46 protein-coding genes (1 of these 46 running past the window's edge) are annotated in these 57,671 nt (G+C 75.1%); 24 read left to right on the plus strand and 22 right to left on the minus strand.

Annotated features, from left to right (window positions below):
* Positions 1–124 precede the first annotated feature (124 nt).
* Both ACI79D_RS01915 and ACI79D_RS01920 read right to left on the minus strand, forming a co-directional pair.
* Positions 125–1,294 (minus strand): LLM class flavin-dependent oxidoreductase, encoded by a 1,170-nt coding sequence (locus tag ACI79D_RS01915; RefSeq protein ID WP_456916900.1) that lies wholly within the window; start codon positions 1,292–1,294, stop codon positions 125–127.
* A 5-nt stretch (positions 1,295–1,299) separates the two neighbouring features.
* The gene (locus ACI79D_RS01920; protein ID WP_456916604.1) at positions 1,300–2,448 is read right to left on the minus strand and encodes a helix-turn-helix domain-containing protein; all 1,149 of its coding nucleotides are present in this window, start codon (positions 2,446–2,448) and stop codon (positions 1,300–1,302) included.
* A gap of 210 nt (positions 2,449–2,658) precedes the next feature.
* Here ACI79D_RS01920 and ACI79D_RS01925 point away from each other — a divergent pair, with 210 nt between their 5' ends.
* Complete coding sequence (locus tag ACI79D_RS01925) at positions 2,659–4,446, plus strand: FAD-dependent oxidoreductase (RefSeq protein WP_456916605.1); 1,788 nt, start codon at positions 2,659–2,661, stop codon at positions 4,444–4,446.
* An 82-nt stretch (positions 4,447–4,528) separates the two neighbouring features.
* Here ACI79D_RS01925 and ACI79D_RS01930 read toward each other — a convergent pair whose 3' ends face one another.
* From ACI79D_RS01930 to ACI79D_RS01945, 4 genes are all read right to left on the minus strand, one after another.
* The gene (locus ACI79D_RS01930) at positions 4,529–4,801 is read right to left on the minus strand and encodes a YciI-like protein (RefSeq protein ID WP_456916606.1); all 273 of its coding nucleotides are present in this window, start codon (positions 4,799–4,801) and stop codon (positions 4,529–4,531) included.
* Positions 4,802–4,855: 54 nt separating this feature from the next.
* A complete protein-coding gene (locus tag ACI79D_RS01935) occupies positions 4,856–5,263 on the minus strand; it encodes a type II toxin-antitoxin system VapC family toxin (RefSeq protein ID WP_456916607.1) in 408 nt (135 codons plus the stop codon).
* Positions 5,250–5,480, minus strand: coding sequence for a FitA-like ribbon-helix-helix domain-containing protein (locus ACI79D_RS01940; RefSeq protein WP_456916608.1), 231 nt, complete (start codon positions 5,478–5,480; stop codon positions 5,250–5,252). Before ACI79D_RS01940 ends, ACI79D_RS01935 begins: the two co-directional genes overlap by 14 nt.
* Positions 5,481–5,598: 118 nt before the next feature.
* Positions 5,599–7,011, minus strand: a complete 1,413-nt coding sequence (locus ACI79D_RS01945; RefSeq protein WP_456916609.1) for a cation:dicarboxylate symporter family transporter — start codon at positions 7,009–7,011, stop codon at positions 5,599–5,601.
* Positions 7,012–7,174: 163 nt separating this feature from the next.
* Between ACI79D_RS01945 and ACI79D_RS01950 the strand changes: the two genes are divergently transcribed.
* The 5 genes from ACI79D_RS01950 to ACI79D_RS01970 all read left to right on the plus strand — a co-directional run bounded on the left by ACI79D_RS01950 (position 7,175) and on the right by ACI79D_RS01970 (position 12,676).
* Entirely contained in the window at positions 7,175–8,803 is a 1,629-nt protein-coding gene (locus tag ACI79D_RS01950; RefSeq protein ID WP_456916610.1) for a sensor histidine kinase, read from the plus strand.
* On the plus strand, positions 8,800–9,474 hold the full coding sequence (locus tag ACI79D_RS01955; RefSeq protein WP_456916611.1) for a response regulator: 675 nt from the start codon (positions 8,800–8,802) through the stop codon (positions 9,472–9,474). The genes ACI79D_RS01950 and ACI79D_RS01955 overlap by 4 nt, the downstream gene beginning before the upstream one ends.
* A 121-nt stretch (positions 9,475–9,595) precedes the next feature.
* Positions 9,596–10,570, plus strand: coding sequence for an ATP-binding cassette domain-containing protein (locus ACI79D_RS01960; RefSeq protein ID WP_456916612.1), 975 nt, complete (start codon positions 9,596–9,598; stop codon positions 10,568–10,570).
* Complete coding sequence (locus ACI79D_RS01965; RefSeq protein WP_456916613.1) at positions 10,567–11,403, plus strand: ABC transporter permease; 837 nt, start codon at positions 10,567–10,569, stop codon at positions 11,401–11,403. Before ACI79D_RS01960 ends, ACI79D_RS01965 begins: the two co-directional genes overlap by 4 nt.
* A gap of 10 nt (positions 11,404–11,413) precedes the next feature.
* Positions 11,414–12,676, plus strand: coding sequence for an FAD-dependent oxidoreductase (locus ACI79D_RS01970; RefSeq protein WP_456916614.1), 1,263 nt, complete (start codon positions 11,414–11,416; stop codon positions 12,674–12,676).
* Between the two features lie 9 nt (positions 12,677–12,685).
* On the opposite strand, the gene ACI79D_RS01975 is transcribed toward ACI79D_RS01970, so the two are convergent.
* A complete protein-coding gene (locus tag ACI79D_RS01975) occupies positions 12,686–13,156 on the minus strand; it encodes a heme-degrading domain-containing protein (protein WP_456916615.1) in 471 nt (156 codons plus the stop codon).
* A gap of 96 nt (positions 13,157–13,252) precedes the next feature.
* Between ACI79D_RS01975 and ACI79D_RS01980 the strand changes: the two genes are divergently transcribed.
* The 4 genes from ACI79D_RS01980 (at position 13,253) to ACI79D_RS01995 (ending at position 16,749) form a co-directional block, all read left to right on the plus strand.
* Positions 13,253–14,257 (plus strand): YihY/virulence factor BrkB family protein, encoded by a 1,005-nt coding sequence (locus ACI79D_RS01980; RefSeq protein ID WP_456916616.1) that lies wholly within the window; start codon positions 13,253–13,255, stop codon positions 14,255–14,257.
* A gap of 103 nt (positions 14,258–14,360) precedes the next feature.
* Positions 14,361–15,545: a low temperature requirement protein A gene (locus ACI79D_RS01985; protein WP_456916617.1), complete on the plus strand. Its 1,185-nt coding sequence runs from the start codon at positions 14,361–14,363 to the stop codon at positions 15,543–15,545.
* Between the two features lie 108 nt (positions 15,546–15,653).
* Complete coding sequence (locus ACI79D_RS01990; RefSeq protein WP_456916618.1) at positions 15,654–15,830, plus strand: hypothetical protein; 177 nt, start codon at positions 15,654–15,656, stop codon at positions 15,828–15,830.
* Positions 15,831–15,870: 40 nt separating this feature from the next.
* Positions 15,871–16,749 carry a tryptophan 2,3-dioxygenase gene (locus ACI79D_RS01995; RefSeq protein ID WP_456916619.1) on the plus strand — a complete coding sequence of 293 codons (879 nt, stop codon included), beginning with the start codon at positions 15,871–15,873 and terminating at the stop codon, positions 16,747–16,749.
* 7 nt (positions 16,750–16,756) lie between these two features.
* On the opposite strand, the gene ACI79D_RS02000 is transcribed toward ACI79D_RS01995, so the two are convergent.
* A complete protein-coding gene (locus ACI79D_RS02000; protein WP_456916620.1) occupies positions 16,757–18,376 on the minus strand; it encodes an alpha/beta hydrolase in 1,620 nt (539 codons plus the stop codon).
* Positions 18,377–18,723: 347 nt separating this feature from the next.
* Between ACI79D_RS02000 and ACI79D_RS02005 the strand changes: the two genes are divergently transcribed.
* The 6 genes from ACI79D_RS02005 to ACI79D_RS02030 are packed head-to-tail and all read left to right on the plus strand — an operon-like array spanning position 18,724 to position 30,922.
* Positions 18,724–19,539 (plus strand): 3-oxoacyl-ACP reductase family protein, encoded by an 816-nt coding sequence (locus ACI79D_RS02005; protein ID WP_456916621.1) that lies wholly within the window; start codon positions 18,724–18,726, stop codon positions 19,537–19,539.
* A gap of 50 nt (positions 19,540–19,589) precedes the next feature.
* Positions 19,590–25,091 (plus strand): ATP-binding protein, encoded by a 5,502-nt coding sequence (locus tag ACI79D_RS02010; protein ID WP_456916622.1) that lies wholly within the window; start codon positions 19,590–19,592, stop codon positions 25,089–25,091.
* A gap of 28 nt (positions 25,092–25,119) precedes the next feature.
* Positions 25,120–27,078: a 3-oxoacyl-ACP synthase III family protein gene (locus ACI79D_RS02015; RefSeq protein WP_456916623.1), complete on the plus strand. Its 1,959-nt coding sequence runs from the start codon at positions 25,120–25,122 to the stop codon at positions 27,076–27,078.
* A gap of 31 nt (positions 27,079–27,109) precedes the next feature.
* A complete protein-coding gene (locus tag ACI79D_RS02020) occupies positions 27,110–28,603 on the plus strand; it encodes an MFS transporter (protein ID WP_456916624.1) in 1,494 nt (497 codons plus the stop codon).
* Between the two features lie 25 nt (positions 28,604–28,628).
* Positions 28,629–29,897, plus strand: a complete 1,269-nt coding sequence (locus ACI79D_RS02025; RefSeq protein ID WP_456916625.1) for an aromatic ring-hydroxylating dioxygenase subunit alpha — start codon at positions 28,629–28,631, stop codon at positions 29,895–29,897.
* Positions 29,898–29,911: 14 nt separating this feature from the next.
* The gene (locus tag ACI79D_RS02030) at positions 29,912–30,922 is read left to right on the plus strand and encodes a PDR/VanB family oxidoreductase (protein WP_456916626.1); all 1,011 of its coding nucleotides are present in this window, start codon (positions 29,912–29,914) and stop codon (positions 30,920–30,922) included.
* 37 nt (positions 30,923–30,959) lie between these two features.
* Here the strand turns inward: ACI79D_RS02030 and ACI79D_RS02035 are convergent, their stop codons facing one another.
* From ACI79D_RS02035 to ACI79D_RS02045, 3 genes are all read right to left on the minus strand, one after another.
* Complete coding sequence (locus ACI79D_RS02035) at positions 30,960–32,705, minus strand: PHA/PHB synthase family protein (RefSeq protein WP_456916627.1); 1,746 nt, start codon at positions 32,703–32,705, stop codon at positions 30,960–30,962.
* 142 nt (positions 32,706–32,847) lie between these two features.
* On the minus strand, positions 32,848–33,045 hold the full coding sequence (locus ACI79D_RS02040; RefSeq protein ID WP_456916628.1) for a DUF6186 family protein: 198 nt from the start codon (positions 33,043–33,045) through the stop codon (positions 32,848–32,850).
* Positions 33,042–33,422, minus strand: a complete 381-nt coding sequence (locus tag ACI79D_RS02045; RefSeq protein ID WP_456916629.1) for a hypothetical protein — start codon at positions 33,420–33,422, stop codon at positions 33,042–33,044. The genes ACI79D_RS02040 and ACI79D_RS02045 overlap by 4 nt, the downstream gene beginning before the upstream one ends.
* A 69-nt stretch (positions 33,423–33,491) precedes the next feature.
* On the opposite strand from ACI79D_RS02045, the gene ACI79D_RS02050 reads away from it, so the two are divergent.
* Together ACI79D_RS02050 and ACI79D_RS02055 are read left to right on the plus strand one after the other, a co-directional pair.
* On the plus strand, positions 33,492–35,447 hold the full coding sequence (locus ACI79D_RS02050) for a DUF7846 domain-containing protein (RefSeq protein ID WP_456916630.1): 1,956 nt from the start codon (positions 33,492–33,494) through the stop codon (positions 35,445–35,447).
* Positions 35,448–35,486: 39 nt separating this feature from the next.
* A complete protein-coding gene (locus ACI79D_RS02055; RefSeq protein ID WP_456916631.1) occupies positions 35,487–36,719 on the plus strand; it encodes a cation:proton antiporter in 1,233 nt (410 codons plus the stop codon).
* On the opposite strand, the gene ACI79D_RS02060 is transcribed toward ACI79D_RS02055, so the two are convergent.
* The 3 genes from ACI79D_RS02060 to ACI79D_RS02070 form a co-directional block, all read right to left on the minus strand.
* Positions 36,641–37,249, minus strand: a complete 609-nt coding sequence (locus ACI79D_RS02060; protein WP_456916632.1) for a TMEM175 family protein — start codon at positions 37,247–37,249, stop codon at positions 36,641–36,643. The two genes, ACI79D_RS02055 and ACI79D_RS02060, sit on opposite strands and share 79 nt — an antisense overlap.
* A gap of 36 nt (positions 37,250–37,285) precedes the next feature.
* Positions 37,286–38,473 (minus strand): alpha/beta hydrolase family protein, encoded by a 1,188-nt coding sequence (locus ACI79D_RS02065; protein ID WP_456916633.1) that lies wholly within the window; start codon positions 38,471–38,473, stop codon positions 37,286–37,288.
* Between the two features lie 90 nt (positions 38,474–38,563).
* Positions 38,564–39,058 (minus strand): hypothetical protein, encoded by a 495-nt coding sequence (locus ACI79D_RS02070; RefSeq protein ID WP_456916634.1) that lies wholly within the window; start codon positions 39,056–39,058, stop codon positions 38,564–38,566.
* An 83-nt stretch (positions 39,059–39,141) separates the two neighbouring features.
* Here ACI79D_RS02070 and ACI79D_RS02075 point away from each other — a divergent pair, with 83 nt between their 5' ends.
* On the plus strand, positions 39,142–40,008 hold the full coding sequence (locus tag ACI79D_RS02075; protein ID WP_456916635.1) for a DMT family transporter: 867 nt from the start codon (positions 39,142–39,144) through the stop codon (positions 40,006–40,008).
* A gap of 49 nt (positions 40,009–40,057) precedes the next feature.
* Here the strand turns inward: ACI79D_RS02075 and lysS are convergent, their stop codons facing one another.
* Complete coding sequence (lysS, locus tag ACI79D_RS02080) at positions 40,058–43,489, minus strand: lysine--tRNA ligase (protein WP_456916636.1); 3,432 nt, start codon at positions 43,487–43,489, stop codon at positions 40,058–40,060.
* Between the two features lie 103 nt (positions 43,490–43,592).
* Positions 43,593–44,351: a hypothetical protein gene (locus ACI79D_RS02085; RefSeq protein WP_456916637.1), complete on the minus strand. Its 759-nt coding sequence runs from the start codon at positions 44,349–44,351 to the stop codon at positions 43,593–43,595.
* A 154-nt stretch (positions 44,352–44,505) separates the two neighbouring features.
* Here ACI79D_RS02085 and ACI79D_RS02090 point away from each other — a divergent pair, with 154 nt between their 5' ends.
* Complete coding sequence (locus ACI79D_RS02090) at positions 44,506–45,012, plus strand: copper chaperone PCu(A)C (protein ID WP_456916638.1); 507 nt, start codon at positions 44,506–44,508, stop codon at positions 45,010–45,012.
* Here ACI79D_RS02090 and ACI79D_RS02095 read toward each other — a convergent pair.
* A complete protein-coding gene (locus ACI79D_RS02095) occupies positions 45,009–46,028 on the minus strand; it encodes an LLM class flavin-dependent oxidoreductase (protein WP_456916639.1) in 1,020 nt (339 codons plus the stop codon). The genes ACI79D_RS02090 and ACI79D_RS02095 overlap by 4 nt on opposite strands.
* A 44-nt stretch (positions 46,029–46,072) precedes the next feature.
* The gene (locus tag ACI79D_RS02100) at positions 46,073–46,957 is read right to left on the minus strand and encodes a polysaccharide deacetylase family protein (RefSeq protein WP_456916640.1); all 885 of its coding nucleotides are present in this window, start codon (positions 46,955–46,957) and stop codon (positions 46,073–46,075) included.
* Between the two features lie 526 nt (positions 46,958–47,483).
* On the opposite strand from ACI79D_RS02100, the gene ACI79D_RS02105 reads away from it, so the two are divergent.
* Together ACI79D_RS02105 and ggt are read left to right on the plus strand one after the other, a co-directional pair.
* The gene (locus ACI79D_RS02105; protein ID WP_456916641.1) at positions 47,484–48,878 is read left to right on the plus strand and encodes a ferredoxin reductase family protein; all 1,395 of its coding nucleotides are present in this window, start codon (positions 47,484–47,486) and stop codon (positions 48,876–48,878) included.
* A 203-nt stretch (positions 48,879–49,081) separates the two neighbouring features.
* The gene (ggt, locus tag ACI79D_RS02110; RefSeq protein ID WP_456916642.1) at positions 49,082–50,881 is read left to right on the plus strand and encodes a gamma-glutamyltransferase; all 1,800 of its coding nucleotides are present in this window, start codon (positions 49,082–49,084) and stop codon (positions 50,879–50,881) included.
* Positions 50,882–50,921: 40 nt separating this feature from the next.
* Here ggt and ACI79D_RS02115 read toward each other — a convergent pair whose 3' ends face one another.
* From ACI79D_RS02115 to ACI79D_RS02130, 4 genes are all read right to left on the minus strand, one after another.
* Complete coding sequence (locus tag ACI79D_RS02115) at positions 50,922–51,389, minus strand: universal stress protein (RefSeq protein ID WP_456916643.1); 468 nt, start codon at positions 51,387–51,389, stop codon at positions 50,922–50,924.
* Complete coding sequence (locus ACI79D_RS02120; protein WP_456916644.1) at positions 51,382–52,188, minus strand: hypothetical protein; 807 nt, start codon at positions 52,186–52,188, stop codon at positions 51,382–51,384. Before ACI79D_RS02120 ends, ACI79D_RS02115 begins: the two co-directional genes overlap by 8 nt.
* Before the next feature lie 21 nt (positions 52,189–52,209).
* The gene (locus ACI79D_RS02125; protein WP_456916645.1) at positions 52,210–54,606 is read right to left on the minus strand and encodes an MFS transporter; all 2,397 of its coding nucleotides are present in this window, start codon (positions 54,604–54,606) and stop codon (positions 52,210–52,212) included.
* A gap of 333 nt (positions 54,607–54,939) precedes the next feature.
* On the minus strand, positions 54,940–55,611 hold the full coding sequence (locus ACI79D_RS02130) for an HNH endonuclease signature motif containing protein (protein WP_456916646.1): 672 nt from the start codon (positions 55,609–55,611) through the stop codon (positions 54,940–54,942).
* A 1,087-nt stretch (positions 55,612–56,698) separates the two neighbouring features.
* Between ACI79D_RS02130 and ACI79D_RS02135 the strand changes: the two genes are divergently transcribed.
* Together ACI79D_RS02135 and ACI79D_RS02140 are read left to right on the plus strand one after the other, a co-directional pair.
* Positions 56,699–57,103, plus strand: a complete 405-nt coding sequence (locus ACI79D_RS02135) for a DUF6221 family protein (protein ID WP_456916647.1) — start codon at positions 56,699–56,701, stop codon at positions 57,101–57,103.
* A 295-nt stretch (positions 57,104–57,398) separates the two neighbouring features.
* Positions 57,399–57,671, plus strand: partial view of a lytic murein transglycosylase gene (locus tag ACI79D_RS02140; RefSeq protein WP_456916648.1) — the beginning only. It continues 1,764 nt past the right edge of the window; only the first 273 of its 2,037 coding nucleotides appear in the window; it begins with the start codon at positions 57,399–57,401; its stop codon lies beyond the right edge, outside the window.

Here is a 57,671-nt window from a genome sequence, read left to right on the forward strand (position 1 = left end):
GGGTGGTCGGGGGTGGGGGTGGGGGGGGGCGGGGGGGGTGGGGGGGTGGTGGGGGGGGGGGGGGGGGGGCGGGGGCCCCCCCCCCCCCCCCCCCCCCCCCCCCCCCCCCCCCCCCCCCGGACGGTCAGGCCTGGCCGGCCGCCGCCTTCTCCTGGGCGTACCGGTCGGTCGCCGCCTGGATGGCGGCGCCGTTCTTGGCGTCGAGCTCCGCGTGCTTGCTGCGCGCCCAGGACTCGGCGGCCAGCAGCCGCTTCTGCGAGGGCTGGAACGCGGGGATCACGTGGCGGGCGAACAGCTCGAAGCTGCGCTGGGTGGCCTGCCAGTTCGCCCAGTCGTGCTGCAGCAGGATGTAGCAGCCGAACCCGCCGTCGGACTGGTCGACCAGGCGCTGGATCTGCGCGATGGCGTCGTCGGGCGTGCCGATGACCCCCCAGCCGCTGTCGTCGAGCCAGGCCAGCCGCTCGTCGAAGGTGTCGCCGGGGATGCGGACCGGGGGCAGCGCCAGGGTCTTCTGCGTGTAGTCGACGAACGCGTCGAAGCCGTACCGGATGTCCTCGACGGCCTGCTCGCGGGTCTCGGCGATGTGCATGGGACCCATCAGCCGCCACCGGGAGCGGTCGGCGGTCCGCCCGGCCGCGGCCGCCTCGGCCTCCAGCACGGTCCAGTGGTGGCCGAGGACGTCGAAGCCCTCCTTGGTCGTCGCGCCGACCGAGAGCATGCCCAGGCCGTACTTCCCCGCCAGCCGCGGCCCGGTGGGGGAGGCGGTGGCGGCGACGGCCATCTCGAAGCACGGGTCCTGGTAGGGGGCCAGCTGGCAGCGGGCCTCGACGAGCTCGTACCGGTCGGTCTTCACCGACACCGGCTCGTCGGTGGTCAGCAGCCGGACCAGCACGTCGAGGTCCTCGTGCAGCGCCGGGCGCAGCTGCGCCGGCTCCAGGCCGATCATCGCGGCGTCCGTGGGGAGGGACCCGGGGCCCACGCCGAGCATCAGGCGGCCGCGCAGCAGGTGGTCGACGAGGATGGCGCGGTCGGCCACCCAGAGCGGGTTGTGGTAGGGCAGGGAGACCACGCCGGTGCCCAGCCGGATGTGCCGGGTGAGCGGGCCGACGTGCGCCAGGAACGTCAGCGGGTCGGCGATGATCTCCGTCGCCGCGGAGTGGTGCTCGCCGACCCACACCTCGTCGTAGCCGAGCTGGTCGAGCAGCTGGATGGTCTCGATGTCGCGCTGCAGCGACGTCGTCGGGTTCTGGGTCGGCGGGCTGTTGAACGGCGGCATGAACAGGCCGAAGCGCATCTTGCTCACGGGCGGGGCTCTCCTCCGGGTTCGACGGTGGACCGAGGGCACGCAGCCGGCGCGGCTGCGAGTACGGGGGCTGCGGGGACGGGGGCTGCGCCCGGCGGCTGGGCGGTGAGCGGGCGGTAGCGCCGCAGCTTCTGGTAGAGCGTGCCGCGGGAGATGCCCAGGCGGGCGGCCGCCGCGGACTTGTTGCCGCCGCACTCGGTGAGGGCCGCGGCGATGACGTCGGACTCGGCCTGCTCGAGCGGGGTCAGCCGCCGCCCGCACGGCAGCGCGCCCTCCGGGCCGGGCGCGAGGCGCTCCGCGGCCCGCAGGACCAGGACCGCGCCGTCCCCCGGCCGGCCGGGGGTGACGGGCGTGACGCGGGCGAGGACGCCGTGGGCCACGGCGACGCAGGTGGCGGCCGGTCCGGCCTCGGTGACCGCGGCCCACACCACGGCGTGGTCGAGGCCGAGGGCGGCCGCCGAGGCGTCGGTGAGGAACAGGTCGCCGGTGAGCGCGACCACCGGGGCCGTCGCGCCCTCCCGGGCCCGCAGGAACGCCGCGAGCAGCCGGTGCTCGGCCTCGGTGGCCGACGCGGCCAGGGCCGACCGGACCCCCTCGGCCAGGGACCGGGCGGTGACCTGCAGGAAGTGGGTGGCCTCCGCCGCGCGGCTGGTCACGTTGACCGCACCCACCGTGCGCCCGGTGACCGGGGAGACGACGGGCACCGCGACGCACGCCCAGCGGTGGAAGGACTCGACGAAGTGCTCGGCGCCCAGCACGGTCGCCATCCGGCCGGTCTCCAGGGCGGTGCCGATGCCGCAGGTGCCGACCCGCTCCTCGTCGAAGCTGGCGCCGAACTGCATCCCCGACCGGTCGACCTCGGCGGTGAGCTGGGCGTCGGAGACCCACCGCCACACCACGTGTCCCTGCCGGTCGGCCAGCGCCAGGCAGGTCCGGCTGTCGGCGAGCAGGTCGGCCATCCCCAGCAGCACCGGGGCGGCCACCCGCACGAACGGGGAGTCCGCGTCGGCGTCGTCCACCGGGGGCACGTCGAGGTCGGGGTCCACCCCGCTCCACCGCGACCGGCGCCACGAGGCGAGCACCTCCTCGCGCACGCCGCGCGGCTCGGCGCCGACCTGGAAGGCCTGCCACCCCGCGACCGTCACGCCCACCTCCCGCCGGCCCTGTGCGCCCCCGACCGGGCCTCGACCCCGGCGAGTATGGCCCTCGTCACAACCCCGGGGGGTGTGCAGGAACTGAACACCGCCGCCGAGGGCGGCGCATCCTGTGACGGTTGACACGCGGGCGGTCCGGCGATGGGATCGACCCGGCACGGACAGTTGTCCGCTTCCCGACCCCCCGACGAGAGGACCTCGATGAGCGTTCCCGCGACGACGACCACCGGCGAGGAAGGGGCGGCCGTCGCGGTCGACGTCCTCGTCGTCGGATCCGGGCCGGCCGGGGCGTCGGCCGCCCTGTTCCTGGCGACCTACGGCACGTCCACGCTGATGGTGACCAAGTACGGCCGGCTGTCGGACACCCCGCGTGCGCACATCACCAACCAGCGCACGATGGAGGCGATGCGCGACATGGGCATCGAGGACCGGCTCATGCGCGAGGCGACGCCCTGGGAGTACATGGGCAACACGACCTTCTGCACCAGCCTCGCCGGCGAGGAGCTGGGCCGGATCCCGTCGTGGGGCACCGACACCGTCCGCCACGCCGACTACGAGCTGGCCAGCCCGACCACGATGCTCGACGCACCGCAGACGATCACCGAGCCGATCCTCGTCCAGGCCGCCCAGGAGCGCGGCGCGCGGATCCGCTTCGACACCGAGTACGTCGGCCACGTGCAGGACGACGAGGGCGTCACCACGACCGTCCGCGACCGGCTGACCGGGGCCGAGTACACGATCCGCTCGCGGTACCTCGTCGGTGCCGACGGCGCCCGCAGCAAGGTCGCCGCCGACCTGGGCCTGCCCTACGAGGGGCCCGGCGCGGTGGCCGGCGCGCTGAGCATCGTGTTCGAGGCCGACCTGTCGAGGTTCGTCGCGCACCGGCCCTCGGTCCTCTACTGGATGCTCCAGCCGGGCGCGGAGAAGGAGGGCGTCGGCCTCGGCGTGCTCCGCATGATCAAGCCCTGGAACGAGTGGATGCTCATGTGGGGCTACGAGGTGGCCGGTGGCCCGCCGGACCTCAGCGACGAGGTGGTCCGGGAGCTCGCGGTCGCGCTCGTCGGCACCGACGACTTCGAGATGCGGGTGAAGTCCCGTTCGCCGTGGACGGTCAACCACCACTTCGCGACGACGATCTCGAAGGGCCGGGTGTTCTGCGCCGGCGACGCGATCCACCGGCACCCGCCGACCAACGGGCTGGGATCCAACACCTCCGTGCAGGACTCCTACAACCTGGCCTGGAAGCTCGCCCACGTCGTCGCCGGCACCGCCGCGCCGTCCCTGCTGGACAGCTACGACGCCGAGCGGGCGCCGATCGCCCGGCAGATCGTCGAGCGGGCCAACCAGAGCATCGCCGACACCGGCAAGATCCTCACCGCGCTGGACCTCGAGCACACCGAGGCCGACCACCTGCAGGAGCAGCTGGCGCTGTGGAAGTCGCCCGGCCCGGAGGGGGAGAAGATCCGCGCCGCGCTGCGCGAGGCGATCGCCTACAAGGCCTACGAGTTCGACGCCCACGGGGTCGAGCACAACCAGCGGTACGCCTCCTCGGCGGTCGTCCCCGACGGGACGCCGATGCCGGAGTACCGGCGCGACCCCGTGCTCTACGCCCAGGCCACCACCTGGCCCGGCGCGAAGATCCCGCACACCTGGGTGACCGTGGGCGGACGCCGGACCTCCACCCTCGACCTGGTCGGAGGCGGCCGGTTCGCCGTGGTCACGGGGATCGGCGGCGAGGCGTGGCTGGCGGCCGCCGCGGAGCTCGGGCCGGAGCTGGGGCTGTCGGTCACCCCGGTGTCCATCGGCCCCGGCCAGCCCGTCGAGGACCCGTACGGCACCTGGGCCGAGCTGCGCGAGATCGAGGACGGCGGGGTGCTCCTCGTCCGCCCCGACCTCTACGTGGCCGCGCGCCACCTCGGCTCGCCCTCGTCGGCCGATCAGGCGCGGGAGTGGCTCTCGGGCGCGCTGCGCGGCGTGCTCGGCCGCTGAGGCCCCACGCCCGTATCGGAGTGTGGGGGTGCAGGTCTCCTGCACCCCCACACTCCGTCAGCCTCGGTTGCTCCCGGCGGCGTCAGCCTCCGACGACCACGTTCCAGTCGCGGACCGTCCACCCCGTCACCAGGCCCTGGACGACGTACGGGTCGGCCGCGACGAACCGCTCGACGACCTCGCGCGGGGCGGTCCAGACGAGCAGCGCCCGGTCGTAGGGGTCGGGCAGGGCGCCGGCCAGCAGCAGCTCGCCGCGCTCGTGCGCGGCCCGGGCCAGGGCCAGGTGCTCCTCGCGCAGCGCCGCCCGGCGCTCCAGGTAGTCGTCGGCCAGCGTGTACTCCAGGACCAGGTGCATGGGGTCACTGTCGCAGCGGCGGCGACCCGAGGGGCACGGGCGGCGGCCCGCTCGTCAGGACACGTCCGACGGACCGACCACGTCGACCCGGCAGTGCACACCCGGGGCGCGGGCCAGTCGTGCGTCTGCCGTCAGCAGCACGGTGTCGAGCGCCTCGGCGAGTGCGACGTACGACGCGTCGTACACGGTCAGGTCCTCGCGCAGCTCCCAGCACCGGGGGAGCAGGGAGCGGTGCGGGGCCCGGCGGACGGGCAGGTCGGTCAGGTCGCGCAGAGCCTGCTCGGCTCGCCGCGGTGGTACGGCCCCGGCACGACAGAGCCGGCGTAGGACCGACAGCACCTCGAGGTCGAGGATCTCGGGGGCTGCCAGCACCTGCCCCCTGAGCCGCTGCCTGGCGTGGTCGCCATCGGCCCCGTCGTCCGCCAGCGCGGGCACGAGGACGCTGGCGTCAACGACGATCACGGTCCTCGCGGAGCGCGGCCACCGACGCCTCGAACGACGCGGACCCGCCGGCCCGTCCGCCGGCCCGCTCCAGGACCTCCTCCACGGTGGCGGAACTGGCTTCCTCGATCAGGCGGGTGCGCAGGTACTCCTGGAGGGACTGGTGAGCAGCCGCTGCCCGACGGCGCAACACCGCGTGGATCTCCGGCGGCACGTCCTTGATCTGGACACTGGGCATGGCGCCATTCTGGCGCTCTCAGCGCCAGAACGCCAGTCGCGGTGCCCTCGGCCGGGCCGGAGCCCCCGGCCTGGGCAGGCCGGGGGCTCCGTCGTGCAGGGGTGCCAGTGCGGGGCGGTCAGTGCACGGAGGCCCCGGCCACCTCGCGCTCGGCGGCGCGGGCGTCGCGCTGGCCCGGCCCGGCGTTGGTGCCCGACGACGGCTCGTCGTGCTCGTCGATCCAGCTCTCCTCGTCGAAGGGGCTCTCACCCGACAGCGCCGAGGACAACCGGTCGCGGTCGAGCTCCTTGGTCCAGGTGGCGATGAGCAGAGTGGCCACCGCGTTGCCGGCGAAGTTGGTCACCGCGCGGGCCTCGGACATGAACCGGTCGATCCCGACGATCAGGCCGACGCCGTCCAGCAGGTCCGGCCGGTGCGCCGACAGGCCGCCGGCGAGGGTGGCCAGACCGGCGCCGGTGACCCCGGCGGCGCCCTTCGACGCGATGATCATGAAGACCAGCAGGCCGATCTGCTCCCCGATCGACAGCGGGTCGCCCAGCGCCTCGGCGATGAACAGCGAGGCCATCGTCAGGTAGATCGCGGTGCCGTCGAGGTTGAACGAGTACCCGGTCGGGACGACGATCCCGGCGACCGGCTGGCTGACCCCGGCGTGCTCCATCTTGGCGATCAGCCGCGGCAGCGCCGTCTCCGACGACGAGGTGGAGACGATCAGCAGGAACTCGCGGCCGAGGTAGCGCAGCAGGCTGAAGACGTTCACCTTCGCCACCAGGCGCAGCAGCAGGCCCAGGACGACGACCACGAAGACGGCGCAGGTGGCGTAGAAGCCGAGCATGATGACGGCGAGGCTCTTCAGCGCGTCGATCCCGGTCTCGCCGACGACGGCGGCGATCGCGCCGAAGGCACCGATCGGCGCGACCCACATGATCATCGCGAGGATCCGGAAGACCAGCCGCTGCAGGTGGCCGACCCCGCGCAGCAGCGGCTCGCCCGAGCGGCCCATCGCCTGGATGGCGAAGCCGACCAGCAGCGCGACCAGCAGCGCCTGCAGCACCGAGCCCTCGGTGAGGGCCGACAGCAGCGTCGTCGGGATCAGCCCGAGCAGGAAGTCGGTCGTCCCGCCGCCGCCCTCGGCGGTCTCCGCCAGCTCCGCGCCCTGCCCGCGCAGCGCCTCGCTGAGCTGGAGGCCGTCACCGGGGTGCAGCAGGTTGCCGACGACCAGGCCGATCGCCAGGGCGACGGTCGACATGAGCAGGAAGTAGCCCAGCGCCAGGCCCCCGACGCGGCCGACCTTGGCCGCCTGCCGGATCGACCCGATGCCGATCACGATGGTGCAGAAGATGACGGGGCCGATGAGCATCTTGATCAGCCCGACGAAGGCCGTGCCCAGCCACTTGAGGCCGACCGCGAACTCGGGGAAGGCGAAGCCGACGACGATGCCGGCGATCACCGCGCCGATCACGGCGAGGTAGAGCCAGTGGGTGCGGTCCCGCCGCGCGCGGGGCGGGGTCTCCTGCTCGGTGCCTGAGGCCATCGACTGCTCCTGCGGAGTCGGCCGGGGGCGAGTGCCCTCGGAGGACGTCGGCCCGGACGGGGCGACGGCGATCACAGTTCCCGGTGGGGTGACCGGGGTCACCCATGTGTTCATTGCGTTCACCGGTGCCGTTCCCGCCGCCTGGGCGCGGCACACTTCCGGCGTGCACGTACCCGCCGTCCTGTCCCGGTTCGGGCGGGGGGCCAGCCTGGCCCGCCGGCTGCTGCTCCTGCAGGCCCTCGTGGTGGGCGTCGTCGTGCTGGCGGCCACCGCCGTGGCCTGGCTGGACGCCCGGCAGGCCGTCCGGGACGCCGCCGGACAGCGGACGACGGCGATCGTGGAGAGCCTCGCCGACTCCCCGCTGGTGCGCGACGCGGTCTCCGGCCCGGACCCGACCGCGGTGCTGCAGCCCTACGTCGAGCAGGTGCGGGCCGACACCGGCACCTCGTTCATCACCGTCCTGGCCCCCGACCGCACCCGCTTCACCCACCCCGACCCGGAGCAGATCGGCCGCCCGTTCCGCGGCACCGTCGCCCCGGCGCTGCGCGGCGAGACGTTCACCGAGACCTACACCGGCACCCTGGGCCCCTCGGTCCGCGCCACCGGCCCGGTGTTCGGCACCGACGGCGACGTCGTGGCGGTGGTCTCGGCCGGCATCACCGTCGACGCCATCGGGGAGGACCTCGCCGCCGCCGTCCCCGGCATCCTCGGCACCGGCGCGGCCACGCTGGCCGTCGGCGCGCTCGGCAGCTGGGCGCTGAGCCGCCGGGTGGGCCGGCAGACCCACGACCTGTCCCCAGCGGAACTGGCGCGGATGGTCGAGTACCACTCCGCCGTCCTGCACGCCGTCCGCGAGGGGCTGTTGCTGGTGGACGCCGACCAGCGGGTGCACCTGGTCAACGACGAGGCCCGCCGGCTGCTGGACCTCGACGGCGACCCGACCGGCCGGCACGTGAGCGAGCTCGGGCTCCCGCCGGGGTTGACCGAGGTGCTCGGCCGGCAGCGCACCGCCGTCGACGAGGTGCACGTGACCGGCAGCCGGGTCCTGGTGGTCAACCAGGCCCCACCCCGGACGGCGGGCCGGTCGGCGGGCACGGTCGTGACGCTGCGGGACCACACCGAGCTGCAGGCGCTCACCGGCGAGCTGGACAGCGTGCGGTCCTTCGCCGAGTCGCTGCGCGCCCAGGCCCACGAGGCCGCCAACCGGCTGCACACCACCGTCTCGCTGGTGGAGCTCGGCCGGCCGGAGGAGGCGGTCGAGTTCGCCACCGCCGAGCTGGCCGCCGCCCAGCAGCTGACCGACCGGGTGGTCGACGCGGTGGGGGAGCCGGTGCTGGCCGCGCTGCTGCTGGGCAAGACGGCGACCGCGCACGAGCGCGGCGTCCTGCTCGAGATCGACCCGGCCACCTCGGTCGGCAGCACCGGGATCCCCGGCGGCGACCTGGTGACGATCGTCGGCAACCTGCTGGACAACGCCATCGACGCCGCGCTGGCCGGCGACCCGCCGCGGGAGGTGCAGGCCGCGCTCGAGGTCGTCGACGGCCGGCTGGAGATCCGGGTCGAGGACACCGGTCCCGGGGTGGCCGAGGAGGACCTGCCGCACCTGTTCGAGCGGGGCTGGTCGACCAAGGACGCGACCGGCGCGCCGCAGGGGCTCGGCCGCGGGCTGGGGCTGGCGCTGGTCGACGCGGCGGTGCGCCGGCACGGCGGGACGCTGTCGGTCCGGCCCGGCCCCGGCGCGGAGTTCCGGGTCTCGCTGCCCCTGCCGGTGACCGCCGGGGCGCCGCGGTGATCGCCGTCCTGGTGGTCGAGGACGAGCCGGTCGCCGCCGAGGCGCACCGGACCTACGTCGACCGGACGCCGGGGTTCACGACCGCGGCCGTGGCGGGCACCGGCGCCCTGGCCCTGGACGCGCTGGCCCGCGCGCGGGTCGACCTGGTGCTGCTGGACATGAACCTGCCCGACACCAGCGGCATCGAGCTGTGCCGGCGGATCCGCGCCGCGGGCGCCGACGTCGACGTCCTGGCGGTCACCTCGGCGCGGGAGCTGGCCACGGTGCGGGCGGCGGCCGCCCACGGCGTCGTCGGCTACCTGCTCAAGCCGTTCACCTACCCGGCGCTGCGCGACCGGCTGACCGCCTACTCCGAGTACCGCGCGCGGCTGCGGTCCGGCGGCGCCGCCGCGGGCCAGGACGAGGTGGACCGGGTGCTCGACGCGGTCCGGCCGGCCCGCCCGGCGCCGCTGCCCAAGGGGATGGGCCGGGAGACCCTCGACGCCGTGGTGGCCGCCGTCCGGGCGGCGGGGCACGGGCTGTCGGCGACCGAGACCGGCGAGCAGATCGGGGCCTCCCGGATCACCGCCCGCCGGTACCTGGAGTACCTGGCCGACACCGGCCTGGTCGACCGCGCCCCGCGCTACGGCGGTACCGGCCGCCCGGAGATGGAGTACCGCTGGCGGGCTTGACCTCGAGCGCGCTCGAAGGGCGAGCATCGCCGCGGAAATGGGTGGCGGGCGATGAGTCCGCGGCGCAGATTCCGTCAGAGGGACGAGAGACGCTGCGGCGGACCCCGAACCGAGGAGCGCGATGACACTGGCCATCGAGGCGACCGGCCTCACGAAGTCCTTCGGCGACACCCGCGCGGTGGCCGGGGTCGACCTCGCCGTCCCCGCCGGGGCGATCTACGGGGTGCTGGGCCCCAACGGCGCCGGGAAGACGACCACGATCCGCATGCTGGCCACGCTGATCGAGCCCGACGCCGGCCGCGCCCGGGTCCTCGGGCACGACGTCGTCACCGAGGCCGACGCCGTCCGCGGCCTGGTCAGCCTGACCGGTCAGCTGGCCTCGGTCGACGAGGAGCTCACCGGGCGGGAGAACCTCGTGCTGCTGGGCCGGCTGCTCGGCCACCGCCGGGCGGCCGCCCGGGCCCGCGCCGACGAGCTGCTGGAGGCCTTCGGCGTGGCCGAGGCCGCCGGGAGGCTGGTGAAGCACTACTCGGGCGGCATGCGGCGGCGGCTGGACATCGCCGCGAGCCTCGTCGTCACCCCGCGGCTGGTGTTCCTCGACGAGCCGACCACCGGGCTGGACCCGCGCTCGCGCAACCAGGTGTGGGAGATCGCCCGGGCGCTGGTCGCGGAGGGGACGACGATCCTGCTCTGCACCCAGTACCTCGAGGAGGCCGACCAGCTCGCCGACGGGATCGTCGTCATCGACCGCGGCCGGGTCATCGCCGAGGGCACGCCCGGCCAGCTCAAGGCGTCGGTGGGCACCGGCTCCCTGCACGTCCGGCTGCTCGACCCGGAGCGGCGCGCCGACGCCGCGGGCGTCCTGGAGCGGACGGTCGGCGTGGTGGTGCCCGAGGCGGACCCGGCCGCGCTCTCCGCCGCCTGCGCCGACGCGGAGAAGGCCGCGCTGGGCCTGGCCGAGCTCGCCCGCGCCGGCGTGGGGCTGGCCGACTTCTCCCTCGGCCAGCCGAGCCTGGACGAGGTGTTCCTGGCCCTCACCGGCCACCCCGCCGACGACGCCGACGCCGACGCACCGACCCTGGAGGAGGCCTCGTGACCGCCACCGCCGCGTCCCCGGGCACGACCGACGCCGCCGCCGTCCGCCGGGCCATCGCCTCCACCGCCCGCCCGCCGCGACCCGGGCCGCTGTCGACCGCGCTCACCTTCGGCTGGCGCGGGATGCTCAAGGTCAAGCACGTGCCCGAGCAGCTGCTCGACGTCACCGTGACGCCGGTGATGTTCCTGCTGATGTTCACGTACCTGTTCGGCGGTGCGATCGCGGGCTCCACCAGCGCCTACCTGGACTACACGCTGCCCGGGCTGCTGGTGATGTCGGTGCTGTTCACCACCGTCTACTCGGGGGTCACCCTCAACACCGACCTCACCAAGGGCGTGGTCGACCGGTTCCGCTCGCTGCCGATCTGGCGGCCCGCGCCGCTGCTGGGCTCGCTGCTCGGCGACAGCGTGCGCTACGTCGTGGCCGGCACGGTGATCATCGCGGTCGGGGTCGCCCTCGGGTACCGGCCGGACGGCGGCCCCGGCGGGGCGCTCGCGGCGCTCGCGCTGGTCGTCGTCTTCTCGTTCGGGTTGTCCTGGGTCTTCTCGGTGCTCGGCCTGCTGATGCGCTCGCCCAACGCGGTCATGAACGCCGGGTTCATGGGGATCTTCCCGCTGACGTTCCTGTCCAACGTCTTCGTCGACCCCCGCACGCTGCCCGGGCCGCTGCAGGCGTTCGTCGAGGTCAACCCGATCTCGGTGCTGGCGACCGCGTCGCGCTCGCTGATGGCCGGCGCCCCGGACACCACCGCGATCGTCGTCTCGCTGGCGGTGGCCGCTGCCCTGGCCGCGGTCTTCCTGCCGGTCACCACCCGTCTCTACCGCAGTCGCTGAGGAGGTCCCCGTGAGCACCGAGACGACCACCTGCTGCATCGCCGGCGGCGGCCCCGCGGGCATGGTGCTGGGGCTGCTCCTCGCGATGCAGGGCGTCGACGTCGTGGTCCTGGAGAAGCACACCGACTTCCTGCGCGACTTCCGCGGCGACACCGTCCACCCGTCGACGCTGCGGCTGCTCGACGAGCTGGGCCTGGCCGAGGCGTTCCTGCGGTTGCCGCACCAGGAGGTCCCGCGGATCGGGGTCACCACCGACGCGGGCACCTTCGCCGTCGCCGACTTCACCCGCCTGCCGGGCCGCTTCCCGTTCCTCACGTTCGTGCCGCAGTGGGACTTCCTGGACTTCCTCGCCGACGAGGCGCGCGACCTCCCCACCTTCTCCCTGCGGATGGGCACCGAGGCGGTCGGCCTGGTCCACGAGGACGGCCGGGTCGTCGGCGTCCGGTACCGGACCGGCCAGGGCACCGAGGGGGAGGTCCGCGCCGCGCTCACCGTGTCCGCCGACGGCCGCAACTCCCGTCTGCGCGCCGAGACCGGGCTGCGGCTGCGGGACTTCGGCGCGCCGATCGACGTGCTGTGGTTCCGGCTGCCCAAGGTGCCGGGGGACAGCGGGCCGTCGTTCGGGGGGATGGGCCGGATCTCGCGCGGCCGCCTGGTGGTGATGATCGACCGGGGCGACTACTGGCAGACCGCCTTCGTGCTGCCCAAGGACGGCTTCGCCGCGCTCTGCGACGCCGGGATCGAGGCCTTCCGCGCCGAGCTCGGCCGGCTGCTGCCCGCGATGGCCGGCGCGGTGGCGACCCTGCACGACTGGGACCACGTCAGCGTGCTCTCCGTGCGGGTGGACCGGCTCACCCGGTGGCACCGGCCCGGCCTGCTGGTCATCGGCGACGCCGCGCACGCGATGTCGCCGATCGGCGGGGTCGGCATCAACCTCGCCGTGCAGGACGCCGCGGCCGCCGCGCGGCTGCTCGCCGGCCGGTTCGGGGACGGCGGTCCGAGCCCCGCCCGGCTGGCCCTGGTGCGGATGCGCCGGCTGCTGCCGACGGCCCTGGTGCAGCTGGGCCAGCGGCAGATCCAGCGACGGGTCCTCGCCCGTGTCCTGAGCGGGGACCTCGTCGTCGGCGCGCCCCGCGTGCTGCGGCTGCTGCAGCGGTTCCCCGCGCTGCAGGGGATCCCGGCCCGCGTCATCGGCCTGGGCGTCCTCCCCGAGCACGCGCCCCGGTCCCTGCGCCGCCGCCCGGCCGCGGCCCCGCTGGCCCGCACCGGCTGAGCGGGGCGGTCAGCGGTCCAGGTGCGCCCGGATCGCGGCGACGACCATCCGGTGGTCCTCGAGCTGGGGCAGCCCGGAGACGGCGACCGCGCCGACCGGCCCCACCGACCGCACGAGCACCGGGAAGGCGCCGCCGTGGGCCGCGTAGCGCCGCGGGTCCAGGCCGAACTCCTCCTCGAAGGTGGTGCCCCGCTCCGCCGAGGCCTGCCGGACGTACAGGCTGCTGTGGCCGAAGCGGTGCACCACGCGCAGCTTGCGCGCGATCCAGGAGTCGTTGTCCGGGGTCGCGCCGGTCAGGGCCGCCGTGAACAGCCGGTGGCCGTTGCGCTCGACGGCGATCGCGACCGGCGCGCCCTGGGCGCGGGCGACCGCGACCAGCGCCGACCCCAGGTCCCACGCGTCCTCGTTGGTGAAGCCGGTGAACTGCAGGTCCTGCTCCTCGGCGGCGAGCTCGGCGAGGGAGGGGAAGGGGTCGGCCATGGGTCCTTCTTACCGGCCGCAGCCGATCCGGGTCCCGCGCGTTCCCGGCCCGGAGCGGGGGTACCGGTGCGGCCGACCCGAGGACAGGGGGCTGCCATGTCGATCGCCGAGCGCCTCGACCGGTTCCAGCGGCGGCACCACTGGGCCGGGTTCCCGATCGCCGTGACCTACAAGTTCCTCGACGACGACGGCCACTTCCTGGCCGCCCTCGTCACCTACTACGGCTTCCTCGCGCTGTTCCCCATGCTGCTGCTGCTCTCGACGGTGCTCGGGCTGCTGCTCAGCGACAACCCCGAGCTCCAGCAGCGGCTGCTCGACTCGGCGCTCGCCGAGTTCCCGGTCATCGGGCCGCAGCTGGGCACCCCCGAGCGCCTCGGCGGCGGCGTCGTCCCGTTCGTGGTCGGCGGACTGGTCGCCCTCTACGGGGCCCTCGGCCTCGGACAGGCGATCCAGCACACGATGAACACCGCCTGGGCGGTGCCCCGGCACAGCCGGCCGGACCCGATCACCGCGCGGGGCCGCAGCCTGCTGCTGCTGGGCACGCTCGGTCTCCTCGTGCTGGCCAGCACCGTGCTGTCGGCGGTGGGCACCGGTGCGGCCGCCTCCGGCGCCTTCAGTGCCGGGCTGGAGGTGCTGGTGGCGATCGGGTCGGTGCTGGCCAACGCGGCGGTGTTCGTGCTGGGCTTCCGGCTGACCACCGCCCGCCGACTCACCGTCAGGCAGGTGCTGCCGGGCGCACTGGCGGCCGCGGTGGCCTGGCAGCTGCTGCAGTCCTTCGGCGGTGTCTACGTGGCCCGGGTGGTGGCCAACGCCAGCACCCTCGACGCGGTCTTCGCCCTCGTCCTGGGCCTCATGGCCTTCATGTACCTGGCGGCGTTGGTGCTGGTCGTCTGCGTGGAGGTCAACGTCGTGCGCGTCGACCACCTCTACCCCCGGGCGCTGCTCACGCCGTTCACCGACGACGTCGAGCTGACCCGGGGCGACGAGCGGGTCTACGCCGAGTCGGCCCGCGCCCAGCGCGCCGTCCGCTCCCAGCGCGTCGACGTCTCCTTCGAGGATCCGCAGCGCCCGGCCGCCCCCGACCCCGACGACGACGCCTGAGCGCGACCGTGCCCGGGTAGGGACAGCGCCGCACGCCGAGTGGCGGCGTCGGGACGTCGGCGGAGCGGGGGACGCGGTGGCGGACCAGGGAGTGCTCGGGCGCGTGCGGCGCGTGCTGAGCGGTGCCGGCGGCGTCCGCCGGCCGGAGCTGCGGACCGGGGACGAGCGATCGGCCTCCCGGCTGGAGCTGTTCTTCGACCTGGCCTTCGTCCTCGTGGTGGCGGAGCTGGCCACGGCGCTGCGCGAGGACGTCACCTGGTCCGGCATCGCGGTGTTCGCGGGGTTGTTCACCACGGTCTGGTGGTCGTGGGTCAGCGCGACCCTCTACGCCAACCGGTTCGACCACGACGACGTCGTCTACCGGCTCTACAAGCTCGGCAGCATGGCCGCCGTCATCGGGCTGGCCGCGTCGGCCACCGAGGCCACCGGCGAGCGGTTCGCGGTGTTCGTCGCCTGCCAGCTCGTCCTGCGGGCGCTGCTCCTGCTGCAGTACCACCGCGCGTACCGGCACGTCGAGGCCGCCCGGCCGGTCGCCCGGCTCTACCTCGCCGGCGCCGCCGCCGGCGCGGCGCTGTGGGCCCTGTCGCTGGTCGTCCCGCGGCCGGCCGCCTTCGCGCTGTGGGCGGCCGCCGTCCTGGCGGAGGCGCTCGTGCCGCTGCTGGCCACCCGGTCGTCGGCCGACGTCCCGCTGCACGTGGAGCACCTGCCCGATCGGTTCGCGCTGTTCGTGATCCTCGTGCTCGGCGAGTCGGTGGCCGGGGTCGCCCACGGGGTCTACGACGCGGGGTGGGCGAGCGCGGCGCTGCCGGTGGCGCTGCTGTCCTTCGTGCTCGCCGCCGGGCTGTGGTGGTCCTGGTTCGACCTGGCCGGCGCGCGCGCCAAGCGGCTGCTGGACGAGGTCGGCGGCGAGCACAGCGACCACGCCCACGACGTCTACGTCTTCGGGCAGCTGCCGCTGACCCTCGCCCTGGCCACCGTGGGTGCCGGGATCGAGCTGGCCGTCGTGGAGGGCGGCCGGGGCGACGTCCCGATCGGGACCCGGTTGCTGCTGGCCGGCGGGGTCGCCGCGTACCTGGTGACGATGACGGTCACCGACGCCGGGATGTCCCGCCGGGCCCGGCGCGGCTGGTGGTGGCCGCTGGCCGCCGCGGTCGTCGCGGCCCTCGACGTCGCCCTGGACCTCCCCGCCGTCGCCGTCGTCGGCGCGCTGGCGGCCCTCGTGGTCGCCGTCGTGGTGGTGGGCACGGTGGAGCGGGCCAGCGGGCGGCTCCCGGTGGCGCCCGCCTGACCCGGGGGAGACCTCGTGGAGCAGGCCTCGCGGAGCAGGCCTTGTGGCGGCGGCCGCCGCGGCGGGACGATCCGGCGGACGGGCACGCTCCCGCGAGGAGGGCGAGGGATGGACCGAGACCAGGACCCCGGCGGCGACTACGGCTACGACATGGCCCACGAGGCCCCGACCGGCGGTCCGCCGCCCGAGGAACCGGTGCCGCCTCGGCGTCGCGAACCCTCCCCGGCCGCCCACGCGCCCGAGCTGGGCACCGACCTCGCCTACGACGAGAGCCACGACTTCTGACCGGCTCAGGCCGCCGGCCGGTGGGGATAGGTTGCCTCCCGTGCCCGCCTCGGAGCAGGACCCGTCCGGACAGCCGCCGTCGGTGCGGCCGCTCGAGAGCTCGATCCGCACCGACCTGACCGGGGCGCTGACCTACGCCGGGTACCTGGACCTGGAGCGCCTGCTGGCCGCCCAGCACCCGCGCAGCCGCCCCGAGCACCACGACGAGCTGCTGTTCATCGTCCAGCACCAGACCAGCGAGCTGTGGCTGAAGCTGGTGCTGCACGAGCTGCGCGCGGCCTGCCGGTACCTGGCCGAGGACGCGCTGGCCCCGGCGCTGAAGTGCCTGGCGCGGGTCAAGCACGTCCAGCGGACGCTCATCGAGCAGTGGTCGGTGCTGGCCACGCTGACCCCGCGCGAGTACGCCCAGTTCCGCGGCGCCCTGGGCAGCGCGTCGGGGTTCCAGTCCGCGCAGTACCGCGCCGTGGAGTTCGTCCTCGGCAACAAGGACCCCGCGGTGCTGGCGGTCTTCGGCGGCGACCCCGCGGCCCGGTCCCAGCTCGCCGAGCTGCTGGAGAGCCCGTCGCTGTACGACGAGTTCCTCCGCCACCTGGCCCGGCTGGGCCTCGACGTGCCGGTGGCGGTGCTGGAGCGCGACGTCCGGCAGCCGTGGGCGTACCGGCCGGAGCTGCTCCCGCTGTTCCGGCGGGTCTACGAGTCCGAGGACACCCCGTGGGGCGTCTACGAGGCCTGCGAGAGCCTGGTCGACATCGAGGACAACGTGCAGCTGTGGCGGTTCCGCCACCTGCGCACCGTCCAGCGCACGATCGGGACCAAGACCGGCACCGGCGGCTCGTCCGGCGTCGGCTTCCTGCGCCGGGCGCTGGAGCTGACCTTCTTCCCGGAGCTCTACGCCGTCCGGACCGAGATCGGCACCTGAGCCGGCGTCAGCGGATGCCGGCCCCCGTCACGGTCAGGGCCGCCTGGGCTGCCCGTGCCGTGGCCGCCGGAGCCGGGGCCGGAGCCGGCGCCGCGAACGGCGTCTCCTGCTCGCAGACGGTGTCCTCGGCGGGCAGCGTGCCGGCGACCAAGTAGGAGTCGGTGGCCGAGTCGATGCAGGACGAGTTGCCGCCGTAGACCCCGTGCCCGTCGCCGTCCATGGTCAGCAGGACGGCGTTGCCCAGCTGCTCGGTGAGCGCGACGGCGCCCTCGTACGGCGTGGCCGGGTCGTTGGTGCCCTGGACGACCAGCACCGGGGCGGCGTCGGGCGAGGCCACGAACGGGCCTGCGAAGACGTCCTCGTCCTGACGCGGCCACAGCCCCCAGGCGACCTCGGCGAGCGCGCCGTTGCCGAAGAAGTGCGGGAACTCGACCCATTCGTCGGCAGCGCGCGCCAGGTAGGAGTCGATGTCCGTCGGCCACTGCTGCTCGCCGGCGCTGATGGTGAAGAAGCGGTCGCCGCTGGGGTCCCCCTCCGGGGAGACCACCAGGTCGACCAGCGCCCGGACCACCGAGCCGTCCCCGGCCTCGGCCTGGGCGAGCGCCGCGGCCAGCAGGCCCCACAGCCGCTTGGCGTACAGCAGGGTCGTGGTGACGTCGCGGATGTCGTCCCCGTCGACGGCCTCGGGGTTCTCGGGGTAGTTGGGCGCCGGGATGGGCGTCTCGTCGGCCTGCGCGAGGAGGTCGTCGTAGGCGGTCGACGGGTCCTCGCCGCCGAAGCCGGAGCAGGCCGTCTGGTCCTCGGCGCAGGCGGCGAGGAACCGGTCGAGGGAGTTCTCGAAGCTGGCCAGCTGGGCGGTGGTGGTGGCGACCGGGTCGTCGATCCACTGCTCGGGGTCGAGCGCGCTGTCGAGGACCATCGCCCGGTACCGGTCGGGGAACAGCGAGGCGTAGGTGGCGCCCAGGAACGTGCCGTAGGAGAAGCCGAGGTAGTTCAGCTGCTCCTCGCCGAGGCCCTCCCGGACGACGTCGAGGTCGCGGGCGACGTTGGCCGTCGACAGGTGGTCGAGGATCGCGCCGTTGGTGGCCTGGCAGGCGTCGACGTAGGCCTGGGCCCGGGCGACGACGGCGTCGGGGTCGATCTCCAGCGGGGTCGGGTACGGCGGCGTCCAGGGGCGGTCGGCCTCGGCCACCTGGCAGTCGACGGCGGGGGTGCTCTGCCCGACGCCGCGCGGGTCGACCGCCACGATGTCGAAGCGCTGGTTCAGGGCGGCGAAGATGCCCGGGCCCGCGCCCTGCAGGTAGTCGACGGCCGGCCCGCCGGGGCCGCCGAAGTTGTAGAACAGCGAGCCGATCCGCTGCGCCGGGTCGGTGGCCGGCACCCGCGCGACGGCGAGCTGGACCTGCTCGCCGTCGGGCTCGTCGTAGTCCATCGGGGCGGGCACGGTGGTGCACTCGACGCCGGCCGCGGTCGCCTCCGGCGTCAGGCCGCACGCGGCCCAGGTGAGGGGGGCGGCGAGCGCAGCCGGGGCGGCGGTGCCGTCGTCGGCCTGCGCGGCCGCGGGGGCGGAGCCGACCACCAGCGCGGCGAGCGCGGCGACGGCGAGGGGGGAACGACGACTCGTCATGCGGGACACCGACCCTCGGGAACGGGGCGCTCCGCGAGAGCACCCGCCTGCACGGTCGCGTGGATTGAACCGCGCACGGCCCGGCCCCCGCTTGCGGGAAGCCGGAGTTCCGGAAACGCCCCGAGCGTGCCGTCACCCTCCGGCCCGGAGCGGTCACCGGCCCTCGGTGTGGCGGTGGGTGGACGACGCGCCCGAGATGCTCGTCACCCGCTCCGGCTGAGATTGCGCCCGACCCCGTACCGCAGGATGCTGCCCCCGTACCGAAGCCGGAGCAGGCGGCGTCGTCGGCGCTGACGACTCCGGCCCTGGAACGAGGCGGCCCGCCCCCTGCTCCGAGGAGGACTCCGGTGACGGCGACCCAAGCACGCACGGCGAAGACCGGCGAGAAGCTGCAGGGCCGCGTGGCCTTCGTGACCGGCGGCACCCGGGGCATCGGCGCGGCGATCTGCCGCAGCCTGGCCGCCCAGGGCGCCGACGTCGCGGCCGGCTACAGCGGCAACACCGAGCGGGCGGAGATGTTCGCCCAGGACTTCGCCGGGGCCTTCCCGGACAGCCACATGAGCGTCCACCGCGGCGACATCGGCAACCCCGACGACTGCCGCCGCACCATCGACGAGGTGATCGAGCGGCACGGCCGGCTCGACATCCTGGTGAACAACGCCGGGATCACCGCCGACCGGACGGTCATGAAGATGACCGACGACGACTGGCGGCGGGTCATCGACGTCAACCTGTCCGGGGCGTTCTACCTGTCCCAGGCGGCGCTCAAGCACATGCTCGAGCGCGGCAGCGGGCGGATCGTGATGATCTCCTCGGTCATCGGCGAGACCGGTGGCATCGGACAGGTCAACTACGCGTCGGCCAAGTCCGGCCTGTTCGGTCTCACCAAGACCCTCGCCCGGGAGGCCGCGATGCAGCTGCAGCGCTCCGGCCACGCCGACGGGATCGGTGTCACCGTCAACGCCGTCACCCCCGGCTACATCGCCACCGAGATGCTCGAGACGGTCCCCGAGAAGGTGCTCGACGGCCTGAAGGCCAAGATCCCGCTCGGCCGGCTCGGGCAGCCGGAGGAGATCGCCCGCGTCGTCCACTTCCTGGCCGCCGACGGGTCCGGCTACATCACCGGGCAGGTCTGGGCCGTCAACGGCGGCCTGGACATGTAGACCGCCCTCCGACCCCGCAGGGCACCACCTAGACACAGGAGAGGGCTCGGGTGTTCAACCGCATCGCCGTGGTCAACCGGGGGGAGCCGGCCGTCCGGCTCATCCGCGCCGTCCGGGAGCTGGACGCCGAACACGGTTCGCGGACCTGCGTCATCGCACTGCACACCGAGGCCGAGCGGCGGGCGACGTTCGTGCGCGCCGCCGACGAGGCCGTGCAGCTGCGGGAGACGGGAACCGGCTCCCCGTACCTCGACCACGACGAGCTCGCCCGGGCCCTGCGGGTCAGCCGCGCCGACGCCGCCTGGGTCGGGTGGGGGTTCGTGGCCGAGGACCCGGCCTTCGCCGAGCTGTGTGCCGACCTCGGCGTCGTCTTCATCGGCCCGCCGCCGGAGGCCATGCGGCTGCTCGGCGCGAAGATCGAGGCCAAGGTCCTCGCCGAGAAGGCGGGCGTCCCCGTCGCGCCGTGGAGCCGCGGCCCGGTCGAGGGCCTCGAGGACGGGCGCCGGCACGCCGACGCGATCGGCTACCCGCTGATCGTCAAGGCGCGCAGCGGCGGCGGGGGCCGCGGCATCCGCGTCGTCCGCTCCGACGCCGACCTCGCCGAGGCGCTCGAGCGGACCCGGGTCGAGGCGGAGCGCACCTTCGGCGACCCGATCGTGTTCATGGAGCGGCTGGTCGAGGGCGGCCGGCACGTCGAGGTGCAGGTCATCGCCGACAAGCACGGCACGGTGTGGGCGCCGGGCGTCCGGGACTGCTCGGTGCAGCGGCGCAACCAGAAGATCATCGAGGAGTCCAGCTCCCCGGCGCTGGCCCCCGGGCAGGACACCGCCCTGCGCGAGGCGGCGATCGCGCTGGTCAAGGCGGCCGGCTACGTCGGCGCCGGCACGGTGGAGTTCCTGTACCAGCCCGAGGAGCAGCTCACCACGTTCCTCGAGGTGAACACCCGGCTGCAGGTCGAGCACCCGGTGACCGAGCTGACCACCGGCCTGGACCTGGTGAAGCTGCAGCTGCACGTCGCCGCCGGTGGCCGCCTCGACGGGCGGCCGCCCGAGGCCTTCGGACACGCCATCGAGGCACGGCTGAACGCCGAGGACGCCGAGCAGGGGTTCGCCCCCGCGCCCGGCCGGGTCGAGCTGATGCGCCTGGCCGCCGGCCCCGGCGTCCGCGTCGACACCGGGATGAGCGTCGGCGACGTCATCCCCCCGCAGTACGACTCCATGATCGCCAAGGTGATCGCGTGGGGCCGGGACCGGCCCGAGGCGCTGGCCCGGCTGCGCTGCGCCCTGCGGGAGACCACCGTCGTCCTGCGCGGCGGGACGACGACCAAGTCCTTCCTGCTCGACCTGCTCGACCGGCCCGAGGTCGTGGCCGGGACCGCCGACACCGGCTGGCTGGACCGCACCGGCCTCGGCGGCGGGCCCCGGCCGGTGGGCAACGCGTGGGTGGCGCTGGTCCAGGTCGCCGTCGACCTGGCCGAGGCCGAGGAGGCGCGGGAGCGGCTGGCCTTCCTCGCCTCCGCCCGCGGCGGCCGCCCGCGCGCCCCGCACGAGGTCGGGCGCACCTTCGAGCTCGGCTACCAGGGGCAGGTCTACCGGCCGACGGTCGCCACGGTCGACCGCGGCCGCTACCGGGTGGACCTCGACGGCGCGGTCGTCGACGTCGAGGTCGACCGGCTCGGCCCGCTGGAGAGCCGGCTCACCGCGGCCGGCCGGCGGTTCTCGGTGGTGGCCGTGGAGGGCCCCGGCTCCTCCCTGGTGGAGGTCGACGGGGAGACCCACCGCATCGGCCGGGACGTCGGCGGGGTGGTGCGCGCGCCGGCCCCGGCGGTCGTCGTCGCCATCCGCGCGGGAGTGGGGGAGGAGGTCGAGGCCGGCCAGGCGATCGTCGTCCTGGAGAGCATGAAGATGGAGACGGCGGTGCGCGCGCCGTTCGCCGGTCGGGTGCGCGAGGTGCGCGCCGCGGTGAACGCCCAGGTGGACGCCGGCGCCCCGCTGCTGAGCCTCGAGCGGACCGGCGGCGAGGTCGAGGAGGCCACCGGCGAGCGCGTGGTGCTGCCCACCCGGGCGGAGGCCCCCGGCGGCGAGCCGCGGGAGCGGGCGCGGGCCCTGCTGCGGGCGCTGCGGGCGCTGATCACCGGCTACGACGTCAACGCGGCCCATGCCAAGCAGCTGGTCGCCGGGTACGGCGAGGCCCGCGACGCGCTGCCGATGGACGACGACGAGCTGCTGCACGGCGAGCTCGCCCTCCTCACCACGTTCGCCGACCTCGCCGAGCTGTCCCGCAACCGGCCGGCCAGCGAGGAGGAGGAGGCCGACACCCAGGTCCACAGCCCCCGCGAGTACTTCCACGCCTACCTGCACTCGCTGGACGTGGAGCGGGAGGGGCTGCCGGACAGCTTCCAGGACCGCCTCGGCCGGGCGCTGCTGCACTACGACGTGGACGACCTCGAGCCGACGCCCGCCCTGCAGGAGGCGGTGCACCGCATCTTCCTGGCCCAGCAGCGCATCAACGAGCAGCTGCCCGCCGTGCAGGCCCTGCTCGACCGCTGGCTGCGGGCCGGCCGCATCCCGGACGGCGACTCGCGTGCCGAGGTCGGGGAGGTGCTCGACCGGCTGGTCGTCGCCACCCAGCTGCGCTACCCGTCGGTGGGCGACCTGGCCCGCGCCGTCCGCTACCGGTACTTCGAGGAGCCGGTCGTCCAGGCCGCCCGGCAGGAGGTGCTCGACTCGGCCGCCCGGCTGCTCCACGAGCTCGACGAGGCCGCGGCGCGGGGCGACACGGGCGAGACCATGCGGCGGATGGAGGCGCTGGTCGCCAGCCCCGAGCCGCTGATCCGGCTGCTCGCCGGGCGGTTCGACCGGCCGACCGCGGTGCCCGACCCGGTCCTGGAGGTGCTCACCCGGCGCTACTACCGCAGCCGCAACCTCGAGGGCGTGCGCTCGAACCTGCTCGACGGGCGCACCTCGGTGTGGGCCGACTACGACCTCCAGGGCTCCCGGCTGCACCTGGTCGCGCTCATGGCGGAGATGGCCGACCTGCCGGCCGCCCTGTCGTCGCTGGCCGGTGCGCTGGCCGACGTCCCGGACCCCAGCCAGCTGGTCGTCGACCTCTACGTCTCCTGGCCGGACCGACCCGACGACGACGAGGCGGTCGCCGAGCGGGTGCACGAGCTGGTCGCCGCGGTCCCGGCGCTGCACACCGGGCGCCGGGTGACGGTGACCGTGTGCACCCCCGCCGGCGAGGTCGAGACGGTGACCTTCCGCCGGTCCCCGGACGGCGGCGCGCCGGCCGAGGAGCGGATCATCCGGGGCCTGCACCCGCTGACCGCGCAGCGGTTCCAGATCTGGCGGCTCAAGGAGTTCGACGGCGAGCGCGTCCCGTCGGCCGAGGACACCTACCTGCTGCACGTCTTCGGCAAGGAGAACCCGACCGACGAGCGCTTCATCGCGATGGCCGAGGTGCGCGACCTGACCCCGGTGCGGGACGAGTCCGGCCAGGTCGTCGGCTTCCCGACGGTGGAGCGGCAGCTGACCTCCTGCCTGGACAGCCTGCGGCGGGCCCAGTCGCGGCGGCGCTCGCGGCGGCCGCTGGAGCACAACCGCGTCTACCTCTACGCCTGGCCGTCGATCGAGGTGCCGCTGGCCGAGGTGGCCGCGTTCGCCCGCAACTCCGCGCCGGTGACCGTCGGCGCCGGCCTGGACCAGATCGTGCTGCTGGCCCGACTGCAGGAGGAGGAGGGACGCCCGCCGCGGGACGTGGCGCTGCGGTTCGCCTACCGGCCGGGCACCGGCGTGCGCATGGAGGTCACCGAGCGCCCGACCGAGCCCATGCGCCCGCTCGACGCCTACACCGAGAAGGTGCTCAGCTCCCGGGCCCGCGGCGCGGTCTACCCCTACGAGCTCAGCGGCCTGCTGGCCGGCCGGGACGGCTCCTGGGTGGAGCACGACCTCGACGAGGACGGCCGGCTGGTCCCGGTGGAGCGCCCGCCCGGCCAGAACCGGGCCGGGCTCGTCGTCGGCCTGATCAGCAACCCCACCCGCCGGTACCCGGAGGGCATGACGCGGGTGCTGCTGATGGGCGACCCGACCAAGCAGCTGGGCACCGTCTCCGAGCCCGAGTGCGCGCGGGTGGTCGCCGCCCTGGACCTCGCCGAGGAGCGCGGCCTGCCGGTCGAGTGGTTCGCGCTCTCCTCCGGTGCGCGCATCTCCATGGACAGCGGCACCGAGAACATGGACTGGGTGTCCCGGGCGCTGCGCCGGATCATCGAGTTCACCCAGGCCGGCGGTGAGATCAACGTCGTCGTCGCCGGGATCAACGTCGGCGCCCAGCCGTACTGGAACGCCGAGGCCACGATGCTCATGCACACCAAGGGCATCCTGGTCATGACACCGGACAGCGCGATGGTGCTCACCGGCAAGCACTCGCTGGACTACTCCGGCGGCGTCTCGGCCGAGGACAACTTCGGCATCGGCGGCTACGACCGCGTCATGGGCCCCAACGGGCAGGCGCAGTACTGGGCGCCGAACCTGACCGCCGCGGTCGACCTGCTCTACCAGCACTACGAGTACGCCTACCGTGCGCCGGGCGAGCGCTGGGCCCGGCCGGTGGAGACCACCGACCCGCGCGACCGCGACGTGCGGGCCTTCCCGCACGCGCACCCGTCGAGCGAGTTCACCACGGTCGGCGACGTCTTCTCGGCCGAGACCAACCCCGAGCGCAAGAAGGCCTTCGACATCCGCACGGTGATGCGGGCGGTCACCGACGCCGACCACCCGGTCCTCGAGCGCTGGGCGGGCATGGCCGAGGCCGACACGTCCGTCGTCCTCGACGCGCACCTCGGCGGGCACCCGGTGACCGTTCTGGGCGTGGAGTCCCGACCGATCCCGCGGCGGGGCAGCTACCCGGCCGACGGCCCCGACCAGTGGACCGCCGGGACGCTGTTCCCGCGTTCGTCGAAGAAGACCGCCCGCGCCATCAACGCCGCCAGCGGCAACCGGCCCCTGGTGGTGCTGGCCAACCTCTCCGGCTTCGACGGGTCACCGGAGTCCCTGCGGAACTGGCAGCTGGAGTTCGGCGCCGAGATCGGCCGGGCGATCGTCAACTTCGACGGCCCGATCGTCTTCTGCGTCGTCTCCCGCTACCACGGCGGCGCGTTCGTCGTCTTCTCCGGCGTGCTCAACGACAACATGGAGGTGCTCGCGGTCGAAGGCTCCTACGCCTCGGTCATCGGCGGTGCCCCCGCGGCCGCGGTGGTCTTCTCCCGCGAGGTCGACAAGCGCACCGGCGCCGATCCGCGGGTGCGCGAGCTGGAGACGGCGCTGGCCTCGGCCGACCCCGTCGAGCAGGCCCGCCTGCGCGCCGAGCTGGCCGGCGTCCGCAGCGCGGTGCGCTCGGAGAAGCTCGGCGAGGTCGCCGACGAGTTCGAGTCCGTGCACGACATCGAGCGCGCCCGCCGCGTGGGCTCGGTGCACGCGATCATCCCCGCCGCCGAGCTGCGGCCCCGCCTCATCGCCGCCGTGGAGCGGGGCATGGAACGCGCGAACCAGAGCTGAACGGCCCCGTCCGACAGAGAGGACCCCCATGAACGCCTTCGTCCTGAACCGGCACGGCCGGATGGTCTTCCCCTCCAACGTCATGCCGGAACTGGACTTCTCGACCGTGGAGTCGCTGGAGCAGCTCGACAGCGTCATCCGCCGTGACTTCGAGACGAAGGCCCCGAGCGGCACCGAGATCATGGAACGGGTCCGGACCGGGGCCTACGGCGACCGGTACGAGCTCATGCGCGACCTCGCGCTCAACCTGTTCTGGGCCAACCGCTTCTCGATCACCATGTACGACAAGCGGCCGACCCGCTGGGCCGACGTCCCCCGGACCCGCGCCGACGTGTTCCTGCCGGTGCTCCAGCCCTGGGAGGAGGGGGAGGCGAAGGTCCGCGCCGTCGAGGCGGCCTACCCGTCGCTGCCGGCGAAGTGGGACGACGCCTGCGAGGACCGGATCTTCGGCATCCTCTTCGACGTCTTCGCCAACCGGAAGCACCACGCGACCACGCTGCCGGCGATCAAGCCGACCGTCGGCGAGTTCCTCGAGCAGTCGGGCAACCTCACCTTCCGGCTGCCCAACTACGACCCGGACTACCCGGTCTACAACTACGACGACATCCTCGACGTCGACGAGGACGTGCCCGAGCTCGAGGCGCTGCACCGGTGGGCGATGGTGCTGCACAACCAGTACCCGTGGGACCGCGCGCAGCTGGAGCTGGCCGAGGCCGGTCAGCTCAAGGACGACGACTACGTGGTCGCCTTCCACCCGCGGGACAAGGAGGTGCGGGCGTTCCTGCGCCGGCTGCGCACCCCCGCCCCCACCCGGTCGGTCGCGCCGCCGCGGGAGTCGCGGCCGCCGGTGCGGCCCTACCCCGCGATCGACGTGCGCGCCGCGTTCCGGGTGATGCCGCGCCTGGAGGCCATGGCGGCCGTGCACGGGGACCAGGTCTGCAGCAACGACGACCTGATCCGCAACACCGCCTACAACTGGTCGCCGATGAGCGCCGAGGAGATCTCCACCAAGACCGGGATCGAGGAGCGCCGGTACAGCTCCCTGCCGGTGGAGGACCTCGCGCTGCAGGCGGCCGAGGCGGCGCTGGCCAAGGCCGGGCGCGAGCCCGAGGAGATCGGCGGCGTGCTGGTCTGCACCTGCACCAGCTCGCGGCTGATCCCGTCGCTGGCGACCTACCTGTGCGGCCAGCTCGGCATGCACCAGGTCTACGCCGCCTACGACCTCATCGCGGCCTGCGCGGGGATGCCCTACGGCCTGGCCGAGGCGGCCCGCATCCTGCAGGAGGTCGAGCGGCCGGTGCTCGTGGTCTGCGTGGAGAAGTTCTCCGACAAGATCGGCAACGTCCGCACCTCGCGGATGATCTTCGGGGACGGCGCGGCGGCGATGGTGGTGGGCCCGGCGCCCGAGGGCGCGGCACCGGACTTCGACTACATGAAGACCTACGCCAGCGGGCCGGCCAGCGAGGTCAACTCGATCCTGTGGCCCAACCCCGAGTTCGACAACAACATCACCGTGTTCGGGCCGCAGGTGAAGGCGCTGGCCGGCCGCTACCTGTCGCAGATGATCGAGGAGCTCGGGCAGCTGCCGCACCCGGACGGCGCCGAGGGCACCTTGCTCGACAGCATCGACCTGATCGTGCCGCACCAGGCGAACAAGACGATGGTGATCCAGCTGGCCGAGCGGGCCGGGCTCACCGCCGACCAGCTCTACTTCAACATCGAGAAGGTGGGCAACACGTCGTCGGCGAGCATCCCGCTGGCCATCCACGACGCGGTCCGGGACGGCGTGATCACCGAGCCGCTGCGCGTGTTCGCCCCCGGGTTCGGGGCGGGCGCGGTCGCCGGGTACGCGGTCATGCGGGTCGACCCCGCCGTCGTCGCCGTCCAGGGGCCGCCGGTCCCGCACGAGGCCGGCAGCGAGACCCCGGCCCCGGCGCAGGGTGGGGCGACACAGGGGTCCGACGAGGTTCAGCAGGCCTTCGGCTGACCCCGAGCGGCACGGGCGGGGTGGGCACGCCATGACCGGTCGGGTCCCCGAGGGCGACACCGCCGACAACGAACTGCTGCTGGAGGGCCACCGGGACGGGCACCCCGTCACGCCCTACCGGGCGCTGTGGGCCGTCCTGCTGCTGGGCTGGGTGGTCAGCTACGCCGACCGGACGGTCACCGGCCCGGTGATTGCCTGGATGATCCAGACGGAGTCCGGGTTCATCGGCGCCGCGAGCAACCCGGCGACCATCGGCGGCCTGGTCGGCTCGATGTTCTTCCTGGGCTACATGCTGACCCAGTACCCCGGCGGGCGGCTGGGGGACCGGTACGGGCACCGGGAGATGATCGTGGTCTCCCTCATCACCGCCGCCGTCCTCACGGTGGTCTCCGGGCTGGTGACGGGTCTGGTCGCGTTCGTCGCCGCCCGCGTGCTGACCGGCCTCGGCGAGGGGGTCTTCTACTCCAACGACCGCACGCTGATCATCAACCACACCCCGGTCGCCCAGCGCACCCTGGGCCTGGGCGTGGTGATCACCGGCCTGTCGATCGGCCTGACCCTGGGCATCATCCTCACCCCCGTCCTCATCGACTGGGGCGGCTCCCTGGGCATGGGCGACGACGCCTGGCGGATGCCGTTCTTCGTCTTCGCCGCCGCCACCTTCGTGGTCGTCACTACGGCCTTCGCGTTCTTCCGGGCGAGGCTGGGCGGGGCGATGCGGCTCGGCGCGCCGTTCGTGCGGCTGGTGCTGTTCTCCGCGCCGACGTTCGTCGTCATCGTGGCCCTGTTCCTGCTGGCGGAGACCTTCGACTGGCCCGAGTGGCTGACCGCGGCCATCGCCTCGGTCATCGCGCTGCTCTACATCGCCGTCATCGTGCGGAGCGTCCAACGGTCCGGCCGCGGCGCGGCGCTGCTCGGGCGCGACATGTGGCTGATCTACGTCGCCTACATCGCCATCCTGTGGAACCTGTGGTTCTTCAGCTTCTGGTCGGTGCAGATCGTCCGGGAGGCCGCGCAGAGCAGCCTGATCGCCGCGGCCCTGACGGCGGCCTTCAACGCCGGGGCGGGGATCCTGGGCTTCCCGGTGGGCGGGTGGCTGGCCGACCGGGCCGTCCGCGCCGGCCGCGGGCGCAAGCCGCTGGCGCTGGTGTGCACCGCCGTCTACTCGGTGCTCGTCCTGGTCTTCGGCTGGAGCATCTCCGGCGGGCGGGAGCCGTCCCTGGTCCTGCTGGGCCTGCTGCTCTTCTCCTCCGGCGTCTTCTTCAACGCACTGCAGCCGATCGTGCAGGGCATGACCGGCGACATGGTGCCGGCCGGTGAGCGCGGGGCGGCCTTCGGGATGCTCAACCTGGTCTCGGAGATCGGTGCGGTGCTCAGCCCGGTGGTGAGCGGGATCCTGCGCGATGCGACCGGCAGCTGGGCCGCCGGGGTGTACGTCGCGGCCGGGATCATGATCGTCAGCTTCTTCCTGTACGCGCTGGTGCGGGAGCGGCCCACGCACCACGAGGACCCGATCCCGGCCTGACCGCCCCTTCCCCGGAGGACCCGCGATGTCGCAACCTGCCCGGCCCGGAGCGGCCACCGCCCACGCCGAGTTCCGGCACTTCCCGTCCAACGCCTGGTACGCCGCGGCGTGGGACCACGAGGTCGGCCGCAACCTGCTGCCCAAGACCGTCGCCAACCGGCCGATCGTCTTCTACCGCACCACCGGGGGCCGCGCCGTCGCCCTCGCCGACGCCTGCTGGCACCGGCTCGCGCCGCTGTCGATGGGGAAGCTGCGCGGCGACGACGAGGTCATGTGCGGCTACCACGGCATCTGCTACGACGCCGACGGCCGTGCCACCTTCATGCCGGCGCAGGAGACGATCAACCCGAGCGCGACGGTGCACTCCTACCCGGTCGTGGAGCGGCACCGCTACGTGTGGGTGTGGCCGGGCGACCCGGCGCTCGCCGACCCCGGCCTCGTCCCCGACCTGCACATGAACGACCACCCCGACTGGGCCGGGGACGGCAAGACGATCCACGTCAACTGCAGCTACCAGCTGATCGTCGACAACCTCATGGACCTCACGCACGAGCAGTTCGTGCACGGGTCGAGCATCGGCCACGACGCGCTCTCGGAGTCCGACTTCGAGGTCACGCACGACGACCGCACGGTCACGGTGACCAAGTGGATGCTCGGCATCGAGCCGCCGCCGTTCTGGAAGCGCAACCTGCAGGACCGCTTCCCCGACTACGACGGTCCGGTCGACCGGTGGCAGATCATCCGCTACACGGCGCCGTCCACCGTGGCCATCGACGTGGGGGTGGCCAAGGCCGGTACCGGCGCCCCGGAGGGCGACCGCAGCCAGGGCGTCACCGGGACGGTCATCAACACGATGACCCCGGAGACGGACCGCACCTGCTTCTACCTGTGGGCCTTCGCCCGCGACTGGTGCCTGGACAAGCAGGTCATCACCACCCGGCTGCGCGAGGGCGTCTCCGGCGTGTTCTTCGAGGACGAGGTGATGCTCGAAGCGCAGCAGCGGGGCATCGAGGCCAACCCCGGCTACGACTTCTACAACCTCAACATCGACGCGGGCAGCATGTGGACCCGCCGGATCGTGCAGCGCATGATCGACGCCGAGCTCGGCTCGGACGCGCAGCCGCCGAGCGAGACGGCCGGCGACGCCGCGGTGGCGATGGGTGCGGTCAGCGGTGCGGCCAACGCCGGGCAGCCCCGCCCGGAGGAGGACACCGGGATGGCGGCCGAGGTGGCCGGCGGGATCGCCGGGCACCGACAGCAGCCCACGGTGGGCCTCATGGGCCGCGGGCTGTAGCCGGGCGGCGCGCGATGGCCGCCACCAGCCACAAGAAGTGGCGCAAGGCGCGGGTGCTCGACGTCTGCGAGGTCGCGCAGCACGTGCGCCAGGTGGTGCTCGAGCCCGAGTACCTGGAGGCGCCGGCCCCGCCTGGCAGCCACGTCGACATCGGCGTCTACGTGAACGGGCGGGCCGACGTCCGCTCCTACTCCGTCGTCGGGATGGGCGCCTACGGCACCGAGATCGTCCTGGGGGTGCAACTGGCCCGGCAGAGCCGGGGCGGGTCGGCCTACGTGCACGCGCTCCGGCGCGGCCAGGAGGTGTCCATCACGCAGCCGCTGCAGAACTTCCCGCTCAACTACGGCAAGCCGGGGTACGTGCTCGCCGCCGGCGGCATCGGCATCACCGCCCTGGTGGCGATGGGGAAGGCACTCAAGGAGCGCGGTGCGGACTACCGCTTCGTCTACGGCGCCCGCACCCGCGGGCTCATGGCCTTCGCCGACGCGCTGGTCGCCGAGCACGGCGACCGGCTGGAGCTGCGCATCGACGACGAGGGCACCGGCCTGGACGTCGCCGAGCTCGTGGCGAGCGTGCCCACCGGGGGAGAGCTCTACGTCTGCGGTCCCACGCCGATGCTCGACGCGATCAAGGCGGCCTGGGCAGCCGCCGGGCGGCGCCCGGCCGACCTGCGCTTCGAGACCTTCGGCAGCAGCGGGCGCTTCGCCCCCGAGGCCTTCACGGTGCGCATCCCGCGGCTCGGGCTGGAGACGGTCGTGCCGCACGACGTGTCGATGCTGGAGGCGCTGGAGGCCTCCGGCGCGGACATGATGTTCGACTGCCGGCGCGGCGAGTGCGGACTGTGTCAGGTGAAGGTGCTCGAGGTCGAGGGCGTCATCGACCACCGGGACGTGTTCCTCAGCGACGCCCAGCACCAGGCCGGCGACCGGCTGCAGTGCTGCGTCTCCCGGGTGGTCAGTGCGCGCACCGGCGGGCTGGCCGGCGCTGACGGCCGGCCCGCCGGCATCACCATCGACGTGCCGTGAGGCCCCGCGGGCCGCGGCCCGGCTCAGGCGGCCCGGCTCAGCCGGGGCCGGGACGGCGGTCGCGGACGTAGGAGCCGGGCGCGGGCTCCAGCGGCGGGTGCGCGGCGGTGCCGAGCTCCTGCGGCGCGGGCACCTCGTCGCCGGAGCGCTCCAGCGCCCACTGCGCCCACGCCTCCCACCAGCTGCCGGTGTGCTGCTCCGCGGCGGCGCGCCAGGAGTGCGGGTCCGGGCCGGGCTCGCCGCCGGTCCAGTAGTGCGCCTTCGGGTTGCCCGGCGGGTTGACCAGGCTCTGGATGTGGCCGCTGTAGCTGAGCACGAACGTGCTCGGCCCGGAGAGCAGCTGGGTGGTCCGGTAGCAGCCGACCCACGGCGTGAGGTGGTCGGTCAGGGCGCCCTGGACGAACGTCGGGATGGTGATCCGGCTCAGGTGCACCGGGGTGCCGAGCACCCGCAGCGCGCCCGGCCGGACCAGCGCGTTCTCCCCGAAGACCGACAGGAACTGCTCGTGCAGCGCCGCCGGCAGGTTCGTGCCGTCGGCGTTCCACGACAGGATGTCGAAGGCCGGCGGGTCCTCGCCCATCAGCCACTCGGAGACCAGGTAGTTGAAGATCAGGTCGTCCGGGCGCATCCAGCTGAACACGGTGCCCATGTCGCGGGCGCTGATGACGCCGCGGCGGCGGGAGGCGCGCCGCGCGCGGTCGATCAGCTTCGGGCCGGAGAACGCGCCCAGCGGCGCCCGCCGGGAGAAGTCCAGCAGCGTGACCGCGTAGCCGGCGGCGGAGACGCGCTCGTCGCCGAGGGCGGCCAGGTGGTTGAGCGCGGTCGTCATGACCTGCCCGCCGGCGCACAACCCCAGCGTCGTGACGTCGGGGGAGCCGGTGACCTCGCGCGCCACGTCGACGGCGCGGACGACGGCACCGGCGTAGGTGTCCAGGTCCCAGTCGGCCTGCTCCGGCGTCGGGTTCCGCCAGCTGATCATGAAGACCTGCAGGCCGCGGCTCACCGCGTACTCCACCAGGCTGCGCCCGGGGCGCAGGTCCAGGAAGTAGAACCGGCCGATCGGCGGCGGGACGATCACCAGCGGGCGCGTCCGCACGCGCTCGGTCGACGGCGAGTACTGGATGACCTCGATGACCTCGTCGCGGTGGACGACGGCGCCCGGCGTGATGCCGAGGTCCTTGCCGACCACGTAGGCGTCCCGGTCCACCTGGCGCGGCAGGCCGCCGTTGTGCCGCAGGTCGGTGAGCATGTTGCGCACGCCGTGCAGCACGCTGCGCCCGCCGGTGTCGAAGGCCCGCTTGAGGGCTGCGGGGTTGCCGAGCAGCGTGTTGGTCGGCGCCATCGCGCTGGTGACCGCGGTGAGGGCGAACCGGGCCTGCTCCACCTGGCGCCAGTCGGCGCCTCCGGCCTCGTAGGCCTCGACCAGCCGGGTGAGTGCCCCGGTGGCGGCCAGGTAGCTCTGCGCCAGCCGCCGGTAGCCCGGGTTGCCGCTCCAGGCCGGGTCGGCGAAGCGCTTGTCCCGCGGCGACGGGGTGATCGTGTCGGTGCCCGCCAGGATGCGGATCGCGTCCTTGCCCAGGGCGGCGGCCTCGCGGGCGACCGGCCGGGGCTGGGTCAGCACCGACAGCACGCTGCGGGCCATGCCGCGGGGGGAGGGGAGGCCGACGTCCTCGGCGCCCTCCACCGAGCCGAGGGCCTCGGACTCGGTGCGCGGGACCGGGGGCCCGGCCTCCTGCCGCCGGGCGGCGGGAGAACCGGTCCGCTCAGGGTGGGTCGTGGCCACGAGCACCTCCGTGTGATCTGGGTCACTCCACACGCCGACCGTAGCGCGCCCGGCCAGCATGTCGGCTGCTTCCCGGGCGAGGAAGTGTGCGTCCGCCCACAGCCGGCCGGCCCGGTCGCGGCGCCCGCGAGGAGTGCGGTGGTCAGCGGGCCAGGAAGTGCACGCCGAGCCACAGCCAGACCAGCAGCACGGTCACCCGCCCGGGTGGGGTCCGCATGGCCGCGCCCACCGCTGCGGCGGCGGACGTGCCGACCCGGCCGCGCCGCCCGGCGCCCTCCAGCGCGAGCGCGGCCACGAGCAGGACGGCGACGCCGAGGACGCCGGCCGCGGTCCCGCTCACCCCCGCCGTCCCGGGCGGGAGGCCAGCCAGAGGCCGGCGGCCAGCCAGGCCACGGTCGCGGCGGCGCGGGCTCCCGGGTGGGCGAGCACCGGGTCGGCGAGGTCGCTCACCGCCGGCAGGTCGTCGTCGGCCAGCGCGGCCGCCTCCCAGGCGAGCGCCGCGACGACCCACGTGAGCCACGGCAGGCCCCGCCGTCCGACGGGTGCGGCCCCCGCCCCGGCCCGGCGGGCCAGCGCGAGCGCGCCGACGGCGAGACCGGCCGTCCCGACGGCGAGCAGCGCCCCCGGCGACAGCTCCCCGGAGACCGCCACCGCCGCGGCGCACGCGGCGACCGCGCACGCGCACAGCAGCCGGCGGAACGGGATCGGGAGTGCCACGGGTCCATGCTGGCCCGCCGACCGCGGTCGGGTGGGGGAGCCGGCCGTCCGCTCCTAGACTCCGACGGGATGGGGAATGCGAGGTGGCGCGGCGCCCTGGCCGTCCTCGCGGTGCTGGCCGGGGCGGCGGCGGTGCTGGTCAACCGGGAGCTGTTCCCGCTCTACTCGCTCAACCGGGACGACTCGGTCTACGTGGCGATGGCCCGTCTGCTGCAGTCCGGCGCGGTCACCCTCCCGGCCGACTCCGACGTGTTCCGCCCCTGGGCGTCGGCCGTGGTGGGGGACCGGGTCGTCCTCAAGTACAGCCCACCGTGGCCCGCGGTCCTCGCGGTCGGCGACCTGCTCACCGGCACGCCGCGCGCCGCCCTCGCGGGAACCGCCGCGGCCACCGTGGTGCTCACCGCGGTGCTCGCCGCCTCCGTGCTCCGCGACCGGACGGCGGGGCTGCTCGCGGGGGCACTCCTGCTGCTGTCGCCGGTCTTCCTGGTGCAGGCCGGCACCTACCTGCCCTACCTGTTCCAGCTCACGCTCGGCCTCGGGTTCGCCGTCCTGCTGCTGGGCGGGGTACGCCGGCGGTCGTCGGGCCGGCTGGTCGCGGCGGGCGCAGTCTGGGGGGTGGCGGCGTTCGCCCGGCCCTTCGACGCGCTGCTGTTCGCAGTCCCGTTCGTCCTCCACGCCCTCGTCGACGCCCGGCGGGCGCGCCGGGCCGGGGAGGGCGGGTGGCACGAGGCCGGCTGCGTCCTGCGCCTGGCCGCCGGCGCCGCGCCGCTGCTGGCGCTCTCGCTGGCCTACAACGCGGTGGTCGTGGGCGGGCCGTTCCGGCTGCCGTTCACCGTCACCGGGGCGCAGGACGGCTTCGGCTTCGGCGACCGGGGCGTCTTCCCGCGGTCGACGGTGCCCTTCGCGCCCGCCGACGGCGTCAGCGGACTGCTCGACAACCTGCGGTGGACGCCGAGCTGGGTCTTCGGCGGCCTCGTGCTGGTCGCGGCGGCCGTCCTCGGGCTGGCCCGGACCCGCGGTCCGCAGCGCTGGCCGGTGGCGGCGCTGGCGGTCGTGGTCCCGCTGGGCTACCTGCCCTTCTGGGGGGCCTACGCGATGAGCTCGCTGTGGCCGGGGGTGGCGCTGTTCGGGCCGTACTACCACCTGCCGGTCGTGCTGCCGCTGGTCGTGTTCGGCGCCGCGGGCCTGGCCTGGCTGGGGCGCCGCGCCGGCGCGGCGCCGCGGGCGCTGACCGCCGGCGTCGTGGCGGCGATGGTGCTCCTGACCGCGCTGGCGGTGCCGGACAAGGTGGCCGGCAACGCCGCGGTGCGCGACGACCTCCGCGCCGCGCAGCGGTTCGTGGCCGGCCAGCACCTCGACTCCGCCGTCCTGCTGCTGCCCCGGCGCGGCGACCTCGGCTTCCTCGACACGATGCCGTTCCTCCAGAACGACCCCGGGCTGGAGCAGCCGGTGCTCTACGCCGAGGAGCGGGGCCCCGGTGACCTCGCGCTGCTCGACCGCTTCCCCGACCGCGCCCTCTACCGGCTCTCCGAGGACCTGCCGCCCGGCGCCATGACCGGCGGCGACCTGACGATCGACCGACTCACCGTGGACGCCGGTCCGGTGGTGACCCTGCGGGCCCGGCTGACCAACCCCACCGACCGCCCGGTGGTCGTCGCCTCCCTGTCCGTCGGGGACACGCTGCTGACGCGCACCCTCGACCGCGCCTCCTCCCGCGGCCGCACGTACGAGGTCACCTGGACGGTGGCCGCGCCCGGGGCGGCCGCGCCGGGCCCCGACGGCGTGCGGCTGCCCGAGGGCGCGACCTCCGGCGAGCTCGCCGTGGGGCTGGACCTGCGGACCGCCGGGGACGGCGACCGGCCGGGCCGCCGGTGGGAGCGCCGGGTGGCCTGGCGCTGCCTGGACGAGGGGACGACGGTGCAGGTGCTCCGCCCGGGGCGCGGCTTCGCCCGCGACGACGCGCCGGGCAGCACCTGGGTCGAGGCGAGCGCCGGGAACCCCGTCGAGGAACTCCCTGCGGGATGATCCGGCCGGCCGCGGCCGAGCCGACGACGGGAGACCCGCGTGGACACAGTCCTCGTCGTCGACGACCTGGTGGCCGTGTTCGTGGTGGCGCTGCTCGCGCCGGTGGTCGTCGGGTTGCTGCCGCGGCTGCCCGTGCCCCAGGTCGTGCTCCTGCTGGCCGGCGGCATCCTCGTCGGCCCGTCGGTCCTGGGGCTGAGCTCGCCGGCCGGCGTGCAGGTGCTCTCCGACGTCGGACTCGGGTTCGTCTTCCTGCTGGCCGGCTACGAGGTCGACCTGCGGCTGTTCCGACAGGACGCCGGACGGCGGGCGGTCCTCGCCTGGTCGGTCTCCCTGCTGCTCGCGCTCGGCGTGGTCGGCGTGCTGGCCGCCGCGGGCCTGGTGCGCGCCTTCGTGCCCGTGGCGCTGGGCCTCACCACGACCGCGCTGGGCACCCTGCTGCCGGTGCTGCGCGAGCACGGCCTGCTCACCGGCCGACTGGGGCGGTACCTCCTGGCCGCGGGCGGGGTGGGCGAGCTGTTCCCGGTGCTGGCGATCGCGCTGTTCCTGGGCAGCCAGAACCGCTTCACCGCGCTGGCCTCGCTGGGTGCCGTCGGGGTGCTCGCGGTGCTGCTGGCGGTCGCCCGCCGCGGCGTGCGGGAGGGGGGCCGGCTGGCCCGGGTGGTGCTGCAGGGCCAGCACGAGACGGCGCAGATCACCCTCCGCGCGACGATCCTGCTGCTGATCGTGCTGATCGCCGTCACCGACGAGTTCCACCTCGACGCGGTGCTGGGCGCCTTCCTCGCCGGCGTCGTCCTGCGGCAATGGGTCGGCGGGCAGGCTCCCGTGCTGGAGTCCAAGCTCGACGCGGTCGGCTACGGCTTCTTCATCCCGGTGTTCTTCGTCTACTCGGGGATGAGCCTGGACCTGCACTCGATCGCGGAGGCGCCGCTGCGGGTGCTGCTGTTGTTCGCGCTGATGTTCGCCTGCCGGGGCCTGCCCGCCCTGGCCGTCTACCGCGGCGTGCTGCCCGCGCGCCAGCGGGTGCAGACCGCGCTGATCACGGCGACCGCGCTGCCGGTGCTGGTGGCGCTGGCCGAGATCGGCCTGCGCAACGGCACCATGCTGCGGGAGAACGCCGCGGCGCTGGTGGGGGCCGGCGTCCTGACCGTGCTGCTGTTCCCGGCGCTGGCCGTCGCCCTGGAGCGACCGGCCGCTCAGCCGGCCGAGGGGGCGGAGCGGCCGGCGAGGCGGCGTTCCACCGGCCCGGTGAGGAAGAGCAGGAACAGCCCGTAGTAGTTGACCGCCGGGAGCAGCACGCCGAGGACGAGGGCCACGACCAGCGCCGCCGTGGTCACCAGGGCCGGCGCGGGGTGCAGCGGCCGCGCGCCGGAGCGGCGCAGGGACCCCCGGCGCCAGATGAGCACGGTCAGCGCCGTCAGGCAGGCCGAGCTCGCCGTGATCGTGCCGACGTAGACCGCGACGGCCAGCCGGTCCGCGCCGTACGCGGGCACCACCTGGGTGGCGAAGGGCAGCAGGACGACGGTGAGGATCCAGGCCAGGTTCAGCAGGACGAACAGCGGGTCGTAGGCGCCGACCGTCTCCACCAGCTTGTGGTGGACCAGCCACAGCCGGGCGATGACGGCGAAGCTGAGCAGGAACCCGCCGAACTGGCCGGCGTCGGCCCGCAGGACCTCGTCGAGGTCGACCTCGGGCGCCGCGTCGGCCAGGACGTCGACCAGCGGCAGCACCAGCAGGGTGATGGCGATGGCCACCACCGCGTCGAGGAAGGTGATCAGCCGGTCGAGCCCGCGTTCGGTCGCCACCGGCCGGAGGCTAGGGCGTCGAGCCCCGCGGCGGGGTCACGCCGGGACCTGCTCGTCCAGCCAGTCGAAGACCCGCTCGCCGCGCAGCCCGGCCGCGACCGGCTCGCAGTGCCCGTCGGCGCCCTCGGCGGCGGTGAACCGGACGAGCGCCCCCGGCCCGGGCAGCAGGTCGTGCAACCGCTGCGACTGGCCCGGCCAGAACTGCTCGTGCTCGGGGTCGGTGACCAGTACCGGGCAGGTGATCCGGCCGACGACGTCCGCGGTCAGCGTGTACTCGCGGGCGACGGTGAAGAAGTCGAACGGCGAGGTGGTGCCGTAGGGCCGCATCCGCCACGCCAGCAGGGCCCGGGTGCGGGGGGAGACCTTCAGCCCCCAGGCGATCTCCTTGTCGAAGACCTCCCGGTTGCCGGTGTCGAGCAGCTCGACGAGGTGGTGCGGCAGGTGGGTGAGCATGGCGGCGGAGACGTCGACGACCCCCGGGTCGGCGACCGCCGCGGCGACCCGGTGCTCGAACGCCACCGCCCGCGGCACCCAGTAGCCGCCCTGGCTGACCCCGATCAGCGCCAGCTTCCCCGGGTCGACGTCCGGCCGGGCGGTGAGGGCGTCGACGACCGGGGTGACGACGTGCTCCCAGTCGGGCCGGAAGTGCAGCCCCTGGCGGACGAGGGCGGCGTTCTGGCCGGGGCCGTCGAAGGTCATCGCGTTCCAGCCGCGGGCCAGGGCGTCGGCGATCCCGTCGGTCCACGCCGCGACGGCCGAGCCGTCGCTGCCGTTGTTGAAGACCAGCGTGCGACGCGGCTCGCCGGCCGGGCCGGACCGGAACAGGTAGCCGGGCAACGTGGTGCCCACGTACGGGATCTGCAGCCGCTCCACGTCGAGGTGGCTGCCGTCGACGAACGCGTCCCAGGCGTCGCGGTGCCGCTCCCACAGACGCGCGAACAGGCCGGGGTCTCCGGTGCCGTCGGCCGCCTCGGTCGCGGCGGCGTAGTAGGTCGCGGCGCGGAGGGACCGCGCCGCCGCGGAGTGCGGGCGCGCGGTGCGGGCCTCCGCCACGAGCCGGTCGGCGGTGGCGGTCCACTCGTCGACCCACGACTGCGCGTGCCCGTTGCGGATCCGCTCGACGGTGCCGAGCACCTCCCCGACGTCGGCGGCGCGGGAGTACACCCGGCCGAGAACGCCCCGGGCCGCGAAGTCGAAGTCGTGGTCCTCGAACAGTGCGCGCACCGCCGTCGCCTCCCTGCGTCGTCGGGGGGACGACCCTGCCGCGCCGGGCCGGCCGGCGACAGGGGCGAAGGGCGGCCGCACGCGGGCAGATCAGCGGTTGATCTCCACGAGCAGCACCCACGCGTTGCCGGTCGCGCCCGCCATCCCGAGGACCACCGCGGCGGCCAGCCAGTACAGCCCGCCCCCGCTGCCCGCGAGCAGGGTGGCGCCGCACGCGACGAGCGCCGCGGCGGGCAGCAGCACGACGACCGCCGAGGTGACCAGCCGGAGCACAGGGGTCGCCGGGTCCGGGCGGCCGCGCAGCAGGGGCGGCAGCGCGCCGGCGGCCAGCAGCAGCCCGGACCCGCCGATCTCGGCGGCGAGCACCGCCTCGGGCTGTCCCGGGGCGAGCACCAGCACGCCGGCCGCCAGGAGGGCGACGAGCAGGCCGAGGGTCTGCGCGGCGCGGCCCGGGAGGTGGCGGAACTCGAGGATGCGCGCGAGGTTGAGCGAGACGGCCACGAAGATCAGGCCGGCGAGCGCGGCGCAGGCGCCGACCGTGGCGACGGCGAAGTCCGACCAGGCCTCCGGGCGATAGGCGTCCACAGCGTCTCGACCTCCAGTCGAGGGGGAGTGGGGGCGGCCGCGGGAGGTCCCCGGACCGGGGCGGGCGCGAGCATCATGGCGCGGTGGACGGCCTCGCCGCGGCGCTCGCGCTGGTCGCCGCCGTCCTGTTCGCCGTCGCCTCGGTCGTGCAGCAGCGATCGGCGTCGGCCGTCCCCGACGACCAGGCCGGTGGCCTGCGGCTGGTGCGGTCGCTGGTCCGCCGTCCGCAGTGGTGGGCCGGGACGCTGAGCGACACCGCCGGGTACGCCGCCCAGGCGACGGCCCTGGGCCTGGGGTCGCTGCTGCTGGTGCAGCCGCTGCTGGTCACCACGGTGCTGTTCGCCCTCCCGCTCGGCGCCCGGTGGGCCGGGCGCCGGCTGAGCCGGGCCGACTGGGCGTGGGCGCTGCTGCTCGTCCTGGCGCTGGCCGCGTTCGTCGTGGCCGGCGAGCCGACCGCCGGGGCCGACCGGGCCGGCTGGCGGCCGTGGCTGCCCGCCGGGACCGTGCTCGCCCTCGTGGCCGCCGGGTGCCTGCTGGGCGCGGCGGTCCGCCGGGGGACGGCGCGGGCGCTCCTGCTGGCGGTGACCGCCGGGGTGGCCTACGGCGTCGCGGCGACGCTCACCAAGGGCGTGGTCAGCCTGCTCGACGACGGCCTGGGCGCCCTGGTGACCAGCTGGGAGACCTGGCTGCTCGCCGCGACCCTCGCCGGCGGCACGCTGGCGCAGCAGGCGGCCTTCCAGGCCGGTGCCCTGGGGGCGTCGCTGCCGGCGGTGACCGTCGGCGAGCCGGTGGTGGCCGCCGTGATCGGCGTCGTCGTGCTGGGGGAGCGGCTGCGCGCCGACGGGGCGGAGGAGGCGCTGGTCGCGGTGCTCGTCGTGGTCATGACCGTCGCCACCGCGGCGCTGGCCCGGTCGGCCGCGCGGGCGGTACCGGCCGGCGCGGCGGCCTGACGCCCCACCCGGCTTCCGCCGCGTCCACTGCGCGACCTCGCGGGCTCGGTCACGCGGCGGCCCGCTCCTCCGGCGCCGACGGGGAGCGCACGCCCCCGACCGCCTTCGGCACGAGCAGCTCGCCGATCCCCGGCACGGCCAGGAACCCCTCCGCGCCGGCGTAGCGCAGCCCCACCCGCGGCAGGTCCGACCGGCGGCGGTAGGCCAGCACGCGCGGCAGCCACTCGGGGTCGAAGCGGGCGTTGAAGTCGCGCAGCGAGCGGATCTGGAAGAACGGGTTGAGCAGGCCGACCGCCCAGCGGGCCGCGCGCTGGGCCGGGGTGAACGGGACGTCGTCGGCGAACAGCCGCCCCCACATCGCGAAGTTCATCGACAGCCGGGCCACGCCGCGGGCGCCCAGCGCGCTCGCGGCCGACGCGATGAGGAACTCGGTCATCCCGTTGGGCGCGTCCGGGTCGTGGCGCATCAGGTCGAGGGTGTAGCCGAACGACGGGCCGTAGGCGGGCACCAGGCGCAGGAACCCGCCGGGCCGGCCCTCGGCGTCCAGCGCGACGCAGAGCAGGAAGCCCGGGTCGGCGCCGGCGCCGCGGACGTCCTGGGACAGCGACATGGTGAACCCGCGCTCGGGGGACTTGCCGCGCCAGCGGGCGCTGATCGCGTTGAGCTGGTCGACCAGCGCCGGCGGCGCGTCGGCCTCGGCGACGAGCCGGAACCGGTGCGTGCGCCCCACCCGCCGGACGGCGGCCCGCAGCCCCTTCTTCGCCGGGCCCTCCACGGTGAACCGGCGGCAGTCGATGACCGCTTCGTCGCCCAGGTAGAACGCGGTGAACCCGCGGGAGGCGTACAGCGGCATGCTCGCCTCCCGCACCGCGAGCAGGGCCGGCGTCCAGGCGCGCTCGTCGCAGGTCGCGAGGAACTCGTCGAGGACCCGCACCACCGACTCCCGCGCGCCGACGGGGTCGCCGGAGACCAGCGCGTAGCCGTCGAGGTAGGTGTAGGCGAGGAAGGCCTCGCCGTCGCTGGAGAAGAAGAAGCTCTTGTCGTCGCGCAGCGCGAAGTAGGCCAGGGTGTCCCAGCCGTAGGTGTGCACCAGCCGCTCGGCGTGCGCCCAGTCGTCCTCGGTGTGCGGCCGGCGGGCGGCCAGCGGCCGGAACAGCAGCACGGCGGCCACGACCAGCCCGGTGACGCCGAGGGCGAGCAGGGCCGCGGGGAAGGCGGCGGCGAAGATCGGCGAGGCGTAGGTGTAGGGGCCGTCGAGCCCGACCAGCCCGGCGAACACCGTCTGCAGCGCCCCGCCGAGGGGCAGGTCCGGTTCGACGCGGGCCCGTTCGGCCCACAGGGAGGACAGGCCGAACAGCAGCACGCCGGCCAGGTACAGCGGCACGACCCGGGCCAGCCGCAGCAGGGACGGCGGGTCGGCCGGCGCGCGGAACGCCGTCCGGTACGCGATCAGCACCCCGAGCAGGACGGCGCAGACCGTCACCGCGACCGGGTGCGGGCCCTTGACGACGTGCAGGACCGCGCCCAGTCCGAACAGCCCGACCGCCACCCGCCAGGCCAGCACCTTGCGGCGGGCCAGCTGGCCGGCCAGCAGCAGGAGCAGCATGCCGACCACCACCGACCCGACCCAGCCGGTGACCGGCACCCACAGCGGGTCGACCGCCGCGGGCAGCCCCAGCCGGTCGTGCAGCACCGGCAGCGCGGTCAGCAGCTGCAGGACGCCGGACAGCGCGGTCAGCGCGGCGACCAGCCGCACCGCGACCGGGTGCGGCGAGACCGGCGGCGGGGGTGCCGGCACCGCGTGCGCCGACGGCGCCATCCCCGGCAGCGCCACGACCGAGCCGTCCCCCGAGCCGTCCCCCGAGCCGTCGCCCGGTCCGCCGTCCGGGGAGCCCGGCCCGGCTGCGCCGCCGGCGGGGATCGGGGTGGGGGCCACCAGCGGCCGCACGGCGCCGTCCGGACCGGTGCCCGGGGCGGCGGGGGTCTCGGGCCGGAGGGTGGGGAAGAGGATGACCTCGCGGATGGAGTCGACGCTGGCCAGCAGCATCACCAGCCGGTCGATGCCGATGCCCAGCCCGCCGGTGCACGGCATCCCGTTCTCCAGCGCGCGCACGTAGTCGGTGTCGACGTCGCCGGCCTCGGGGTCGCCGTGCGCCTTCGCGCGTGCCTCGGCCTCGAACGCGGCCAGCTGCGCGACCGGGTCGTTCTGCTCGGAGTAGGCGTTGCACAGCTCGAAGCCGGCGACGATCAGCTCGAAGCGCTCCACGTAGGCCGGGTCGTCGCGGTGCACCCGCGCGAGCGGCGACACCTCCCGCGGGTAGTCCACGCAGAACACCGGCCCGACGACGGCGTGCTGCACCCGCTCGTCGTAGACCTCCTTCATCAGCCGCCCGGGGCCCCAGCTGCGCTCGTAGGGCAGGCCCAGCCGGTCGAGCACCGCGCGGGCCTCCTCGACCGGCATCCCGGGGTGCATGGTCGCGCCGGTGGCCTCGGCGATCATGTCCGCGAACCGCGTGCGCGGCCACGGCGTCGCGGCCAGGTCGATGGCGTGCCCGGCGAAGTGCACGGTGAGGTCGTCGCCGAGGGCGGCCCGCGCCGCGGCGGTGACCAGGCCCTCGGTCAGGTCCATCATGTCGCTGTAGTCGGCGAAGGCCTGGTAGGCCTCCAGCATCGTGAACTCGGGGTTGTGCCGGGTGTCGATGCCCTCGTTGCGGAAGACCCGGCCGATCTCGAACACCCGCTCCAGCCCGCCCACGATGAGCCGCTTGAGGTGCAGTTCGAGGGCGATCCTCAGGTAGAGGTCGAGGTCGAGGGCGTTGTGGTGGGTGACGAACGGTCGCGCGCTCGCGCCGCCCTGGATGGTCTGGAGCACCGGGCCCTCGACCTCGGTGAAGCCGCGGTCCTCCAGGTGCCGGCGGATCGCGCGCACCGCCGCGTGCCGGATCCGGAAGACCGCCCGGGTGCGCTCGTTGACCTCCAGGTCGGCGTACCGCTGCCGGTAGCGGGTCTCGACGTCGGGCAGGCCGCGGTGCTTGTCCGGCGGCTCCAGCAGCGCCTTGCCGAGGACGGCGAAGTCCTCCACGCACACCGACAGCTCGCCGCGCCGGGTGGTCATGACCGTGCCCTCGACCCCGATCCAGTCGCCGCGGTCGACGTCGTCGAACTCGGTGTGCCGGCCGGCGCCGAGCACCGAGCTGTCGGCGAACAGCTGGACGGCGCCGGTGCGGTCGCGCAGCGTGGCGAAGCTGAGCCAGCCCTGCCGGCGGATCAGCTCGACCCGGCCCGCGACCCGCACCCGGTCGGTCGTCCGGACGTCCGGGCCGAGGCCCGGGTGGGCCGCGCGGATGCCCGCGGCCGTGGCGTCGGTGGGATAGCGGTAGGGGTAGGCCGCCACGCCGCGCGCCTGCAGCGCCTGCAGCTTCGCCAGGCGGTGCGCGCGCTGGTCGGCGCGGCGGCCGGCGACGTCGGCCTCGCTGACCATCCCGCCATGGTCCGGACGCGCCCGGGGGAGGCGAGCCTCGCCTGCGTGCGGGCGGCCCGGCCGGCGGGGGGTGCCGGTGGGTCGCTGCGCTGGGGGTGGACGCTCATCGCTCCGCGTGCGGTGCGCCGACCACCGCCCCGCCCCGGTGCGCGTGCGGCACGTCGGCGAACAGGTCGACCAGCGCGTCCCAGCGGGTGCGCCGTCCCGGCGGGAACCGGGCCTCCGCTCGCCGCTGCCGGGACGACCCGGCCCGGTACCACCGGCGACCCCAGAAGGAGTGCGGCCGGGCCAGCCGCACCGCGGCCACCGCCGCCACGAGCGGGACGAACACCCCCACGACACCCAGCACCGCCCGCCCCTTGAGGATCGCGACGAGGGCGAAGGCGAGGTTGACCGCGACCGTGAGCGCGAGCGGCAGCTCCCCGGGCAGCTGCTGGGCGTCGAACGGGTTGGCGCCGACCAGCAGCAGCACGCCCACGACCACGGCGATGAGGACGGCGTCGATGGAGCTGCGCCCCTCCTGCGTCCAGTAGACGTCCTCCAGGTGCAGCCAGAGCGCGAACTCGTCGAGGGTGAGCGCCGCGCCGACCCCGAACAGGACGGCGAGCAGGTCCTGCCAGGCGCCGTCGGGCCGGTAGGTCAGCTCGACCAGGCCGGTGCCGAGCAGCAGGAAGATCCCGTACACCTCGTGGTGCACGTGGACGCCGCCGACGCTGGCGTCCCGGAACGGGCCGCGGCCGGTGCGGATGGCGCGCGTGACGAACCGGGTGGCCAGGAAGGTCACCAGGAACGCGCCGAGCATCCAGGCGACGACGACCCGCCGGCCGGTCAGCACCGGGATGAGCTCCAGCTCGATGCTCACAGCACCACCGCCCCCTCGCCGGGCCCCGATCGTGCCGGGAGAGCCGGGCGCGGGACCAGAGGCCGTCGTCCGAGGGACCGCCGCCCCTGGCGCCCCGGGCCCGGAGGCGGGAGGGTCCGCGCCGAACGCCCGACCGCCGCGGAGGGAGAGCCCCGTGCGACAGCCTCGACCGTCCCGTGCCACCTGCTGGGCCGTGGCCGGCGCCGCCGGTGTGCTGGTGCTCGCCGGGTGCGACGCCGGGAACGACGCCGAGACCGTCCAGGAGACCCCCGACACCTCCGGCGCCGACGGGACCGTCGGGGCGATCTCCGTGGACGACGTCTTCCTCGAGGCCGAGGACACCGTCGCGGCGGGGGACTCCGTGCCGCTGCGCGGGGTGCTCACCAACGACGCCGAGGAGGCCGACCGGCTGGTCGGGGTGGCGACCCCGGCCGCGGAGTCGGTCGCACTGCTCGACGAGTCCGGTCAGGCCAGCGCCGGGGGGATCGAGCTGCCGGCCGGCGGCCAGGTGGAGGCGGTCAGCGGCGCGGTGCGGATGCAGCTCGAGGGCGTGACCGGGCCGATCGCGCCGACCGACACCGTGCGGGTCACCTTCACCTTCGAGACCGCCGGGGAGGTCGGGCTCGACGTGCCGGTGGCCGCCGGCCCCGACCCCGACTAGGGAGTGGCCGGTCGCCAGCCCAGCGCGGGGCCCAGGCGGGTGGCGATGTCGGTGAGGATCTGCTCGTAGTCCTCGTCGGCGAAGCTGAACGGCAGCGCGAATACCACCTCGGTGACCTCCCGGAAGCCGGCGTGCGCGTACAGCTGCTCGGCGATCTGCTCGGCGGTGCCCAGCAGGTCGCGGGCGAACAGCAGCCGGGCCGGTCCCTGCGGGGTCGCCGTCCGCGGGGTACGGGCCGCGACGTAGGCGGCGTACCGCTCCCGCTGGGCGGCGGTGGCGCCGTCGGTGGGGATGACCACCAGGCCCTGCGACACCCGCCCGGCGGGGTGCGCCGCCCGGAAGGCGCGGATCTGCGCGGCCTGGATCGCGACGAAGTCGACCGACCCGTCCTCGGCCTTGACCACGCTGGAGGTCAGGAGGTTCATGCCCTGCTCGCCGGCCCAACGCGCCGAGCCCAGGCTGCCGCCGCCGTACCACATGCGCGACCGCAGCCCGGGCGAGTGCGGCTGCACCCGGTCGGAGAACTCCTCGACCACGCCCTCGCGGCCGGCGAAGGTGCTCGCCCGCTCGCCCCCGACCAGCCGCAGCAGCCGGGACACCCGCTCGTAGGAGAAGTCCTCGGCGTCGGCGGTGTCGGGGTAGAGCGCGTCGCGGACGTCGTCCCAGTGCATCGGCGGGCCGACGCTCACGCCCGGGTTGAGCCGGCCCCCGGAGAGGACGTCGACGGTGGCGAGGTCCTCGGCCAGTCGCAGCGGGTTCTCCCACGCCAGGGGGATGACCGCGGTGCCCAGCTCGATCCGCCGGGTGCGCTGGGTGGCCGCGGCCAGGACGGCGACCGGCGAGGAGATGCCGTACTGCAGGTGCCGGTTGCGCACCCAGGCGCTGTCGAAGCCGAGCCGCTCGCCGAGCTCGATGACCCGCAGCGTCGTCTCGTGCCCGGGGCCGGGGTCGGCGCCGTCGAACGTGCCGATGGTGAGGAAGCCCAGCTTCGCCAGCGGTTCCGAGGGGTGCGGCATGCCGCCGATCATGGCCGACCCGCCGCACCGCCCGTGCCGGGGAGTCAGGCCGGGGCGGGGGAGCGGTCCCGGAAGTCGCGGGCGATCTCGTCGAAGGTCGCCCAGTGGACGCCGTCGTGCCGGTTGACCTGCTCGATGACCCGCTCCAGGGCCAGCAGCACCTGGGGGCGGCCGGACACGTCGGGGTGGACGGTCATCGTGAACACCGCGTAGTCGTACTCGCGGTGCACCCACTCGAACTGGTCCAGCCACATCTGCTCGATGTCGCGCGGGTTGACGAAGCCGTGGCTGTTCGGGCTGGACTTGACGAACATCATCGGCGGCAGGTCGTCGAGGTACCAGTTCGCCGGGATCTCCACCAGCTCGGTCTCCTGCCCGCGGACCAGGGGCTGCATCCAGGTGTCGGCGGGCGCCGAGTAGTCGATCGTCGTCCAGCGGTCGCCGACCCGGACGCGGTACGGCTCGAAGTCGCGGTGCATGAGCGAGTGGTCGTAGGCGATGCCGCGCTCCAGCAGCAGCTCGTTGGTGACCGGGCTGAACTCCCACCACGGGGCCACGTAGCCGGTGGGCCGCCGTCCGGCCCGCTGCTCGATCAGCTCGATGCAGCGGTCGAGGACCGCCGCCTCCTGCTCCCGCGTCATCGCGATCGGGTTCTCGTGGCTGTAGCCGTGGACGCCGATCTCGTGCCCGGCCGCCACGCAGGCGTCGAACTGCTCCGGGAAGGTCTCGATCGAGTGTCCGGGCCAGAAGAAGGTCTGGGTCAGGCCGTTGCGGGCGAACAGGTCCAGCAGACGGGGCACCCCGACCTCGCCGGCGAACACGCCGCGGGAGACGTCACAGGGGGAGTCCGCGCCCCCGTACGACCCCAGCCAGCCGCCGACGGCGTCGACGTCCACGCCGAAGGCCACGAAGATCTCCTTGCCGCTCATCCCTGGGCTCCTTCCGGGGTGGACCGCGCACGGCGGGGAGGAGCCGTGCGCGGGGCACAGCGACCCCAGCGCACCACGGCCGGGCCGCACCCGCACCTCGCCCGCACCTCGCCACACGCGGCTCGCGCGGCTGGCAGAAGTCGATGAACCCCGTGTCGACACCACGGCACCCCGGCCGGCCGCCGGGTCCCGACACGCCGACGGCGCGGCACGCCGGTCGTAGCGCCCTGTGACGGAACCCGCACGCGCCGCTGACCAGGCACGCTCCCCGAGACCGCTCTCCCGGCCTTGACGACCCCCGGTCACGTTCACATAACGTCCCCACCCGAACACCCCCTGTGTGCACGCCGCCGGCCGCCGGCCGGCACCCACGCGCGTGCCCCGGGACGCCCGGCGGGGGAGTGTCCGCGGCACGCGCCTGCCGCCCGGGTCGGACGGTGACCCGGGGCGCCCGCGGTTGACGCACGGGAGAACACCTCATGCACCACCCCTGCGACCGCTGCCCGACGCGACGGGCGGGCCGCCCGTGACGGCGGTCCTGGAACGGGTCACCGCCGAGCACGCCGCGGTCGTCCCCGCCGTCCCGCGGTCCCGGCGCGCGCCGTCGGCCGAGGGCCGGGCCGTGTTCTGGCTGGCCGTGCACGTGCTGATCGCGGTGGCACCCCTCGCGCTGTCGTTCACCGAGGTCCGGGCGGGCCGCGGCTTCGCGGTCAACCTCTCGGTGGCCCTGGGCTTCATCGCCCTGTCGGTCCTCGGCCTGCAGTTCGCCCTCGCCGCCCGCTTCTCGCGGCCGACGGCGCCGATGGGGATCGACTGGGTCCTGCGCTACCACCGGCAGATCTCGTTCCTCGCCGTCGCCACGGCCTTCGGGCACCCGCTGCTGCTGTTCCTCGCCGAGGAGCGCTACCGGGTCCTGCTCGACGTGATCCACGCGCCCATGCGGGCCAAGTGCGCGTGGATCTCGGTGGCCGCCCTGTCCCTGCTCATGGCGACCTCGATCTGGCGGCGCGCGCTGCGGCTGAGCTACCCCGTCTGGCACGTGCTGCACTCGGTCCTCGGCGTGACGATCGTGCTGGCCGGCCTCGGCCACGCCTTCCTCGTGGACTACTACCTCAGCGAGCTGTGGGTCCGGGTGGCCTGGGGCGTGTACGCCGCGGCGTTCCTGTGGCTCGCGGTGTGGGTGCGGCTGGTCAAGCCGCTGCGGCTGTGGCGGCGCCCCTGGCGGGTGGTCGAGCTGTGGCCCGAGCCGGGCGGCAGCGTCACCGTGGGCCTGGAGCCCGCGCGCCGGCACAGCGGGCGCCCGTTCAGCTTCCAGGCGGGGCAGTTCGCCTGGATCATGCCCGGCCGGATGCCCTTCCGGCCGACCTACCACCCGTTCTCGATCTCCTCGAGCGCGCTGCGTCCCCGGGTGGAGTTCACGATCAAGCAGGTCGGCGAGTTCACCCAGTCGATCCGCAAGCTCAAGGTCGGGGACACCGTCTACGTCGACGGCCCGCACGGCGGCTTCACCCTCGAGCGCCACCCGGGCATGGGCTACGTCTTCCTGGCCGCGGGGGTGGGCGTGACCCCGTTCCTCAGCATGCTGTCCACGCTCGCCGACCAGGGCGACCAGCGGCCGATCTGGCTGTTCCTCGGCAACCGGACCCAGGACCAGATCACCGGCATCCGGCAGCTGCAGAAGCTCCAGGGCCGGCTCAACCTCACGGTGGTGCACGTCATCAGCCGCCCCACCGACACCTGGCCGGGCGAGCGCGGCCGCATCGACGCCAAGGTGCTGGCCCGTCACCTGCCGCCGCACTTCCGCAACCTGCAGTACTTCATCTGCGCACGCGAGGAGATGGTGCAAGCCGTCCGCTCCTCGCTCGGCGAGCTCTCCGTGCCCGCCGACCGCGTCCACAGCGAACACTTCGGGATGGTCTGACATGCGCTCTCTGGGAACCACCGCCGCCGCCTGGATCACCAGCTGGGTGATGCTCCTGCTCTGCGTCGTCTGGGCGGTCTTCCAGGTCTGAGCGGCCGGCGCGGGCCGGGCGCCCGGCGAGGTCCGGGCGGCCGGCGCGCGCATCTGCGGAGCGGGGAGCAGGCTGGGGCGGACGCGCCGCACCCGACCCTCGAGGAGTCCCCATGCCGCGTCGGCCGACCACGCTGCTGGCCCTGCCGTGCCTCGCCGCCGGCGTCCTCGTCGGGAGCGGGCCGGCCGCCGCCGCCCCGGTCCCGGAGCGCGCCCCGCTGGCCATCGGGACCGGCGGCGCGGTGGCCACGGTCGACCCCGACGCGACCCGGGTCGGGCTCGACGTGCTGGCCGCCGGGGGCAACGCCGCGGACGCCGCGGTGGCTGCGGCCGCCGCGCTCGGGGTCACCGAGCCCTACTCGGCCGGCGTCGGCGGAGGCGGGTTCTTCCTCTACTACGACGCCGCCAGCGGGACGGTCTCCTCGATCGACGGACGGGAGACCGCGCCCGCGGCCATGGGCCCCGACGCCTTCCTCGACGACGCCGGACAGCCCCTGCCGCTGCAGGACGCGGTGCAGAGCGGGCTGTCGGTCGGCACGCCCGGGACGCCGCTGACCTGGGAGCGGGCGCTGACGGAGTTCGGCACGCTCTCCCTCGCCGAGGCGCTGGAGGGGCCGATCGCCCTGGCCGACGACGGCTTCGTCGTCGACGAGACCTTCCGGCAGCAGACGGCGGACAACGAGGAGAAGTTCCGCCGGTTCGCCGCCAGCGCCGAGCTGTTCCTGCCGGACGGCGCGCTGCCGGAGGTCGGGTCGGTGTTCCGCAACCCGGACCTCGCCGCCACCTACGAGCTCCTCGCCGAGGACGGTGCGGCGGCCTTCGCCGACGGCGAGCTGGCCGCCGACGTGGTGCGGACCGCGCAGGACCCGCCCGAGGCGCCCGGCGCCGCGCCGGTCCGCGGCGGTCTGCTCGAGGCGGCCGACCTCGCCGGCTACGTCGCCCCGGTGCGCGCGCCGACGCGCCTGGAGTACCGCGGGCTGGAGGTCGTCGGGATGGCGCCGCCGTCCAGCGGCGGGACGACGGTCGGCGAGGCGCTCAACGTGCTCGAGACCCTCCCGCTGGCGTCGCTGCCCGAGGAGACCGCGCTGCACGCCTACCTGGAGGCGGCCGCCCTGGCCTTCGCCGACCGCAACGCCTCCATCGGGGACCCCGCCGTCGTGGCGGTGCCCACCGACGAGCTGCTCTCCGACGGCTTCGCCGCCGAGCGGGCCTGCGCCCTCGACCTCGGGCGGGCCCAGCCCAAGCCGGTCGCCCCGGGCAGCCCGGACGGCGAGTACGGCCCCTGCCCCGCACCCGCGGGCGAGCCCGTGGCCGCGGGCGCCGAGGGACCCTCCACCACCCACCTCACCGTCGCCGACGCGGCGGGCAACGTGGCCAGCTACACGCTGACCATCGAGCAGACCGGCGGCAGCGGCATCACCGTCCCCGGCCGGGGGTTCCTGCTCAACAACGAGCTCACCGACTTCACCTTCGCGCCGGCCGACCCGGCGCAGCCGGAGCCCAACCTGCCCGGCCCGGGCAAGCGGCCGCGCAGCAGCATGGCGCCGACGATCGTGCTGCGGGACGGCGAGCCGCTGATGGCCCTCGGCTCGCCCGGCGGCGCCACGATCATCACCACCGTCCTGCAGACCCTGGTCAACCGCGTCGACCTCGGCATGGACCTGGCCGAGGCGATCGCCGCGCCGCGGGCCAGCTCGCGCAACGGCGCGGCGGTGGAGGCCGAGCCGGCGTTCCTCGCCGCCTCCCGGGCGCCGCTCGAGGCGCTGGGGCACACCTTCACCGAGGTGCCCGAGATCGGGGCGGCCACCGGCGTGGAGTTCCTCCCGGGCGGGCTGCTCCTCGCCGCCGCCGAGCCCTCTCGCCGGGGCGGTGGCGCCGCGGGGGTCGTCGACGACGTCCTCGTCGAGGGGTGACCCCGCTCCCTGCCGGGCGGTGAGCCGGCCGCCGACCCGGTCAGGGGACGACGACCACCGGCCAGCGGCCGGTGCGGACCAGCCGGCTGCCCACGGAGCCGGCCAGGCGGTGCGCCGCGCGGGCCGAGGCCCCGACCACCACGACATCGGCCCGCAGGTCGGTGGCGACCCGGGTCAGCTCGGCGGCGGGGTCGCCGCGGACGGCCAGGAACTCGGCGCGGACCCCGGCGTGCGCGGCGCTCTCCTCGACCTGGCCGCGCAGGTGCTCGCTGCGGTCGGTCAGGGCCTCCTCGAGCGGCCAGGGCTGGTCGGGCACCAGCACCGCGAGCACCGGCGGCGCCATGACGTGCACGACGACCAGGCGGGCGCCCTCCCGGCGGGCCAGCCCGGCGGCGTAGGCACCGGCCCGCTGCGACGTCGGGGAGCCGTCGTAGCCGACGACAACCACCTGCGCGCCGTCGGTGCCCAGCTCGAACGCCGAGTCGCGGGGGGCGGTCTCCTCAGCCACGGTCGTGGCCCCTCCGGTGGTGGCCGGCGGAGGTCGGGGCGGGGTCGTCCGCCGTCGGACCGTCCGGCGTCGCGGTGCCCGGCTCGGCGGGGGTGGCGCTCGGCGTGGGCCGGGTCGACGGGGGAGTCGGCGCCGGCGTCGTCGGGCCGGCCTCGTCCGGCGACGTCTCCTCCGGTGTCTCCTCCATCGGCGTCGCCTCCTCGGCGGTCGTCCCGGTCGGGGCGGGGTTCCGGGTGGCCGTGCCCGCCGGGGTCTCCTCGCCGGTGGCTGCCGGCCCGGGCGTCGCGGGGCCGGGGGCGGTCGCCGTCCCGGGCGTCGCGGACCCGGTGCTCCGGCCCGCCGGGGGAGCGGGGGAGCCGGCCGCCGCCGGCGCCACCCGCGGGGCCGGCTCGGCGGCCGGGGCGGGCGGGACCGGGAGGCCGGCGTCGGTCGCTGCCGTGGCCGGGGCATGGGTCGCTGGCGGGGACGTCGGCGCCGTCGTGCCCGGCGCGGCAGCACCCGTCGTCCCGGCCGGCTGCGCGGACGGCCCGGCGTCCCCGCTCCCGGCGAGCGCCACCCCGGTGGCGACCACGGCCGCCGCGGCGGCGACCGCGACGGCGGCCGCCAGTCGGCGCGGCGCGCGGCGCGGGGTCCCCGGTGCGGGTGACCCGACGGGAGGCGCGGCCGGGGTCGCCGGCTCTGCGGCGAGGATCAGCAGCGCCGCCTGCGCCGCCGGGCGCAGCGACCGGCGCCCGGCACGCAGGTCGGCGAGCACCAGCTGGGTGAGGTCCCGCCGCAGCGAGGGGTCGACGTCCGGCATCGGTGCCTCCTCTCGGACGGGTCAGCCGCGGGCGGTGCCGAGGGTCACGTCCTGCGCGACCTCGGTCCCGGCGGGCACTCGCAGGGCCGTGGCCACCGGCGCGAACCCGGTGGCGGTGAGGGTGTAGGAGCCGGGCCGCAGGTCCTCGAACGCGTACCGGCCGGTGAGCCCGGTGTGCGTGGTGGCGAGCACGGTGCCGTCGGAGTCGAGGAGCGTCACCGTCGCCTCGGGCAGCGGCCGCTGGTCGCTGGCGGCGCGGACCACCCCGGTGAGCCGGGCGCCACCCACCAGCACGAGGGCGCGCACCGCGGTCTCGCCGTCGGCGAGCTCGACCGGGACGGCGACCGGCTGGTGCCCGGGAGCCCGGCCGGTGAGCGTGTAGCTGCCGGGGAGCAGCTCGCCGAACGCGAAGGACCCGTCGGGGTCGGCGGCCGTGCTCGCCACCACCTCGCCGGCGGCGTCGGTGAGGGTGACCAGCGCGTCGGGCAGCGCGGCGCCGCGGCCGTCGCAGACCGTGCCGCGCAGCGACCCGCTCCCGGCCAGGACGACGTCCCGGCGCACCGGGGACTCCGCGACGGCGACCATCTCGGCGTCCGGCGCCAGGTGGGGGGCGGACGCGATGAGCAGGAAGGTGCCGCTGGCGGCCGGCCGGAGCCGGTACCCGCCGTCCGCACCGGAGACGGCCCTGTCGACCTGCCGCCCGGTGGTGTCGGTGAGGGTGATCGAGGCGCCGGTCAGCGGCCGGCCGTCGCCGCGCAGGACGCGGCCCAGGACCAGCCGGCCCTCCGCGACGTGCCCGTTGCCGACGGCGGTCCCGGCGGCCGGGACGGGCACGGGCCGCGTGTCGGCCGGCACCTCGGCGCCGGGGGCGTTGGACCGCCGCAGCGGCACCTCCCGGATGAACAGGACGGCGAGCACCGCGACGGCGGAGATGACCGCCGCGATGACGAACACGTCGCCGATGACGTCGCCGTACACGCCCCGGACGAGGTCCTGCACCGGGGCCGGCAGGCCGGCCAGGTCGAGCGACTCGGAGCCGCCGCCCTGGGGCGCGGGCAGGCCCATGGCCACCAGCCCCTCGGCCACGCGGTCGCTCACCCGGTTGGCCGCGATCGAGCCGAGCACGGAGACGCCGGCCGCACCGCCCATGGAGCGGAAGAAGGTGACCACGGAGGTGGCCGCACCGATGCTGCGCAGGTCGACGGTGTTCTGCACCGCCAGCACGAGGTTCTGCATCGACATGCCGACGCCCAGGCCGAGCAGCGCCATGTAGCCGGCCATGACGGCGTAGTCGGTGGTGTGGTCGATCGTGCCGAGCAGGCCCATGCCGCCGACGAGCAGCAGCGTGCCGGCCACCAGGTAGCGCTTCCACTTGCCGAACCGGGTGATCAGCTGACCCGAGACGGTCGAGGCGACCAGCAGCGCGCCGATCATCGGGATGGTCGCCAGGCCCGCCTTCGTGGGGGACCAGCCGCGGGCGATCTGGAAGTACTGGCCGAAGAAGACCGAGGCGCCGAACATGCCGACGCCGACCGCGATCGAGGCGAGGATCGCCAGCGCCGTCGTGCGGTCGCGCAGGATCGGCAGCGGGATGATGGGCTCGTCCACCCGGCTCTCGACGAGGACGACGAGCAGCAGGGCGACGACGCCGCCGCCGGCCATGGCCGCGGTCTGCCAGGACAGCCAGTCGAACTCGTTGCCGGCGAAGGTGACCCAGATCAGCAGGTCGCTGACGGCGGCGGTGATCAGCGTGGCGCCGAGCCAGTCGATGCTCACCGGCCGCCGCAGGGTCGGCAGGTGCAGGGTCTTCTGCAGCAGGACCAGCGCGACGAGGGCGAACGGGACGCAGACGTAGAAGGTCCAGCGCCAGCCCAGCCAGGAGGTGTCGACGATGACGCCGCCCAGCAGCGGGCCGCCGACCGTCGCCACGGCCATGACCGCGCCCAGGTAGCCGGAGTACTTGCCGCGCTCGCGCGGCGGGATCATCGCGCCGATCACGACCTGGGCCAGCGACTGCAAACCGCCCATGCCGATGCCCTGCAGCACCCGGAAGCCGATGAGCATCCCCATCGACTGGGCCAGCCCGCACAGCGCCGAGCCGACGACGAACACCACGATCGCCAGCTGGACCAGCAGCTTCTTGCTGGTCAGGTCGGCGAGCTTGCCCCAGATCGGTGTGGCGGCCGTGGCCGCGAGCAGGGCGGCGGTGACCACCCAGGTGTACTGCGACTGGGTGCCCTCCAGACGGGCGGTGATCGTGGGCAGCGCGTTGGACACGATCGTGGTGCTGAGCAGGCCGACGAACAGCGCCAGCAGCAGTCCGCTGAGCGCCTCGAGGGTCTGCCGTTTGCTCATGGGGACGTCGTCGGCCTTGGGGACGTCGACCGCCGTCCGCTCGGCCCGATGGGTCGTGCTCATGCTGGGTCCTCCGCAGGTTCCGGCCGGCGGCCGGTGCGCGTTCGGGAAGGGGCGGGCGGGGGCCGTGCTCGCCAACGCCGCCAGTTGTAGAACGCAACCATATGCGACTTCTTCCGTCGTGCGCGGAGACCACGCTCACGCCCCATCGATCGCGTCCGGGGCGTGGCCGGCCATGGGCGGAACCGACCGGACGCGCGCCGGGGGGGTGTCCGGGGCCTACGACGGGTGCGGCGACACGTCACCGAGCCCCTCGGCGTGCGGGACCGGGCCGGGCGGCGGGCGTGACCGAGCCCCGCGGCGTGCGTGGTCGCCGTGGGGCATGCCGGGGTCGGGTCAGAAGGGTGGGGGGTCGTCGGCGGGGTCGGGCGCGGGTGGCTGTGGTGGGGGTTGGGCGAGGACGCGGGGTCCGGTGAGGGGTAGTGCGGGCCGGTCGGTGCCTGGCGGTCGGCTGACCCTGGTCACGGCGCTGGGGGTGGTGACGGTGAGGACGCCGTCGGGGGTCAGGGCGTAGGCCCAGCCGCGGGCGAAGGTCTCGAGCCGGTGGTGGCGCCGACACAGGCAGCACAGGTTCTCGCACGACGTCTGCCCGCCGCAGGAGTGCGGGGTGACGTGGTCCAGGTCGGCCCGGCCGGCCGTGGTGGCGCAGCCGGGGTGGCGGCAGGTGCGGTCGCGGGCCTGCAGCCAGCGGCGCTGGGCCGCGGTGGGCGCGTAGCCGTCGGTCGCCGGGGGCCGGCCCAGCAGCGCACAGCCGCAGTCGCCGGCTCCTGTGCCGTCGGTGGGGTGGGTGGGGCAGCCGCGGCGGGCCAGCCGCTGCAGCTCGGCGCGGGTGGTGGTGGCCAGCAGCCCACCGGCGGCGATGGTGAGCGCCACGGTCAGCGTGCCGCCGGCCGGGGCCTGCAGTCCGCCGGGACACACCGCGTCCAGCTGGGCCAGCAGCTCCCGCAGGTGGGCGGCGGTGATCGGCTGCCCGTCGACCTCGCCGGTCGGCGCCGGCACCGCGACCACGCCGGCGCACCGGCGTTGCCGTCGTCGTCGGTCTGCGGGCGCGCCCACGCCGCCGGCGCCGGGCCGCTGTGCGCGAGGAAGCGGGCGGGGGTGAGCGCGTCGAGGGGGGCGGTGACGGTCAGCTGCGCGGTGATCGGCTCCCGATCGTCCCAGGGGCGCAGCACCAGGTCGGCCAGCGCACCGGTCCGCAGCATGCCCAGCGGCCGGTCCTCACCGGCGGACTTGGCCGCCCGGGCCAGGCCGTCGACCGCGGCCCGGCAGGCGGTGGCCAGCTCGTGCGGCATCGTGGCCACCAGCTCGGACATGCCGTCCCCGACCGGGCGCACCACCACGTTCGCCCCCCGCTCGGCATCCTTCCGGCGCCGGTCGGCCGCGGCCGCGTCCCGCGCGGTCAGCTCGGCCTGCACGAGAGCCTTCAGCCGGTCGAGGCGCGTCGCGCTGGATGCACGCGGAGCACCGGTGCCTGCAGCGCTCGTTCGCGGAGAAGTCGAGCACCGGCTCGGGTGACCGCGTCGTCCCCGAGCTCGAAGGCTCGTCCGGTCTCGTGGCCGCGGCGTGACCGGCCACCGCAGGGGCGGCCGCGCGGCTCACCGGCGGCTGGGGCGTGACCAGTCGCCGGGTCGGCACGTCGACGAATCGACGAGCCGACCCGGTGAAGGGGCGGCGCCCCCGACGGCCGGGGCTCAGTTCGGCGCGTACTGGTGGTGGCCGACCTTGCGTAGGCGTTCCGCTCGACGCCCACCTTCAGGGCCGGGTTGAACCTCGTCGGCCCCCAGTGCTGCGGCCCAGGTCCTCACCGATCGTCTGCTTGTCGGTCTCGCCGCGCTCGGCCAGCAGGTTTGGATGAGTGAGATCTCCCGACGGAGCCACCACTCGTTCTCCTCCTGGTCGACCTCGGACGTGCCGAGGAAGGGCGAGTACGCCGCGCGTCGACTCGTCATCGACCTCCGGTCTGGCTGCGGGTGGTCTGGGCGGGCGTCTCGGCTGGCGCTCGCCGTCCGTGGCCGGCGGTTCTGGGGATCTCCACCGTCCGCCGGAGCGCTGCCGCGTCCCTGCACGCGATCCCGGGCGGCGGCAGGATGGGGACGTGGACGCGGAGTCGGGCCTGGAGCCGGACCGGGAACCCAACCTGGACGAGTTCGTGCTCGCCCGGATCGCCGAGGACAAGCGGATCGCGGCGGAAGCCGCCGCGGCGAGCGGGCAGGAGGACTGGGACGTCGACGACGCCGCCGGGTTCCCGCAGGGCGGAGCCGAGCACGCCGCCCGGTTCGACCCGGCGCGGGTCCTCGCCGAGTGCGCCGCCCGGCGCCGGCTCGTCCTCGCCTGCCGGGACGCCCGGCCCGACCTGCACTTCCTCGGTGCCCGGCCGCGGGGGATGGCGGACTTCCCGCTCACCCCGACCGACCAGCACCAGCTCGCCGCGCTCACCCTCGCCCTGCTGGCCATGCCCTACGCGCAGCACCACGACTACCGGCCGGAGTGGCGTCCCTGAGCGGCACCTACGGCCGTCCGCAGTTCCGGCTCCGGGACGTTCAGCCCTGACGGATGCGGACCCGCGGGGGTTGGGTGACACTCGGGAGTACCTGCCGGTGGTCGTTCCAGGACCGACCGTCGGCCGAGGAGGTGCCATGACCGGGAGCCCCAGCCCGCCGAGAGCCTCCGGCCCGCCGCGTCCGGGCCGCTGAGCCGATGCGGCCGGGGCAGGTCCGCCGGAACGGTTCCACGGGGACAGCGGGATGAGCGCCGGCAGAGCGCGCAGGTTCCGCTGGGGGAGTGCTGCGGCCATCGTGGCTGCTGCGCTGGTCGTGACCCCGGCCGCCCACCCGCAGCCCTCCGCCGCGCCGTCCGTGCCGGACCCGGTCGGATCGCCCCTGGTCGCACGGATCCAGCTGCTGGGCGCGCCGTCGGCCACCGCACCGTCCGCGGTCCCGCCCCGGCCGGCTCCCGCGTCCCCACCCGCCCCCGCCCCGCAGCCGCCCCCGGAACCGTCGCCGGCCCCGTCGGTCCCGACCGCGGCACCCGAGCAGCGGCCCGCGGCGACCGGCCCGGCGTCCCGACTG

Source organism: Geodermatophilus sp. SYSU D00708, from assembly GCF_054050115.1.

Excerpts from the sequence above, each read along its gene's own strand:
- ACI79D_RS01915 (WP_456916900.1), bottom strand. The coding sequence starts at position 1,294 with ATGCGCTTCGGCCTGTTCATGCCGCCGTTCAACAGCCCGCCGACCCAG.
- ACI79D_RS01925 (WP_456916605.1), top strand. The coding sequence starts at position 2,659 with ATGAGCGTTCCCGCGACGACGACCACCGGCGAGGAAGGGGCGGCCGTC.
- ACI79D_RS01930 (WP_456916606.1), bottom strand. The coding sequence starts at position 4,801 with ATGCACCTGGTCCTGGAGTACACGCTGGCCGACGACTACCTGGAGCGC.
- ACI79D_RS01940 (WP_456916608.1), bottom strand. The coding sequence starts at position 5,480 with ATGCCCAGTGTCCAGATCAAGGACGTGCCGCCGGAGATCCACGCGGTG.
- ACI79D_RS01945 (WP_456916609.1), bottom strand. The coding sequence starts at position 7,011 with ATGGCCTCAGGCACCGAGCAGGAGACCCCGCCCCGCGCGCGGCGGGAC.
- ACI79D_RS01960 (WP_456916612.1), top strand. The coding sequence starts at position 9,596 with ATGACACTGGCCATCGAGGCGACCGGCCTCACGAAGTCCTTCGGCGAC.
- ACI79D_RS01975 (WP_456916615.1), bottom strand. The coding sequence starts at position 13,156 with ATGGCCGACCCCTTCCCCTCCCTCGCCGAGCTCGCCGCCGAGGAGCAG.
- ACI79D_RS01980 (WP_456916616.1), top strand. The coding sequence starts at position 13,253 with ATGTCGATCGCCGAGCGCCTCGACCGGTTCCAGCGGCGGCACCACTGG.
- ACI79D_RS01990 (WP_456916618.1), top strand. The coding sequence starts at position 15,654 with ATGGACCGAGACCAGGACCCCGGCGGCGACTACGGCTACGACATGGCC.
- ACI79D_RS02000 (WP_456916620.1), bottom strand. The coding sequence starts at position 18,376 with ATGACGAGTCGTCGTTCCCCCCTCGCCGTCGCCGCGCTCGCCGCGCTG.
- ACI79D_RS02015 (WP_456916623.1), top strand. The coding sequence starts at position 25,120 with ATGAACGCCTTCGTCCTGAACCGGCACGGCCGGATGGTCTTCCCCTCC.
- ACI79D_RS02020 (WP_456916624.1), top strand. The coding sequence starts at position 27,110 with ATGACCGGTCGGGTCCCCGAGGGCGACACCGCCGACAACGAACTGCTG.
- ACI79D_RS02025 (WP_456916625.1), top strand. The coding sequence starts at position 28,629 with ATGTCGCAACCTGCCCGGCCCGGAGCGGCCACCGCCCACGCCGAGTTC.
- ACI79D_RS02030 (WP_456916626.1), top strand. The coding sequence starts at position 29,912 with ATGGCCGCCACCAGCCACAAGAAGTGGCGCAAGGCGCGGGTGCTCGAC.
- ACI79D_RS02050 (WP_456916630.1), top strand. The coding sequence starts at position 33,492 with ATGGGGAATGCGAGGTGGCGCGGCGCCCTGGCCGTCCTCGCGGTGCTG.
- lysS (WP_456916636.1), bottom strand. The coding sequence starts at position 43,489 with ATGGTCAGCGAGGCCGACGTCGCCGGCCGCCGCGCCGACCAGCGCGCG.
- ACI79D_RS02095 (WP_456916639.1), bottom strand. The coding sequence starts at position 46,028 with ATGCCGCACCCCTCGGAACCGCTGGCGAAGCTGGGCTTCCTCACCATC.
- ACI79D_RS02100 (WP_456916640.1), bottom strand. The coding sequence starts at position 46,957 with ATGAGCGGCAAGGAGATCTTCGTGGCCTTCGGCGTGGACGTCGACGCC.
- ggt (WP_456916642.1), top strand. The coding sequence starts at position 49,082 with ATGCCGCGTCGGCCGACCACGCTGCTGGCCCTGCCGTGCCTCGCCGCC.
- ACI79D_RS02120 (WP_456916644.1), bottom strand. The coding sequence starts at position 52,188 with ATGCCGGACGTCGACCCCTCGCTGCGGCGGGACCTCACCCAGCTGGTG.
- ACI79D_RS02125 (WP_456916645.1), bottom strand. The coding sequence starts at position 54,606 with ATGAGCACGACCCATCGGGCCGAGCGGACGGCGGTCGACGTCCCCAAG.